At 60.7% G+C, this 57,082-nt stretch carries 47 protein-coding genes and 2 tRNA genes (1 of these 49 running past the window's edge); 5 read left to right on the forward strand and 44 right to left on the reverse strand.

Annotated features, from left to right (window positions below; all coding sequences use genetic code 11):
• A protein-coding gene (locus tag ACTNBY_RS03785; protein ID WP_441063417.1) for an iron-containing alcohol dehydrogenase family protein crosses the window boundary here: on the forward strand, positions 1-325 show its 3' portion. It extends 764 nt beyond the left edge of the window; only the last 325 of its 1,089 coding nucleotides appear in the window; its start codon lies beyond the left edge, outside the window; it ends in the stop codon at positions 323-325.
• A 154-nt stretch (positions 326-479) separates the two neighbouring features.
• Here ACTNBY_RS03785 and ACTNBY_RS03790 read toward each other — a convergent pair whose 3' ends face one another.
• Together ACTNBY_RS03790 and ftsH are read right to left on the reverse strand one after the other, a co-directional pair.
• The gene (locus ACTNBY_RS03790; RefSeq protein WP_441063418.1) at positions 480-932 is read right to left on the reverse strand and encodes a DUF523 domain-containing protein; all 453 of its coding nucleotides are present in this window, start codon (positions 930-932) and stop codon (positions 480-482) included.
• Positions 933-1,007: 75 nt separating this feature from the next.
• A complete protein-coding gene (ftsH, locus tag ACTNBY_RS03795; RefSeq protein WP_195838531.1) occupies positions 1,008-2,900 on the reverse strand; it encodes an ATP-dependent zinc metalloprotease FtsH in 1,893 nt (630 codons plus the stop codon).
• Positions 2,901-2,992: 92 nt separating this feature from the next.
• On the opposite strand from ftsH, the gene ACTNBY_RS03800 reads away from it, so the two are divergent.
• Positions 2,993-3,478, forward strand: coding sequence for a cob(I)yrinic acid a,c-diamide adenosyltransferase (locus tag ACTNBY_RS03800; protein WP_154515476.1), 486 nt, complete (start codon positions 2,993-2,995; stop codon positions 3,476-3,478).
• A gap of 85 nt (positions 3,479-3,563) precedes the next feature.
• Here the strand turns inward: ACTNBY_RS03800 and ACTNBY_RS03805 are convergent, their stop codons facing one another.
• From ACTNBY_RS03805 to thyA, 4 genes are all read right to left on the reverse strand, one after another.
• Complete coding sequence (locus tag ACTNBY_RS03805) at positions 3,564-4,913, reverse strand: MATE family efflux transporter (protein ID WP_441063420.1); 1,350 nt, start codon at positions 4,911-4,913, stop codon at positions 3,564-3,566.
• 125 nt (positions 4,914-5,038) lie between these two features.
• Positions 5,039-5,953: a TrmH family RNA methyltransferase gene (locus ACTNBY_RS03810; RefSeq protein WP_427719619.1), complete on the reverse strand. Its 915-nt coding sequence runs from the start codon at positions 5,951-5,953 to the stop codon at positions 5,039-5,041.
• Between the two features lie 109 nt (positions 5,954-6,062).
• Positions 6,063-6,581 carry a dihydrofolate reductase gene (locus tag ACTNBY_RS03815; RefSeq protein WP_441063421.1) on the reverse strand — a complete coding sequence of 173 codons (519 nt, stop codon included), beginning with the start codon at positions 6,579-6,581 and terminating at the stop codon, positions 6,063-6,065.
• Positions 6,582-6,590: 9 nt separating this feature from the next.
• Complete coding sequence (gene thyA / locus ACTNBY_RS03820; RefSeq protein WP_154515464.1) at positions 6,591-7,439, reverse strand: thymidylate synthase; 849 nt, start codon at positions 7,437-7,439, stop codon at positions 6,591-6,593.
• A gap of 216 nt (positions 7,440-7,655) precedes the next feature.
• Between thyA and ACTNBY_RS03825 the strand changes: the two genes are divergently transcribed.
• Entirely contained in the window at positions 7,656-8,420 is a 765-nt protein-coding gene (locus tag ACTNBY_RS03825; RefSeq protein WP_441056723.1) for a NifB/NifX family molybdenum-iron cluster-binding protein, read from the forward strand.
• Between the two features lie 116 nt (positions 8,421-8,536).
• On the opposite strand, the gene ffh is transcribed toward ACTNBY_RS03825, so the two are convergent.
• The 27 genes from ffh to ACTNBY_RS03960 all read right to left on the reverse strand — a co-directional run bounded on the left by ffh (position 8,537) and on the right by ACTNBY_RS03960 (position 40,226).
• A complete protein-coding gene (gene ffh, locus ACTNBY_RS03830) occupies positions 8,537-10,030 on the reverse strand; it encodes a signal recognition particle protein (RefSeq protein WP_441063422.1) in 1,494 nt (497 codons plus the stop codon).
• Between the two features lie 10 nt (positions 10,031-10,040).
• Positions 10,041-10,958, reverse strand: coding sequence for a signal recognition particle-docking protein FtsY (gene ftsY / locus ACTNBY_RS03835; RefSeq protein WP_441063423.1), 918 nt, complete (start codon positions 10,956-10,958; stop codon positions 10,041-10,043).
• Complete coding sequence (gene smc, locus ACTNBY_RS03840; RefSeq protein WP_441063425.1) at positions 10,958-14,494, reverse strand: chromosome segregation protein SMC; 3,537 nt, start codon at positions 14,492-14,494, stop codon at positions 10,958-10,960. The genes ftsY and smc overlap by 1 nt, the downstream gene beginning before the upstream one ends.
• Positions 14,495-14,504: 10 nt before the next feature.
• On the reverse strand, positions 14,505-15,230 hold the full coding sequence (rnc, locus tag ACTNBY_RS03845; RefSeq protein ID WP_154515455.1) for a ribonuclease III: 726 nt from the start codon (positions 15,228-15,230) through the stop codon (positions 14,505-14,507).
• Positions 15,231-15,233: 3 nt separating this feature from the next.
• On the reverse strand, positions 15,234-15,476 hold the full coding sequence (locus ACTNBY_RS03850; RefSeq protein ID WP_154515452.1) for an acyl carrier protein: 243 nt from the start codon (positions 15,474-15,476) through the stop codon (positions 15,234-15,236).
• Between the two features lie 117 nt (positions 15,477-15,593).
• Entirely contained in the window at positions 15,594-16,610 is a 1,017-nt protein-coding gene (plsX, locus tag ACTNBY_RS03855; protein WP_154515449.1) for a phosphate acyltransferase PlsX, read from the reverse strand.
• 88 nt (positions 16,611-16,698) lie between these two features.
• On the reverse strand, positions 16,699-16,878 hold the full coding sequence (gene rpmF, locus ACTNBY_RS03860; RefSeq protein WP_022094017.1) for a 50S ribosomal protein L32: 180 nt from the start codon (positions 16,876-16,878) through the stop codon (positions 16,699-16,701).
• Positions 16,879-16,942: 64 nt separating this feature from the next.
• Complete coding sequence (locus ACTNBY_RS03865; RefSeq protein WP_441063427.1) at positions 16,943-17,497, reverse strand: YceD family protein; 555 nt, start codon at positions 17,495-17,497, stop codon at positions 16,943-16,945.
• On the reverse strand, positions 17,497-17,994 hold the full coding sequence (locus tag ACTNBY_RS03870; protein WP_154515443.1) for an ATPase: 498 nt from the start codon (positions 17,992-17,994) through the stop codon (positions 17,497-17,499). Before ACTNBY_RS03870 ends, ACTNBY_RS03865 begins: the two co-directional genes overlap by 1 nt.
• Before the next feature lie 68 nt (positions 17,995-18,062).
• Entirely contained in the window at positions 18,063-18,560 is a 498-nt protein-coding gene (gene coaD, locus ACTNBY_RS03875; protein ID WP_154515440.1) for a pantetheine-phosphate adenylyltransferase, read from the reverse strand.
• Positions 18,553-19,197, reverse strand: a complete 645-nt coding sequence (rsmD, locus tag ACTNBY_RS03880; RefSeq protein ID WP_441063428.1) for a 16S rRNA (guanine(966)-N(2))-methyltransferase RsmD — start codon at positions 19,195-19,197, stop codon at positions 18,553-18,555. Before rsmD ends, coaD begins: the two co-directional genes overlap by 8 nt.
• A complete protein-coding gene (recG, locus tag ACTNBY_RS03885) occupies positions 19,194-21,371 on the reverse strand; it encodes an ATP-dependent DNA helicase RecG (protein WP_441063430.1) in 2,178 nt (725 codons plus the stop codon). Before recG ends, rsmD begins: the two co-directional genes overlap by 4 nt.
• A gap of 10 nt (positions 21,372-21,381) precedes the next feature.
• A complete protein-coding gene (locus tag ACTNBY_RS03890) occupies positions 21,382-23,043 on the reverse strand; it encodes a DAK2 domain-containing protein (protein ID WP_441063432.1) in 1,662 nt (553 codons plus the stop codon).
• A 27-nt stretch (positions 23,044-23,070) separates the two neighbouring features.
• A complete protein-coding gene (locus ACTNBY_RS03895) occupies positions 23,071-23,460 on the reverse strand; it encodes an Asp23/Gls24 family envelope stress response protein (protein ID WP_187361832.1) in 390 nt (129 codons plus the stop codon).
• A gap of 161 nt (positions 23,461-23,621) precedes the next feature.
• Positions 23,622-23,696: transfer RNA gene (locus ACTNBY_RS03900), tRNA-Asn, on the reverse strand.
• 33 nt (positions 23,697-23,729) lie between these two features.
• Positions 23,730-23,804 (reverse strand) — tRNA-Asn (locus ACTNBY_RS03905).
• Positions 23,805-24,146: 342 nt separating this feature from the next.
• The gene (gene rpoD, locus ACTNBY_RS03910; RefSeq protein WP_370450567.1) at positions 24,147-25,490 is read right to left on the reverse strand and encodes an RNA polymerase sigma factor RpoD; all 1,344 of its coding nucleotides are present in this window, start codon (positions 25,488-25,490) and stop codon (positions 24,147-24,149) included.
• Positions 25,491-25,600: 110 nt separating this feature from the next.
• Positions 25,601-27,709: a DNA primase gene (gene dnaG / locus ACTNBY_RS03915; RefSeq protein ID WP_441063433.1), complete on the reverse strand. Its 2,109-nt coding sequence runs from the start codon at positions 27,707-27,709 to the stop codon at positions 25,601-25,603.
• Positions 27,702-28,709 carry a riboflavin biosynthesis protein RibF gene (gene ribF, locus ACTNBY_RS03920; RefSeq protein ID WP_441063435.1) on the reverse strand — a complete coding sequence of 336 codons (1,008 nt, stop codon included), beginning with the start codon at positions 28,707-28,709 and terminating at the stop codon, positions 27,702-27,704. The genes dnaG and ribF overlap by 8 nt, the downstream gene beginning before the upstream one ends.
• On the reverse strand, positions 28,706-29,638 hold the full coding sequence (gene truB, locus ACTNBY_RS03925; RefSeq protein ID WP_441063437.1) for a tRNA pseudouridine(55) synthase TruB: 933 nt from the start codon (positions 29,636-29,638) through the stop codon (positions 28,706-28,708). Before truB ends, ribF begins: the two co-directional genes overlap by 4 nt.
• A 15-nt stretch (positions 29,639-29,653) precedes the next feature.
• The gene (locus ACTNBY_RS03930) at positions 29,654-30,697 is read right to left on the reverse strand and encodes a DHH family phosphoesterase (protein WP_441063439.1); all 1,044 of its coding nucleotides are present in this window, start codon (positions 30,695-30,697) and stop codon (positions 29,654-29,656) included.
• On the reverse strand, positions 30,690-31,100 hold the full coding sequence (gene rbfA / locus ACTNBY_RS03935; protein ID WP_006234038.1) for a 30S ribosome-binding factor RbfA: 411 nt from the start codon (positions 31,098-31,100) through the stop codon (positions 30,690-30,692). The genes ACTNBY_RS03930 and rbfA overlap by 8 nt, the downstream gene beginning before the upstream one ends.
• Positions 31,101-31,111: 11 nt before the next feature.
• On the reverse strand, positions 31,112-33,787 hold the full coding sequence (gene infB / locus ACTNBY_RS03940) for a translation initiation factor IF-2 (RefSeq protein ID WP_427719633.1): 2,676 nt from the start codon (positions 33,785-33,787) through the stop codon (positions 31,112-31,114).
• Positions 33,788-33,878: 91 nt separating this feature from the next.
• Positions 33,879-35,126, reverse strand: coding sequence for a transcription termination factor NusA (gene nusA / locus ACTNBY_RS03945; protein ID WP_154515419.1), 1,248 nt, complete (start codon positions 35,124-35,126; stop codon positions 33,879-33,881).
• A 1-nt stretch (position 35,127) separates the two neighbouring features.
• Entirely contained in the window at positions 35,128-35,622 is a 495-nt protein-coding gene (gene rimP, locus ACTNBY_RS03950) for a ribosome maturation factor RimP (RefSeq protein WP_441033500.1), read from the reverse strand.
• A gap of 256 nt (positions 35,623-35,878) precedes the next feature.
• Complete coding sequence (leuS, locus tag ACTNBY_RS03955; RefSeq protein WP_441063441.1) at positions 35,879-38,455, reverse strand: leucine--tRNA ligase; 2,577 nt, start codon at positions 38,453-38,455, stop codon at positions 35,879-35,881.
• A gap of 259 nt (positions 38,456-38,714) precedes the next feature.
• Positions 38,715-40,226, reverse strand: a complete 1,512-nt coding sequence (locus ACTNBY_RS03960) for an IMP dehydrogenase (RefSeq protein WP_154515410.1) — start codon at positions 40,224-40,226, stop codon at positions 38,715-38,717.
• A gap of 193 nt (positions 40,227-40,419) precedes the next feature.
• Between ACTNBY_RS03960 and ACTNBY_RS03965 the strand changes: the two genes are divergently transcribed.
• Positions 40,420-40,764 (forward strand): winged helix-turn-helix domain-containing protein, encoded by a 345-nt coding sequence (locus ACTNBY_RS03965; protein ID WP_427719637.1) that lies wholly within the window; start codon positions 40,420-40,422, stop codon positions 40,762-40,764.
• Positions 40,765-40,865: 101 nt separating this feature from the next.
• Here ACTNBY_RS03965 and ACTNBY_RS03970 read toward each other — a convergent pair whose 3' ends face one another.
• The 11 genes from ACTNBY_RS03970 to ACTNBY_RS04020 form a co-directional block, all read right to left on the reverse strand.
• Positions 40,866-41,858, reverse strand: coding sequence for a PLP-dependent transferase (locus ACTNBY_RS03970; RefSeq protein ID WP_441063442.1), 993 nt, complete (start codon positions 41,856-41,858; stop codon positions 40,866-40,868).
• Positions 41,859-41,924: 66 nt separating this feature from the next.
• Positions 41,925-42,590 (reverse strand): DUF4956 domain-containing protein, encoded by a 666-nt coding sequence (locus ACTNBY_RS03975; RefSeq protein WP_441063443.1) that lies wholly within the window; start codon positions 42,588-42,590, stop codon positions 41,925-41,927.
• Between the two features lie 3 nt (positions 42,591-42,593).
• Positions 42,594-43,385, reverse strand: coding sequence for a polyphosphate polymerase domain-containing protein (locus tag ACTNBY_RS03980; RefSeq protein WP_441048824.1), 792 nt, complete (start codon positions 43,383-43,385; stop codon positions 42,594-42,596).
• Positions 43,372-45,141: a CotH kinase family protein gene (locus ACTNBY_RS03985; protein ID WP_427794689.1), complete on the reverse strand. Its 1,770-nt coding sequence runs from the start codon at positions 45,139-45,141 to the stop codon at positions 43,372-43,374. The genes ACTNBY_RS03980 and ACTNBY_RS03985 overlap by 14 nt, the downstream gene beginning before the upstream one ends.
• The gene (gene pelG / locus ACTNBY_RS03990; protein ID WP_441063444.1) at positions 45,131-46,675 is read right to left on the reverse strand and encodes an exopolysaccharide Pel transporter PelG; all 1,545 of its coding nucleotides are present in this window, start codon (positions 46,673-46,675) and stop codon (positions 45,131-45,133) included. Before pelG ends, ACTNBY_RS03985 begins: the two co-directional genes overlap by 11 nt.
• Before the next feature lie 3 nt (positions 46,676-46,678).
• Entirely contained in the window at positions 46,679-48,106 is a 1,428-nt protein-coding gene (gene pelF, locus ACTNBY_RS03995) for a GT4 family glycosyltransferase PelF (protein ID WP_441063446.1), read from the reverse strand.
• Positions 48,103-49,983, reverse strand: a complete 1,881-nt coding sequence (locus ACTNBY_RS04000) for a DUF2194 domain-containing protein (RefSeq protein ID WP_441063447.1) — start codon at positions 49,981-49,983, stop codon at positions 48,103-48,105. Before ACTNBY_RS04000 ends, pelF begins: the two co-directional genes overlap by 4 nt.
• Positions 49,980-50,885, reverse strand: coding sequence for a hypothetical protein (locus ACTNBY_RS04005; RefSeq protein ID WP_441063449.1), 906 nt, complete (start codon positions 50,883-50,885; stop codon positions 49,980-49,982). The genes ACTNBY_RS04000 and ACTNBY_RS04005 overlap by 4 nt, the downstream gene beginning before the upstream one ends.
• Positions 50,882-53,020 carry a DUF4118 domain-containing protein gene (locus ACTNBY_RS04010; protein WP_441063450.1) on the reverse strand — a complete coding sequence of 713 codons (2,139 nt, stop codon included), beginning with the start codon at positions 53,018-53,020 and terminating at the stop codon, positions 50,882-50,884. Before ACTNBY_RS04010 ends, ACTNBY_RS04005 begins: the two co-directional genes overlap by 4 nt.
• Positions 53,021-53,555: 535 nt before the next feature.
• Positions 53,556-54,608, reverse strand: coding sequence for a helix-turn-helix domain-containing protein (locus ACTNBY_RS04015; RefSeq protein WP_441063453.1), 1,053 nt, complete (start codon positions 54,606-54,608; stop codon positions 53,556-53,558).
• A 42-nt stretch (positions 54,609-54,650) separates the two neighbouring features.
• Complete coding sequence (locus ACTNBY_RS04020; protein WP_441063456.1) at positions 54,651-54,947, reverse strand: type II toxin-antitoxin system RelE/ParE family toxin; 297 nt, start codon at positions 54,945-54,947, stop codon at positions 54,651-54,653.
• A gap of 404 nt (positions 54,948-55,351) precedes the next feature.
• Between ACTNBY_RS04020 and ACTNBY_RS04025 the strand changes: the two genes are divergently transcribed.
• A partial coding sequence (locus ACTNBY_RS04025; RefSeq protein WP_441063457.1) for a transglutaminase domain-containing protein occupies positions 55,352-57,082 on the forward strand: 1,731 nt, incomplete at its 3' end.

Here is a 57,082-nt window from a genome sequence, read left to right on the forward strand (position 1 = left end):
ACACGCGTTCTACAACGCCACTTGCAGCATTCCGCGTGAGGGCACCTACCTGCACGGCGAGGTCGTAAGCCTGGGCGTGCTCGTGTTGTTCGCCTACACGGGCGACAACGAGAACCTTGAGCGCTATGCCGCCTTTAACAAGCAGATGGGCCTGCCCGTAACGCTTGAGCAGGTCGGGCTTTCCGAAGCCGATATCCCTGCCCTGTGCGAGTACGCGCACGCCACCAACGAGTGGAAGCAGGGTAACCCCGAGCCCTTCACCGACGAGAAGTTCGCCGCCGCCATCAAGGCCGCCAACGCCTACGGCCACACGCTCCTCGCCTAACCTACCAAAAAGGGACAGGTTTAACCTACCAAAAAGGGACAGGTTTATTTTGGCAGGTTTTATCTGGGCAAACGCCATTGAATATCTGTTGAAATTGTTTAGCTTGCCAGTAAAGGGGGCGACCATCTACTCGATAGCCGCCCCCTTTCATTTGCTATTCCAACATGCTCGGGTCAAATTCACTTGCGGGAATCACACGGTACCCGTGGCGCAGGAGCAGGTCGACGAAGACACCGTTGCCCGCGGTGAGCGTGCCGCTAAAGGTGCCATCGTAGACGCGACCTGCACCGCACGAGGGGCTACGGTCCTGTAAGATGCACGCGGCGATCTCTTCCGGCCCGCCCGCCTGCTCGCACATGTCGAGTGCGCGCTCGGCACCCAGGCGAAACTCACGATCGACCGAGGCGCCCTCGCAGGTACGGACCTCGCCGTTCACAATCTCGGACGGCTTGCGCGGTGTGGGCAGGCCGCCAAAAACCTCAGGGCACACGAGGAGCACCTCGGTTCCCGTGCGCTCGCAAGCCTCAACAAGCTCGCGATGATAATTATCGAGCCCGTTATACTTGCAGCTCTCGCCCATCAAGCAGGCACTTACCACGATCTTCATATACAACCCTTCCCAAGCAAAACGCCCCATTTGAGGTGGACACTCAAATGGGGCGAAAGCACTGCGCAACTAGTATTACTGCTGCTTTGGCATCAGCGGATTCTCACGCGTGAGGAGATTCATAAACTCCTCGCCCGTGATCGTCTCCTTCTTGTACAGATAACGAGCCAGCTCGTGGAGCTTAAACTTGTTCTCCTTCAGGATCTGCAGGGCGCGGTCGTGCGCATCCTCGATCAGCTTGGCGACAATCGCGTCCACGCGCTCGGCCGTACCGGGGGCGCAGGTGAGCGACGTATCCTGGTTAAGGTACGCGTTCTGCACGGTACCGAGCGCCATCATGCCAAACTCATCGGACATACCAAAGCGCGTCACCATGTTACGGGCGAGCTTGGTGGCCTGCTCGATATCGTTGGCGGCGCCGGTCGTCATCTCGCCAAAGATGAGCTCCTCGGCTGCACGGCCACCGCAATAGACGGCGAGCTTGTCCAGGATCTCCTGGCGCGTGGTCAGGAAGCGCTCGTCCTCCTCGACCTGCATGGTGTAGCCCAGAGCACCGCTCGTGCGCGGCACGATGGTGATCTTTGTGACCGGCGCAGAGCCCTTCTGGCGAGCGGCAACGATGGCATGACCGATCTCGTGGTAAGAAACGACCTGCTTCTCGTGGTCGGACAGCACCGTGGACTTGCGCTGCTGACCGGCGATGACGACCTCAACCGACTCCTCAAAGTCGTCCTGCGTGGCGCGCTTGCGACCCTCGCGGACGGCACGCAGGGCGCCCTCGTTGATAATGTTGGCCAGGTCGGCGCCCGAGGCACCGGGCGTGGCGCGGGCAATCGCGGTCAGGTCGATCGGCGGCTGCGTCTTCACGCTCTTGGCGTGCAGCTCAAGAATGTTCTTACGGCCGGTCAGGTCGGGCAGCTCAACGGGGATGCGGCGATCAAAACGACCGGGGCGCAACAGGGCCGGGTCAAGGCTGTCGGGACGGTTGGTGGCAGCGAGGACGACGATACCCTTGTGGTTATCGAAGCCGTCCATCTCGGTCAGCAGCTGGTTGAGCGTCTGCTCGCGCTCGTCGTTGCCACTAAAGCCGCCGCCGTCGCGCTTCTTGCCGATGGTATCGATCTCATCGATAAAGACGATGCACGGGGCCTTTTCCTTGGCCTGCTTAAACAGATCGCGAACCTTGGCGGCGCCGCGGCCGACGAACATCTCAACAAACTCAGAGCCCGAAATACTAAAGAACGGCACACCAGCCTCGCCCGCCACAGCCTTGGCAAGCAGGGTTTTACCGGTACCCGGAGGGCCGACAAGGAGGGCACCGCGCGGCAGCTTGGCGCCAATCTCCTCGTAGCGCTGCGGCTTCTCCAGAAAGTCGACGACCTCCTTGAGGGACTCCTTGGCCTCTTCCTGGCCAGCGACATCCTTAAAGGTCACGCCCACGTCCTTGGAGGCAATCACACGCGCGCCGGACTTGCCCAGTCCACCGCCGCCAAAACCGCCGCCGCCAAAGTTCATCGACGGGCCGTCATCACCCATGGCCTTCTTCATGCGGCGGTTGAGCCACCAGCCGATCAGGAAGAAAATCGCCATGGGAAGAATGAGGGTAAGCAGGTAGTAAGTCATCAGACCCGAGTTCTTATCGGGAACGACCGACTCAAGCGAGGCGCCAGATTCAAGCACGCGATCGGTAAAGCCCGCATCATTCGGCACACCGGTCGTCTTGTAGGCGATGTTCTCGTCCTCGCCCTTCTTGGTGTAATAAATCGAGTAATCGTCCGTGTTGTACTCGACCTTATCGACGCTCTTCTTGTCGAGCGCTTTGACAAACGTCGAGTAATCGGTCTTCGTAATCTGCTGCGTGTGACCGATGTTGGGGAACAGAACGGTCGAGAGCACGAGGTAGACGACGAAGGCGATGAGCACGTAGAGGATCATATTCCGTCTACGTTTGTTGTCATCCATCTCCATCTGCTTGAACTCCATCTACTGGGGTTGATAATGCTAACTAGAATACCCAACCCGGCCGGCGATAAACCGACACCGGGCACGAAAGGACAGAGATGGCATCACTGGAAGTCGGCAAGGTTCAAATCTATACGGGCGACGGCAAGGGCAAGACGACGGCTGCGCTGGGGCTCGCGCTGCGCGCCACGGGCTATGGACTTAACGTGCTCATGCTTCAGTTTGCCAAGAAGCTGCACTGCGCCGAACATGACGCAGCTCCTCGATTGGGGCTTTGCATCGTACAAGCCGACCGCGACACGCCCGAAGCCTGTGCCGCACAGATCATGGAGCTGGCGCGCGAACAGATTAGCCAAGTCGACGTGCTGATCTTGGATGAGCTGGGAGAAGCCATGCGACGGGGCTTTGTGACGCGCGAAGATGTCGAAGCGTTAATCGCGATGAAACCAACCACCACGGAGCTCGTGCTCACTGGCCGCGGTTTGCTGCCCCTCGCCGACCTTGCCGACCTCGTAACCGAAATGCGCCCCGTCAAACACTACTTCGACGAAGGCCTCCTAGCCCGCCAAGGCATCGAATACTAATTGATCCAAAGGGGACGGAGGAAAACGAATCATCGACATCACCACGGAGAGCAATGATCCGTTTTCCTCTGTCTCATACGGATCATTAGGCAGTGGCGCGGCCTAGCCAGTTGCCGCTGTGGTGGTAGATGGCGAACATCGTGGCCGTGATGAGCCAGGTTACGGGGTAAACCAGCAGCAGGAGCTCAAGCGACGGATCGAAAGGCATGATCGCAAACACCCAGATCACCCTGAGCACGACGGTGCCGAAAATCGTGAGAATCATGGGCTGCAAGCTCACGCCGGCACCGCGAATGGAGCCCGACGCGTTTTCGATAATCGAGAAAATCGCATAGAACGGCGCAATAAAATGGATGATGGTCGTGGTGTAGGCCGAAATCGAAGCATCGTCGACAAACAGACGCGACAGAGGACCCGAGAACACCAGCAGCACGGCAGACAGGCCACCAATGAGCATAAACGACAGCACGAGCGACGTATGGTAGCCCTTGCGCATGCGCTCGTAGTTGCGCGCGCCAAAGTTCTGTGCCGAGAACGTGGTGATCGACACGCCAAGCGCCTCGGTAACCATCCAGACAATGCCATCCAAGCGGCCCGAAAGACCCCAGGCCGTGGTGACATCGGCACCAAACGAGTTGACCGACACCTGAATCAAGACGTTGGAAATCGAATACGCAGCAGACTGAAAGCCAAGCGGCAGACCACACGAGATCATGCTCTTGCAAATACCAGGATCAATGCCGAGTTTGGAGAGTGAAAGCCGCCACGCACCCGGTGCGTGCATCATGCGAATCACGATCATCGTGGCGTTGGAGCAAATGGTCAGCGCCACCGCGATGCCGCAGCCCAGAGCCTCCATATGCAGCACGGCAACGAAGATGACATCCAGCACCACATTAACGAGGCAGCCGGAAGCGATGATCACGGCAGGGCCACGCGTGTCGCCCACGGCACGCAACAGTGCCGTTCCCATATTGAGCAGCAGCGCCGCAACCATGGCGGCAAAATAGCAACGAGCATAGGCCACACCCTCGGCCAATAGTTCATGCGGCGTATTCATAAGCACCAGCATGGGCTCAACGAACACTATGCCCAGAATCGAGACGACGATACCGCCCACCAGAGCGAGCGTCATGGCCGTATGGACCGAACGACTCAGTCGCTCATCATCGTGCTGGCCAAAATACTGACCCGTAATAACAGCACAGCCGGCGCCAACACCGACGCAAAAACCGATGCAGAGCTCCGTGAGCACCATCGTGGCCTGGATGCCACCCAGCGCGAGCTTGCCGCCAAACTGACCGACGATATAGGTACCGATAAGTGTGTAGGCCTGCTGAAAAAACGAACTAAAAAAGATGGGAACGCACAGCGAAAGCAACTGCTGCCAAATAACACCCTGTGTTACATCGATAGCCGTAGATTTCTTAGCCACACGCCCTCCCCACCAGCGCACGTCAAACAACAAAACGTCAATTTAAGACCAAGGCCAGCACCAGCTTAGCACCGACCGGCGTCAACCGAAACACCCGGACTCAGAGCCCGGTGCAAAATATCTGCCTAGTGATACAGTCCCGGCTGGTAGTGATACTCGTTGCTCACGTGCGGACACAACTGCCAAAAAGCGACAGCACTCGCCGCGGCCACGTTGAGCGAATCGACCCCATGCGCCATCGGAATACGCACAGCCCGGTCACAGCCCGCGATGGTCTTGGCGCCCAGGCCGGCGCCCTCGGTGCCCATAAAGATCGCCAACCGGTCAATCTCCCGCAACGCGGGATCGTCCAACGACACCGAATCATCCGTCAATGCCATGGCGGCACACGAAAAGCCGGCATCGTGCAGCGCCGCCAGCCCATCATGCGGCCATACGCGCGCCTCGCTGCCAATGCGCGTCCACGGCACCTGGAACACCGTGCCCATGCTCACACGGGCCGAGCGGCGGTACAGCGGGTCACAGCAAGTGGGGCTTACCAAAATGCCATCGACATTCAACGCTGCCGCCGAGCGGAAAATCGCACCCACGTTAGTATGGTCGACAATACCCTCGAGCACGCACACGCGCACCGGGCGCTCACCCGCCACCTCGACGACGCCGCCCAAGAACTCATCAACCGGAATCTGACGCGGGCGACGGAACGCCGCGAGCGCACCGCGCGTCACGTTAAAGCCCGTCAACTGCTCCATGAGCTCCATGGAGGCCACGAACACAGGAACCGGACCTGCGCCCTCGCGTACAACCAGACGCTCGAACAGCGGCATCATCTGATCGAGCCAGCGCTCACCCAAAAGAAAGCTCACCGGCTCGTATCCGGCACGCACCGCGCGCTCGATGACCTTGGCGCTCTCGGCGATAAAGATGCCCTTTTGCGGCTCCAGCACGCAGCGCAGCTCGCGCTCGGTCAGTCGCACGTAGGCGTCGAGCCGCTCATCATTAAGGGAATCGATTCGCAGCACCTCAACGGCATCAGTCATAGCAGCCAGCCCGTACCCTTCTTTACAGCACATCTATACCAAACGAGGCGACGCTAAGCGCCGCCCCATGCATTCAATCAACCCGGTGATACCGTTCACGCCAGACGATTTAAGCATCAACACGACGATATGTCACGAACTCATAATCGAGGCCTTCGTCACCCTCGCCCGCGGCAATCGTGGCAACCCCGTCGCGCCGCGCAACTTCCCACGCAGGATCGACATCCAAATTGGGAAAATACGTGTCCACGGCATGGGTGCAATGGTTATGCGTGACCTCGGCCTCCACGCAGTACGGCAAAAACTGCCGATACACCTCGCCGCCACCGATCACCCACGCAACGGGCTCATCGGCAACCGCGGCGAGCGCCTCGTCGATACTATGCACCACGTCGACGCCCTCGGGGGCAAAGCCCTCGTCGCGCGTGAGCACAATGTTGCGACGGTTCTTGAGCGGACGCCCGCCGGGAAAACTCAGCAGGTTCTTGCGTCCCATAATGACCGGACAACCCTTGGTGCACGCCACGAAATGACGCATGTCGGCACGGTTGGACACGACCATGTCACCCTCGCACCCAATGCCCCAGTCATCGCACACGGCGACAATGGCAGAAAGCTTACACGTCATGCGCGTCACCTACACCGCAATGGGGATGTTCTTGACCTGCGGGCCGTGCTCATAGCCCTCAACGATCAGATCATCAGTCGTAAACGCGTAGAAATCATGCACATCGGGGTTGAGCGTTACCTTAGGAGCCGCAAACTGCGGACGCTCGATAAGCTCGCGGACGATATCGACATGACGGTCGTAAATATGGGCATCGGCGATCACATGCAGCAACTCGCCAGCGATCATATCGACCGACTGCGCGACCATCATCAGCAAAATGGCGTACTGGCACACATTCCAGTTGTTCGCGGCCAAAATGTCCTGGCTGCGCTGGTTGAGAATCATGTTGAGTGTGGGCTTATCGTCCTGCGGGCGCTGCGTGACGTTATAGGTCACGCTGTAGGCGCACGGATACAGGTGCATCTCGGACAGGTCGCTAAACACGTACGTATTGGTCATGATGCGGCGGCTGTACGGCGTGTGCTTAAGGTCGTACAGCACGCGGTCCATCTGGTCAAAGTCACCCTCGGCATAATGGCTCTTCTGCCCAATCTGGTACCCGTAGGCCTTGCCGATGGAACCGGTCTCGTCGGCCCACTCATCCCAAATATGACTGTTGAGGTCATGCACGTTATTGGACTTCTTTTGATAGATCCATAGAATCTCGTCCATGGCAGATTTGAGGGCCGTACGACGCAGGGTAAGTGCCGGAAACTCCTCACGCAGGTCGTAGCGTGCCGTAACGCCAAAGTTTTTAATGGTATAGGCAGGGGTGCCGTCCTCCCACACCGGACGAACCTTTTGGCCCTCGGTAGTGGTGCCATGGTCCAGAATATCGCGGCACATGGCTACAAACTGTTGATCAGCTTTGCTCATTGACCCTCCTGTCAGTCGTCTATAAGCGATTTTTATTGTAGCCCAGGCGCGCAGCATCGAATTGCACACTTGGGGCGGCACACGCAATGCACGGCAGTACGGCGCCGCATTCGCAAATGCTGCACCTTTAGCTTTTTTGACATATGCCAAAAATAGCTTGAGCGACTCCGCATACGCGTTATCCTATTGTTGACATATGTCAGATTTGGAGAGTGTATGGCAGGAAGACGCGAAAAATTGCGCCGTGTTGGGATCATTCCCGAATATCGCGGCTTTACCCCTGACGGCCTTGCCAGCGGAGACGCCATCGACATGACGGTCGATGAGCTCGAAGTCCTACGGCTTTGCGACCTGGAAGGCCTCAATCAGGAGGCCGTCGCCCAGCAAATGGGCATCGCCCGTGCCACCGTGGCGGCCATCTGCAGCCGCGCGCATCGCAAGGTGGCAAACGCGCTGGTCAACGGGCGAGCACTTAGTATCGAGGGCGGCAATATCGCATACTCCCCCACACCTACGACGACGGCCATATGGCCAGCAAAGGAGGTCGGCACCATGAGGGTGGCAACGACGTACGACAACGGCAACATCTTTATGCACTTTGGCCGCAGCGAGCAGTTCAAAATCTATGACATCCAGGATGGCAAGGTACTCGACGAGCAGGTCGTAGGCACCGGCGGCACTGGTCACGGCGCCCTAGCGGGTCTGCTCGCCAACGGTGGCGTCGATACGCTCATCTGCGGCGGTATCGGCGGCGGCGCCATCAACGCGCTCACCCAGGCAGGCATCACGGTCTATGCGGGCGCCCAGGGCAGCTGCGACGCCTGCGTCGAGGCCCTCATTGCCGGCACGCTCGCGCAGACCGGCGAGGCCACCTGCGACTGCCATGGGCACGAGCACGAGCACGCCCACGAGCATGGCGAGTCCTGCGGCTGCCACGGCCACCACGACCATGATGGGCACGAGGGCTGTGGCTGCCACTAGTGGCAAGCACCTCAACGCCAACACGCTTCCGCGCGTGAGAAAACCTGCGAACGAACGGCGAAGGCCGCCTGGAGTACCATCCAGGCGGCCTTCGCCATACTCGACTCAACCAGTCGTCACTTTTTATTACGCATCTGCGCTTCCATCTGGCGCAGCAGGTCCATATCGGACTTGGGACCACCTGTTCCCATGCCACCCAGGCCACCCAGGCCGCCCATGCCGCCCAGGCCCATGGCATCCAGACCGGGAATATTGGGCATGCGCATCTTTTTGCCTTTTTTACCCTTCTTGCCCTTCTTGCCGCCGGCTTGCGCCTGGTTGGCCATCGAGCGCATGCGGCCCATCATCTTGTTCATCTCGCCCCACTGCTTCATAAGGCTGTTGACCTCGGTGGGGGTCACGCCGGCACCCTTGGCGATGCGGGCGCGACGCTGGCCGTTGATGATGGAAGGACGCAGGCGCTCCTCCTTGGTCATCGACATGATGATGGCCTCGTTCTTGTCGAAGATGCCCTCATCCAGGTTGCCGCCCATCTGGTTGAGCGCGCGCTGGCCGCCGGGAAGCATGCCCAGAATGCCCTTCATACCGCCCATCTTCTTGACGGCCTTCATCTGGTCGAGCATGTCGTTCATGGTAAAGCCCTCGCGCAGCATGCGCTCGGCAGCCTCGAGCTGCTCGGCATCGGCTGCCTCCTGGGCTTTCTCGATAATGCCGACGACGTCGCCCATGCCCAAGATGCGCTTGGCCATGCGGTCGGGATAGAACGGCTCCAGCGAATCGGGCTTCTCGCCCATGCTCACGAACTTGATGGGCTTGCCGGTCACCTGGCGCACCGAAAGCGCACCGCCGCCACGGGCATCGCCGTCGAGCTTGGAGATGATCACGCCGTCAAAGTCGGTGCGCTCGGCGAAGGTCGAGACAACGTTGACGATATCCTGGCCGGTCATGGCATCGACGACCATCAGCACCTGATCGGGCTTGACGGCCTTCTTGATGTCCACGGCCTCCTGCATCATCTGCTCGTCGATCTGCAGACGACCGGCGGTATCGACGATGACCACATCGCGCAGGTGGTCGACGGCCTCCTGGATGGCGCCCTTGGCAATATCGACCGGGTGCTCGCCGTCACCGCGAAAGACCGGCACGCCGATCTCTCCGCCAAGCGTAGCCAGCTGGTCGGCAGCGGCGGGACGGTAGACGTCGCACGCGGCGAGCAGCGGCGAGCGGCCCTGCTTCTTGAGCAGGTATGCCAGCTTTACAGCCGCCGTGGTCTTACCGGAGCCCTGCAGGCCCACGAGCATAATGACGTTGGGAATGCGGTTGCTAAAGACGAGCTTGCTCTCGGTGGAGCCGAGCATCTCGGTGAGCTCGTCGAGCACGATCTTGACGACGTTTTGCGCCGGCGTCAGCGATTCCATGACCTCGGAGGTCATGCAGCGCTCCTTGGTCTTGGCGACAAACTCCTTGACGACCTTAAAGTTGACGTCGGCCTCGAGCAGCGCCATGCGAATGTCGCGCATGGCCGAGGTGATATCGGCCTCGGTCAGCTTACCCTTGCCGCGCAGGCGGTCAAATGTGTCGTTGAGGCGATCGCTCAGAGAATCAAACACTGGTCACTCCTTAGTTGGACTCGCCCACCAGGGCGCGGCAGAAATCTTTGGCATTAAACTCCTGCAGGTCATCGACCTGCTCGCCCACGCCCACGCGCAGGATCGGGAGCTTGAGCTTCTCGGCCACGGCCATGGCGATACCGCCCTTTGCCGTGCCGTCGAGCTTAGTCATGATAATACCGTCCAGACCCAGCGCCTCATTAAACTCGAGCGCCTGGTTCAGGCCGTTTTGGCCCGTCGCGGCATCGATCACGAGGACGACCGAGACGGGCATGGGGCCGGCGGCCATATTGGCGGCGCGCTTACGCGTCACGTTGACCACCTTGGCAAGCTCGCGCATGAGCTCGGGGCTCGTGTGCAGACGACCGGCGGTGTCGATGAGCACCAGGTCGCTGCCGTGCTTATCGGCCTCGTCGAGCACGTCGTAGCAAACGCTTGCCGGGTCTGAGCCGCGGTCGCGCTTTATGACGGGGACGCCGGCGCGCTGGCCCCACACATCGAGCTGTTCGATGGCGGCAGCGCGGAAGGTATCGGCCGAGCCGATCACGACGTTCTTGCCGCGGGCGGCCATGGCGCTCGCGATCTTGCCGACCGTAGTGGTCTTGCCGGCACCGTTGATGCCCACAAACAGCACGCAGCTCGGCGTGTCGGCGAACGGATCGCGCTCGACGGGTACAAAATGCTGCTCGAGCTGCTCGGCCAGGGCCCGACGGAGTTGCGGGGCGGTCTTGAGGTTCTTCTTGGCCGCGGCATCGCGCAGGTCGTCGGAGACCTGGATGGCGACCTCGGCACCCATGTCACCCATGACGAGGGTGTCCTCTAGGTCCTCCCAAAAATCCTCGTCGACCTCACCGCCAAAGTAAAAGACCTCGTTGAGGGCCTCGCGGCTACGCTCAAGTCCGCGCGAGAGAGCATCGAAGAATCCCATTATGCATTCACGACCTTTCCGGTTTCGCGATCGAGTTTTTGCGAGACGACGCGACTGACGCCGTCAGCTTGCATCGAGACGCCGTAGAGGACGTCAGCGTCCTCCATAGTACGGCGCTGATGCGAGATAACCAAGAGCTGCGTATCGGAACGCAGCACGTCGAGCGCGCCGATGAGCTTGGACAGGTTGGCGTCATCGAGCGCCGCCTCGACCTCGTCCAGCACATAGAACGGCACCGTACGCGTGCGATACACGGCAAAGAGCAGGGCGAGCGCCGTCAGGCTCTTCTCGCCGCCCGACATGAGCATCATCTTGGTGATGCGCTTGCCGCGCGGCTGCGCCACGACCTCGATGCCCGTCTCGGCCGGGTGCTCGGGGTCGGTCATCTCCAGATGTGCCTGGCCACCCGGGAACAGCATGGCGAAGATCTCGCGGAAGTTCGCATCGACCTTCTCGAAGGTCACCAGGAAGGCTTTACGCATCTTGCGGTCGATGGCCACGGTAATCTTGGTGAGCGCCTTGCGCGCGCTCTCCAGATCGGCCAGCTGCTCCTCGATGTAATCGGCGCGGCGCTTGAGCTGCTCGTATTCCTCCATGGCAACCTGGTTCACAGGGCCCAGGTTGTTGATCTGGCGCACGAGCTGGTTGAGCTCGCGCTCGGCGGCGTCGCGATCGGTGGGAGCAGGAAGCACGAGCGCTTCCTCGAGCACGGTGGTGCCATCGGCGGTAATGGCCTTGATGGCCGCCTCTACCTGCACCTCGAGCTTGCCGCGCGCGACCTTGAACTCGTTTTGTGTCGCCGTGGCGGCATCGACCCGCTCCTTGGCGCGGGAGACCTCGGCCTTGGCATCCTCGATGGTTTTCTTGAGCGAAGCCGAGTCTGCCTCCTCGAGTGAGGCCTGGTCACGCAGGCGCGCGGCCCAATCAGATGCACGCTCCAGCAGGGCCGAATAGCGCTCGTGCATGGGATCGACACGCAGGCGCAGCAGCTCGAGCGAGCGCGAAGCCTGACGTGTTCCGCGGATACGGCGGTCAATGCCCTCCAGGCGATGCTCCAGATCGGGCACGCGGCCCTTCAGCGAACGCAGGCGCTCACTCGTCTGGGCCAGGCGCACCTTGGCATCGGCGAGCTTACCGGCTGCCTCGGAATCGTCACGGCGCACGCGATCGAGCTCGTCGTTGGCTTCGGCAATCTGGAGACCCAGGTCGCTTGCCTGCGCACGGGCCTCGTCGCGCGAACGGGTGAGCTCGTCAACGCGCGGGCGCGCGGCGTTCACGGCCTCGGCCGCCTGCTCGCGGCGCCTGGAAATGCGCGCACGCTCGACCTCGGCGTTGTTGGCGCTTTGCTCCAGGCGGCCAATCTCGGAGAGCAGCGAGCGACGCTCGCCCTCAAGACGGGCGATCTCGCCGGCGGCATCACCCTCGGCGGCACGCGCCTCCTCGACGGCCGCATTGGCCTCGATAACCTGGTTCGACACATGCTCAAAAACGGCAGCCAAATCGGGCTCCAGGCCTTCGAGCTCGCGAATGCGGCGCTTCCGCTCCAGGGCACCCGAGGCCTCGCCGGCATCGAGCCCCACGCGCACCAGGCCACCAAAGCTCACGCGAGCGCCATCGGGCGTCACATAGGTCACACCGTCAACGACTGGCGCCGCCAGCGCACAAGCCAAGTCATCGACCACGTAATAGCCGCCGAGCAGTGCCTCGACAATCGGGCCATAACCGGCACGCACGGACAGGCGATCCACCAGACGCGAACCGGCAGCGCCCTCGGCAGCAGCAGAGCCGCTCACACCACGCGCCACCAGCAGTGCCTCGCCCGAGGCCTTCTTTTGGTCCAAAGCCGCACGACCGGCACGCTCAAGCGTGGCGGCGTCATCAAACAACAGGGCATCGATATCGCCGGCAAGCAGCTGCTCGACCAGGCCCTCAAGCTCACGCGGCGCCTCGAGCACGTCGCCCAGACGGCCCGTTACGTCATCGCCCAATGCCCCTACCAGACGGCTCACCAACGGCGAGCTATCGGCCATACGGGCATCGAGCTTCTTTTGGCTCGCAAGCTCAGAGCGCACCTCGGACAGCTTGTTGCGCGACTCGCTCTCACGGGCGCGCAAGTCCTTCAACGCCGCACGGGCGACCTCGGTGGCCTGGCGAGCATCGGCCTGGGCTTGGCGAGCCTGATCGAGCGCGCCGTCGAGCTCCTCGGCACGGTCGCGACGGCTCTCGAGCGAGGCCGTGACCTCCTCGAGCTGCTCGTCAATCTGCTCCAGGCGCGAGGCATACATGTTGTCCTCGACCTCGGCATTGCTCAGCGAGTCTTTCACCTTGGCAAGCTCGAGCGCAGCCTTGTCGGCCACGCGCTGCACATCGCGTTGCTCGCGCGTAAGCTGCGAAATCTGATTGTCGAGCGCAACACGGCGCTCGTGGAGCTCGGCGGCGGCAGGGCCGGCGGCGTCAACGTCGTCCTGGGCCTGCATGTGCGCACCGGTCACTTCCTCAAGCTGGGCACGTGCATCCTCGAGCTCCTCGACCACGCGACGACGCTGATGCTCGGAGCTCGAAATCTGGCCGCGCATATCGGACAGGCGCGACACCATATTGTGTCCCTTTTCCTCGAGCAGGCGCATATCGGAGTTAATACGGCCGACCACATCTTGCATATGACGGCGCTGTTCGCCCAAGTCGCCCACAAACAGGCCCTTTTCCTCGAGCATCACCTGGAGCTTCTCGAGCTCGCGCTCCTTTTCGCCCAAGCGGTACTGCGCAAGCTCCAGCTCGGCGGCACCCTCTTTGGAACGGCTCTCCAGATCGTTCCACTGCGACTGCAGCGAACGAAGCTCGTCAACGGCCAGCATCTGCGTAAGCTCGTTCGCGCGCGAGGACAGCTCTTTGTACTTGCGCGCGCGATCGACCTGACGCTCCAACGGTCGCAGCTGACGGGCAATCTCCTTATTGATGTCGCGGGCACGAGTAAGGTGCTCGTCCATCGACTTAATCTTTTTGAGCGCACGCTCTTTGCGGCGCTTGTGCTTGGAAATGCCGGCAGCCTCCTCGATAAGGGCGCGGCGCTCCTCGGGACGGCTCTGCAAAATGGCATCGAGCTTGCCCTGGCTGATAATGGAATGCGTATCCTTACCCAAGCCCGAATCGTGCAAAATGTCCTGGATATCCATCAGGCGGCACGGACTCGAATTGATGAGGTATTCGCTCTCGCCCGAACGATACATGCGGCGGGTGATGGCAACCTCATCAAAGTCGACAGGCAGCACATGGTCCGAGTTATCGAGCACCAGCGTGACCTCGGCAACGCCCACCGGCTTGCGCGCCGACGAGCCCGAGAAGATGACGTCCTCCATGGCCTGGCCGCGCAGTTGCTTGGCGCTCTGCTCACCCAGTACCCACAGAATCGAATCGGAGATATTCGATTTTCCCGAGCCGTTAGGACCGACGATGACGGTCAGGCCCGGCTCAAACGTCATATGGGCGCGGTCGGCAAACGACTTGAACCCTTTGAGCGTAAGGGACTTGAGATACACGGTTCCTCGCTTAAACGGGCTTCTTGTTGAGAATCACACCGTTGGTGGTGTAACCCATGCGGTCGAGCGCCTCGAGTGCAGCGGCTCCCTCGGCCTCTTTCTTAGAGGCGCCGGTGCCGCGGCCCTGACGGATACCGTCGACAAGCACCACGGCGGTAAAGGTGGGCGCATGTGCCGGGCCCTCGGAGCCTACCAGCTTGTATGCCGGGGGCTCGTGACCGTCTGCCTGCACGCACTCCTGCAAGAACGACTTGGGGTTCGCGGGGTGCTCGGCACGCTCGGAGGCCAAATGGGGCTTAAGCGTGCGGTGGATGAACTCCGCCGCCGCATCCCAGCCGGCATCGAGGTACAACGCACCCACGAGCGACTCATAGACGTTCTCGAGCGCCGAGTTAAGGCCGCGCGCGCCGGTACCGGTCTCGGAGGCGCCAAAGATGATGATGTCGTCGATGCCCAGCTCGTGCGAAACCTCGGACAGCGTGGCACCCGAAACAAGCGATACCTTCAGACGCGTGAGCTTGCCTTCATCGAACTCGGGATAAGACTCAAAGAGCGAACGGGCAACCACGGCGCCCAGAATGGAGTCACCCAAAAACTCAAGCCGCTCATAGCTGGCAGAGACCGGCTGCCCCTCTACTGCCGAGGGGTGGGTGAGCGCCGCGCGTAGCAGCACCTTGTTATTAAACTCATGGCCCAGGATTTCCTGAGCGCGCGTGAGTCGTTGAGATAAAGCCAAGACCTAGGCCTCCCTGGCGTTTTCGATAGCGTCGACGGCGTCGGCAACGGAGGTGAGCGACAACAGGGTCTCGTCATCGATCTCGAGGTCAAACTCGTCCTCGATGGCCGTCACCAGCTGCAGGCGCTCGAGCGAATTGGCATCGAGGTCGTCAAAAGTTGTCTCATCACTGATCTCGGCAACGTCAACGCCCAGCACGTCGGCAGCGACCTCGGCGATCTTGTCAAAGATTTCGGAGCGATCCATAGCGCATCCTCTCATAAGTCGTGGAATACAATGTGTCACGCGGGCGGAAGCCGCATTGCAGCACGGCTCCGATTCTACCCCACGATGCATAGCTTGAGCCACGTAACGGAGCTCTTGCTAAACGATACCTTCCATGGAATTGGCAATGCTTTCGATAAGCCCGGCTCGAACGGCCTGAGCCGCGGCGAGCGTACCGTTTTTAACGGCTTCGGCCGACGTGGCGCCATGGCCAATCAAAACGACGCCGCGAAGGCCCAGCAGGATCGCGCCGCCCTTGGCATCGCCCGAGAGCTTAGCTTTCATCTGGCGCATCTGCTTTTTGATGAGCAGCGCGGCAATCTTGGTACCGAGCGAAGACATAAAGGCGCCCTTGAGCTCTTGCAGCAAAAACTTGGCAGCGCCCTCGGTTGCCTTGAGCGCAATATTGCCCGACATGCCGTCGGCGACCACAACGTCAAAATTGCCCGACGTAAGATCGGTGCCCTCGCAGTTGCCCACAAAACCGGGGACCGCGGCTTTCATAGCCGGGAAGCACGCCTTGGTAAAGTTAGAACCCTTCTCGTCCTCGGTGCCGTTGCCAAGCAGGCCCACACGCGGATGTTCGATGCCCAGGACCACGCGGGCATAGGCTGCACCCATCTGGGCAAAGCGGACCATGTCGTCGACCTCGACATCGGGGTTGGCCCCCATGTCACACAGTACCGTAAGGCCACCGGCGCGGTTGGGCAGCGCATTGGTGAGGCATGGGCGCACCGGCTGCTTCTTACCCTCTACCAAATATCTAAACGGCGTCACGTAGGCGGTGGCGGCAGCCGTCATGGCGCCGGTCGACCCCGCGGAGAAAAACGCGTCCGCGTTGCCCTTCTTAATAGCACGGCAGGCAAGTACGATCGAAGACTTACGCTTGGTCATCACGGCGCGGATGGGATCGTCGTCCATGGCGATGACATCGGGGGCCTCCAGAGCCTCCACGCGCGCGTGCGCCGCGGCAAAGGGGTTGACGATATCGGCGGGGCCAACAGCAATGACCTCGATATCGGGATCGGCGGCAAGTGCGGCCTCAATACCGTCGAGGACAACTTGGGGCTTCTCGTCTCCGCCCACAACGTCTACACAAACGCGAACGTTACTCATTTCAAGTGCTCCTTATACAAAAATGGCCGACTCATTGAGCCGGCCATTGTGGTTCCAGTTGGAACGGCATCGTATCCAGAGTATACAGTTACTCGGTAACGATAACCTCGCGGTCCTTGTAGAAACCGCAGCTGGGGCACACGTGGTGCGGGAGCTTGACAGCGCCGCAACGGGGGCACGTGGACTGAGCCGCAGCCGAGATCTTCATGTTGGCGGAACGACGGGTATGGGTACGGATACGACCCTGCTTTTGTTTAGGTACGGGCATAGTGACCTTCCTTATGAACTATCCAGTGTGGCGATTACGCGCAAGTAGCGATACTACCACATTTTTACTCATCAAGATTGAGATTCTTCAATGCTGCAAATGGATTTTCCGTGGCAGCGGCCCATTCGGCCTCGGCCTGGGCGGCGCAATCGCATTGCTCGACGTTGAGATTGATGCCGCAGGTGGGGCACAGGCCGCGGCAATCGGGCTTGCAGAGCACCACAAACGGCGTGTCCATGACAACGGCGTCGTTAATGGGCTCCCCCAGATCGACAATGCGGTCCTCGCCCAAAAGCTCGTAACCGTCCTCGTAGGCCTCGGGATCCTCGGGCTCCTCAAAGAGGTAGAACTCCTCGATCTCGCCGGCGATATCAAACGAGGCGAGCTCAAGGCAGCGGTCGCATTCGCCGGTGGCGTGCGCTCGAACCATGCCGGAGAGCAGAACACCGGTGCCCGCATTGGTAAAAACCACGTCGTAAGCAATGCCGTCCTGCAGCTGGTACTCCTTCTCGCCCACCGTGTAGGTGGCGACATCGACCTTGCCGGTCAGCGGATACGAGTCTCCGGGAAACTCGAGCTGCTCGGAAAGATCGACGGTAACGCTCAGGAACTCAGCCATTACCACTGACCGTTCTGCTGGGCGGCACCCTCGTTGAGCTGCTGACGGCAACGGGTAACGGTGCCGGTCAGGCTCTTGAGGTTCTCCTCGAGATGCGTAAAGACCTGCTCGGCATAATCCTCGGCCGCATAGCGCGTCTCGCGCTCGTACTGCTGGGCACGATCACGGATATCGTCGGCCTGCTGCTGCGCCAAGCGGACGATCTCCTGCTCACCGGCAATGGTGAGTGCCTGCTGCTGAGCATCGGCAATGATGGAATCGGCCTGAGCGGCGGCGGAGGCCATAAGCTCGTCGCGCTCCTTGAGGATGCGACGGGACTTCTGCCACTCCTCGGGATAGCTCATACGGATCTCGTCAAGGATGTTAAAGAAGACGTCGGCATCGATAACCTTCATCTGGGCATTCTTGCCGAACGGCGTCTTAGCCTCTTCGATGAGCCCCTCGAGCTCCTCGACAAGGCTCACGATCCTGTCGCCAGGAAAATTCTCGCCCGGCATCCGGTCTCCTTTCATAGGTAACATGTCATCGTGTTAGTTTACCACATGCCATCAGGCAATATGAAACGTCACGAAAAGCGATGTTTAAGCGCTTCGACCACATTGGGCGGCACAAACGTCGACACATCGCTTCCGAGCGATGCGATCTGACGAACCACCGAGCTCGAGATATAGCCGTACTGCGGCGCACTCATGACAAAAATGGACTCAAGCTCGTTGTCCAGGCGATAGTTGAGGTCCGCCTGCTGCAGCTCGTACTCAAAGTCGGTCATGGCGCGCAGGCCCTTGACCACAGCACCCGCACCCTGCTCACGGGCAAAATCGACCAACAGGCCGGTAAAGGGCAGTACCTCGACACCGTCAATATCGCCCAGGGCCTCGCGGGCCAACGCCACGCGCTCATCGAGCATAAAGGTGGTGCCCACGCCGTTTTTGCCCTGCGACTCCGCCACGGCGACAATCACGCTGGGAAAAATGCGGCGGGCGCGGCGGATTACATCGATGTGACCAAACGTGATGGGGTCAAACGTACCCGGAACGATCACGCGGTTGATAGTGTCATTCATGGGTATCCTCCAAAGGCACGTCCTCGTCAATATCGCTGTCATTAGCATGGTCGCACTCGTCCGCGGCCACCCAGCGCAGCAAGTCAACCGAGGTAATGCCGTAGCGTTTCTCTCGCACGGTCTCAAAACCAGCCGGATGAGCGCCCGCATCGCTTGCGGCATGCTCAAACAGGGCAAAGGCCCCTGGTGCCAGCAAGCCCTGCTGGGCAAGATTGCGCAGCAGCTCCTCGACCGGCTCGGCGCCAAAGGCATAGGGTGGATCGAGCAGGACCAGATCAAAGGGGCCGCCCGGAACACGGCCGCGCGGGGCGCTCGCCAACACATCGCCGGTAACGACGCGCCAACGCGAGCGGTCGCGACACAGCGACTCGATATTCTTAGTGATCAGTCGGGCGGCATTGCGATCGATCTCGAACGTGATGAGCGAGCGAGCGCCGCGCGAGAGCATCTCGATTCCCAAGGCACCGGAGCCGCCAAAGGCATCCAGCACGCGGACCTCGTCCAGATCGAAATCGAATGCCGACATGACCATGGACGCACATGCCTCGCGCACGCGGTCGGTCGTGGGACGGGTGACATCGCGCCCACGCGGCTCTTCGATCTTGCGGCCGCGCCATTCACCGCCGATGATTCTCATCCTCCGCTGACCTCCTTGAAGATATGTCGATAACGCGTGGCGACCGCATCGCGCAAGGGACGCGTCGCCACGGAGTCAAGGTTGCAAGCATACCGCAAGAGCTCGACCGCGTCCAAATGGGCCCATTCGATAAGGTCCTCGTCGGCGTCCAGGTCCACAAAACGCAGGGTCACACCGCCATGTTGGCGATAACCCAAGATTTCGCCCTCGTGGCGCAAACGCAGGTCCATCTGCGCAAGTGCAAAACCGTCAGAGGTCTTTTCGAGCGCCCGCAGGCGGTCTTGCGCAGCAGACACACCGCCATTGCCCTTGGAATGCGTCATGACCAGGCACGTGCCCGACACGCTGCCGCGGCCCACGCGGCCTCTAAGCTGATGCAGGGCCGCCAAGCCAAAGCGCTCGCCGTTCTCGATAACCATGACGGTGGCGTTGGGCACGTCGACGCCCACCTCGACCACCGTAGTCGAGACGAGCACGTCGATCTCGCCGCGCTTAAAGGCGTCGATCACGCGGTCCTTCTCCCCCGCCGGCATGCGGCCGTGAAGACGCTCGACGGAAAGCCCCGGCAATGCCAGACGCAGGCGGTCGAGCTCGGTCGCGGTGTCGTGCAACGGCACGGGCACCGTCACGCGACCTTCATCGTCGCGAACAATGCCGGGAACGTCTTCCAAATCGTCCGCGGAGTCACTCGGCTCCACAAGCGGGCAGATAACGTAAGCCTGCTGTCCTTGAGCATGAGCCTCGCGAATGGCACCGTAGGCCAGGTCGCGGCTCGACTCGGTGAGCACGCGCGTCGAGACGCCGGCCCCGGGAACGGGGCGATGACGAATGATGGACGTGTCCAGGTCGCCATAGACCGAAAGCGCCAGTGTGCGCGGAATAGGCGTGGCCGTCATAACGAGCAAGTCCGCACCTGGGCCTTTGGCACGCAGGGCATTGCGCTGCCCCACGCCAAACCGATGCTGCTCGTCGATAACGACGAGTGAAAGATGTTTAAACGTTACGTTATCCGAAAGGACCGCATGGGTACCAAAGAGCACATCGAGCTCACCAGACTGCAGCTGTGCATGGATGCGCTCGCGCTCGGCGGCCGGGGTAGCACCCGTCAGGAGCGCCCAGGACATACCGGCCTGCGAGAGCAAAGGGCCGGTCTTATCGGCATATTGACGCGCCAGCACGCCCGTGGGTGCCATGACGCAGGACTGGGTACCCGAATCGGCCGCGACTGCCAGCGCGCAGGCGGCGACGGCGGTCTTGCCGGTACCGACATCGCCCAGCAGCAAGCGGTTCATCACGTGGTCGCCATCGCACATGTCATGCAGGATGTCTTGGAACGCGGCCTCCTGCTCGTCGCTCAGCGAAAACGGCAGGGCCCGCCTAAGCGCCGTCAAATGACCACCCGCGGTATGGGTGTAGGGAACCACCTCGACCATACCGCCGTCGTTGCGCAGACGAAGCGCCAGCTGAAGATAGAGGCATTCCTCATAGGCAAGCCGTGCGCGCGCGATATCGCGCTCGGCCATACTCGAGGGAAAGTGAATCGAACGCAGCGCACGGGCGCTGCTCATAAGGCGGCGCTTGGCGCGCAGTGGCGCGGGAATCGGGTCGAAAGGATTGCCGACAATCTCGAGCGCGCCGCTCACGATACGGCGCATCCAAGCCTGGCTCACACCGTCGCTCACATAGTGAACCGGAAGGATGGTGCCCGCGGCACGCCCGTCCTCGAGCTTTTCGAAATGCGGCGAGGCCATCTGCTTAAAGCCATAGGCAAATTCGACCTTACCCATCACGGCCAGGCGGTCGCCCTGCTTGAGCTGCTGGGCAATCCAGGGCTGGCGGAAAAAAGCGACTTGCAGCACGCCCGTCTCGTCCACAAGCGAGACCTCGGTAACCTGCATACGCGGGCGGGGCTGCTTTTGAACGATACGATCGACCGTGGCGACGATCGTGCACACCGTACCGATAGGCGCCATCTCGATGGACCAGGAGCGTGTAAAGTCCAGATATCGATGAGGGATATGGAGAAGGAGGTCCCCCACCGTCCTAATTCCCAGACGGCGAAGGGCCTCCTCACGTTTACCCGAAACATATTTGAGTCGCGCGATATCCTCGTCGAGCGCATTGCTCTGGGCAAAGCGCTCCGAGACGCGCGGCACGGAGCACAGCTCGGACATGGGCAGATGCCTACTCGATCGAGAAGATCACGGGATAGAGCGGCTGCTCGCCACGATGGGCGTCAATCTCCAGGTCGGGCTGAGCCTCCTCGATGGCGTCGACGATCTCCTGGAAGGCCTCATCGGACAGCTCATCGCCGGCCAGAATCGTCAGCGCGTCGCCCTCCTCTTCCTCCTGCATGCGGTTGATGCAGTCGAGCGTGACCTGCTTCACATCGGAGCCGACCACGTCGATGGAGCCGGCAATGATACCCATGACGTCACCGGAGTGAATCGGCGAGCCGTCAGAGGCGCTGGAATCGCGCACGGCACGGGTGACCTCGCCATCGCGAACCTCGCTGATGGCATCGACCATGGCGGCAACGGCGTCCTCGAGCTCGGAATCGGGCAGCACCGCGAACAGAGCGGAGAACGCCTGCGGAACGGTCTTGGTGGGAACCACGGCGACCTTTTTGTCGGTGCAGGCAGAAGCAGCAGCCTCGGCAGCCATACGTATATTGCCGTTATTGGGCAGGATGATGACCGAAGTCGCGTTGACCTGGTCCACCGCGCCCAGCAGGTCGGCGGTCGAGGGGTTCATGGTCTGGCCACCCGAAACGACCACGTCGACGCCGAGGGACTTGAGGATGTCGGCCTCACCGGAACCGGCGGCAACGGCGACAAAACCCAGGGCCTTGGCGGGCTCGGCGGCCTTTTGCTGGTCCTCGTGGATCTTAGCGGTACGGTCGTGGGCCTCCATCTCCATGTTGTGGATAAAGACCTCATAGATCTGGCCAAGCTGCAGCATGTGCTCGAGCACCAGGTTGGGGGTGTTGGAGTGCACGTGGATCTTGTAGTCGGGGTAGGCGCCCACGAGCAGCTCGCAGTCGCCCATGGAACCCAGGAACTTAAGGCACTCGTCCTCGTCAAACGGGGCGTCGGCCTTAAAGAGGAACTCGTTGCAGTAGCGGAACTCCGAGCCCTCCCAGTCGTCGTTGGCCTCGATCTCGACGCGACCGAGGGCCGCATCGCGGGCAGAGCCAGCGGAATCAAACGTGGTGGAGAAATCCTCGACAACGGTGCTGCGGCCCAGAGCAGCGGCAACAAAGTTTTCCAGGAAGATGGCAAAGCCAAAGGCGCCGGAGTCGACCACGCCGTTCTCCTTCAGAACGGGCAGCAGGTCGGGCGTGCGAGCCACAGACTGGTAGGCCTCGACGACGATGGCGTCGAGCGCGTCCTCGGCCGAGAACTTCTTCTTCTCGCACTCGTCGGCCTTGGTCGAGACGTCGCGCAGGACCGTAAGAATCGTGCCCTCGATGGGCTTGCGGACGGCCTGGAAGGCGACCTTGACGGCGCGACGGAAAGCATGCGCGATGTCGGCAGACGTGATGGGCTCATCGACAGAGACGAGCCCCTCGGCCACGCCGCGCAGGATCTGCGAGGTGATAACGCCGGAGTTGCCGCGGGCGCCCATGAGGGAGCCATGGGTGATGGCGCCGGCGATGGCCTCCATATCGGCATCGGCGGGAAGGGCGGAAAGCTCCTTGGTCACCGAGGCGAGCGTGAGCGACATGTTGGTGCCGGTGTCGCCGTCGGGCACGGGAAAGACGTTGAGCTTATTGATCTCCTCGGCCTTGTCGGAAACGGCAGCCGCAGCGATCGGAAAACAGGTGCGAATGGTCTTTACAATCATGAGTATTTGAATCTCCGTTTTCGGATGCTAGTTCAGACGGCTCTTGAGCGCGTCGATGTGAATGCCGATCTTAAGGCTGGCGGGATCGATCTGGGCGATCTCCTGCAGGGTGAAAGCAACGGAGCTCGAAAGATTGTGGCAGACGGACTTCATGTTGACGCCGTTCTCGAGCACGACGTGAAGGTCGACCGTAAGGCCGTTCTCGTCGGCGGAGACAAGCACGCCCTTGCGGAGGCGCTGACCGGCAAGCAGGCGCACGCTCTCGGCGCCTTGGAGCTGCTCGGCCATACCGACGACGCCATAGCACGTCATCGCGGCATAACCGGCAATATCGGCAATAACGTCGTTCGAGACGCTCAGGCTGCCGTTAATGGTCTCAGACACAAGAATCTCCTTATCTGGTGCTCGCGGCACCATGTCGTGGGAGCAATCATTGCAATATTCTACAACGACCGCGCCATGTTGAGGTGGTGGGTCGCGGGATTACATCCTCGACACGAAATGTTGATATGGCAACGTTTGCGTTAAGCAATCGCGGCATGAAAAAACCCGCCGCAAAAGCGACGGGTTTTACAATCTGGCTCCCCGGGTAGGACTCGAACCTACAACAGCGCGGTTAACAGCCGCGTGCTCTACCATTGAGCTACCGAGGAATTTAAAGCCCAGCAGATTGGGCTGAGAAATTCTGGCTCCCCGGGTAGGACTCGAACCTACAACAGCGCGGTTAACAGCCGCGTGCTCTACCATTGAGCTACCGAGGAATAGGTGCATGCTCTCAAGCAACAAAGTTTATTATACGGACGAATCAGCTCAGGGCAAGAACTTTTTTAAGAAATTTTCCGACCCAGTCATTGGGGACGTTCTTAAACGACTAGTCATTCAAGAACGTCCCCAACGACTAATCAACCAGACGCCCAGGGTAGTCTTTTTGGGACGGGGCTTTTTTAGCTACCCAATCTGGGGCCTTTAAAGCTTGAGCCGCTCATTGAGATAGGGCAGCTAAAAAAGCCCCGTCCCAAAAAGACTACCCGTGCCCCAACTGCCGGCCCCTGTTACATGAAAGCGCCCTCAAGCGGATGTGCTTGAGGGCGCTTCTTGCTTGACTAGCTTTCGATATAGTCTTTGAGCTTGCTGGAGCGGCTGGGGTGGCGGAGCTTGGCCAGGGTCTTGGACTCGATCTGGCGGATGCGCTCGCGCGTGACGCCAAACTCGCGGCCGACTTCCTCGAGCGTGCGGGGATGTCCGTCGACAAGTCCAAAGCGCAGCTCAATAACCTTGCGCTCACGATCGGCAAGCGAGTCGAGCACCTGGGTGAGCTGCTCCTGCAGCATGGAGAAGCTGGCGGCATCGGGCGGAACGATGGCCTGGGAGTCCTCGATAAAGTCGCCCAGCTGGGAATCCTCTTCCTCGCCGATAGGAGTCTCGAGCGACACGGGCTCCTGCGAGATCTTCTGGATCTCGCGGACGCGGTCGGCACTCATGTCCATCTCGGCACCGATCTCCTCGGGGGTCGGGTCGCGACCCAGATCCTGGAGGAGCTGGCGCTGCACGCGGACAAGCTTGTTGATGGTCTCGACCATGTGTACGGGAATACGGATGGTACGGGCCTGGTCGGCGATAGCGCGCGTGATGGCCTGACGGATCCACCACGTGGCGTACGTAGAGAACTTGAAGCCCTTCTGGTAGTCGAACTTCTCGACGGCGCGGATCAGACCGAGGTTGCCCTCCTGGATCAGATCCAGGAACAGCATGCCGCGACCGACGTAGCGCTTGGCGATGGAGACGACCAGACGGAGGTTGGCGCTGATGAGCGCCTGCTTGGCCTCGAGGCCCACGTTCTCGATACGAGTCAGACGACGCATCTCGGCGCGAGTGAGCTCGATCTCGCCCGCCTCGGCGGCCTCGAGCTTCTCGGTGGCCTCGAGACCGGCCTCGATCTTCATGGCCAGATCGACCTCTTCGGAGGCAGTCAGCAGGTCGACCTTGCCGATCTCCTTAAGGTACATACGAACCGGGTCACCGGTCAGCATCACCGTGGAGGCATCGATGCCACGCACGCGAGAACGCGAACGGGACGTGCGGACGGTGCGCTTCTTTTTGCTCTTGCAAGAACCCATCTCGGCATCGGCCTGACGGGCCATCTTAAGCTCATGATCGTCGAGCGAGCCGGAATCGTGCTCCTCGTCGTCATCGAAATCGTCGGTATCGTTATCGTCATCGTCGACGTCCATGGGGGCGTCGTCGTTTCCGCTCGCGGAGATAATCTGGATGCCGCTGTTGCGCAGCGCGGAATAGACCGCGTTGAGCTGCTCGTCAGAAACATCGATATCCTTCAGGACGACCTGGATCTCGTCCTCGGTTACCGAAGTCCTGTTTGAGCCGTTGCCCATGAGCTTAGCAACGTAGGATTCCAGCCCAGTACCCGTGCTCTCAGTCTTATTTGGCACAGATTCTCCCTTCGTAGTCCACAGGACACATTACTTTAGCACACACTTACACGTCTATACCCAAAATTCAGACTGGATATAGCAGATAACATGCCGATTGACCACAACATCTAGGCCTGATCGGGACCCGCGGCCTCCAAACCAATCAACCGGAACGGATCGGCCACGCCGCCAATCGATTTCTGGAGCTCGCGCTGGCGCAAAGAATCCTGCGCGGCCTGCATGGTCAATGCACGGCGCGCGTCATCGTCGAGCGACCGGTCCTGGCGCAGCTTGGCCTGAGCAGCCCGCATACGGCGCTTGATGGTGTAAAGCTCAAGCGTATCGAGCATAAAGACGATGTTCGTCTCGGTGGGGTGCTTGCTCGTCGCCGAGATGCGCCCGGCGCTGACAAGCGAAGCCGCCTCGGGACACACCGCGCGCGCGGCGTCCATGCACGCCGCGGGGTCGGTGCCCGGCGGCGTCGCGAGCACGGCCCACGCGATGGACTCGTGACGGGGGTCTACCCACTCAATCGAGCAGATGCGATCGGTGTACGTGCGGAATAGGTCGGGGTAGCTGGTGAGCATCGTCAACAGCTCGCGCTCCCCCGCCAGAGACTTCCGCTCCAGATCGGTCAGCACAATCGGCGTCGCCGGAACGGAAGCGGTCGAAGCAGACCCCGCGGGCGCCGCGTCCATGCCAGCAGGCACATCGATCGGCGGCATATCGTCGACGACCTCGACCGGCGCGGCCCCGTAGGCCTCGAGCGGCACATAGTCGTACGGTTCCTCCTCGACCGGTGCGGATACCGGCGGCGTCGTCCCCGACGCCCAGGCGCCGCGAGATGCCCCCTGCGGACCGGACACCCGACCGCCCGCGCTGCCTGCGCGCTCGGTCTGTGCCCGCTGGCGCTCGTAGTTCTGCTCGCGACGACGCTCGGCGTCCTCGCGTTTGGCGACATCGCGAAACACACGGCCCGAGCTCGAGCGTACCGTCTCCAAATCCAGGCCCAGAAGGTCGGCGATCTGGATAAAGTACGTATCGATCATGTAGCTATCGCGCAGCGGATAGATGAGCGTCAGCGCATCCTCGAGCGCCTTGGCGCGACCGCCCGGCGTGGTAATGTCGCTCGACTCCTGCAGTGAGCGGTACACAAAGTCCATGAGGGGCTCGGCGGCGTCGATACGCGCCTGCAGTGCCTCGCCACCATGCGCGGAGATGAACTCCATAGGGTCGTTGCCGTCGGGAAGCACCACGCAGCGCAGGTCCATCGAGTCCTGCTCGATAAACTGAATCGCGCGGCGCGCGGCCTTTTGACCGGCGGCGTCACCATCGAACATATACACGATGCGCTTGGCAAAACGGGTAAGCGTCTTTACGTGATGTTCCGTCAGCGCCGTGCCCAGCGTGGCGACGACGTTTTTGATCCCCGCCTCCCAGCAGGCGATGCAGTCGGTATATCCCTCCACCACGATGGCGGTATCCTGCGCGACGATAAACTCCTTGGCCCAGTTAAAGCCGTAGAGGTTTCTCTTTTTATGAAACACACTCGTCTCGGCGGTGTTGAGGTACTTGGGTTGGCCGTCGCCCATAATACGACCGCCAAAGGCGATGTTATGACCCTGTTCGTCAAAGATGGGAAACATCACGCGGTCGTAAAAACGATCGGCAAGCTGTCCGCGCCCGCGGCTCACGGCCACGTTGGCGTCGATCATCTCCTGCGGGGTAAAGCCCTTCTGCGACAGATGGGCCACCAACATATTGCGACCCGGCGCAAAGCCCAGGCAGTAGCGACGGCAGACGTCGCCACCCATACCGCGGCTGGCAAAGTACTCACGCGGACGGCTGTCCTTACCGCGCATGAGCATGGTGTGATAGAACTGGGCCGTCTCGGCGCACAGGTCATAGATGCGGGCGCGCTTGGTGCCGCGATCGCGCTGCGCGCCGGTATCGTGCAGCTCAATGCCGGCACGATCGGCCAGGTAGCGAATCGACTCGGGAAAGCTCAGGTTCTCGCGCTTCATGATGTAGGTGAAGACGTCGCCGCCCTCGCCACAGCCAAAGCAGTGCCACACCTGCGTAGCGGGGATAATGTGAAACGATGGGGTCTTTTCGCCATGGAAGGGGCAGCAACCCCAAAACTCATGGCCGCGGGGCTTGAGCTCAACCGTTTCCTGCACGATGGCAACCAGGTCGGACGCAGCGCGCACCTGGTCTTTCTCCTCATCGCTAATCACGGATGCTCACCCCCTGCTCACCCAAGTTATGACGGATATCGTCAATATTACCCTCGACGGTCGCGATAAGCTCGTCCAGCGAATCGAACACGCGCGAAGGACGCAGCCAACGCGTAAACGCCAACGAAACCGAACGTCCATACAGGTCGCCCGCATACCCGATCAAGTTGGCCTCGAGATGCGCCGAAGCGGCATCGTCGGCATACGTCGGCGGCAGGCCCACGTTGACGGCAGCGGGCCACACGGTATCGTCGACCAGCACAAGGCCCTCGTAGACGCCATCGGCAGGCAGCTGAATTCCGTTTGGCACCAGCAGGTTTGCCGTCGGAAATCCCATATCGGAGCCCTCGTGGCGACCGCGAATCACGCCGCCGCGCACCATATAGGAACGGCCAAGTAGATCGGCTGCCAGCTCAACGTGGCCCAAGCTCAGCTCACGTCGAATGCGGGTGGCGCAGATAGCCTCGCCGGCCTCGCACAGCAAATTGTGCCCATACACATCAACACCGCGCTCGACACCCCATGCCTGCATCTCGGCAACGCCCGAGGCACCGCCGCGGCCCAGCCTAAAATCGCTGCCAACGCGAATGGAGCGAATGTCGACAGCATGCGCCAACAGCTCAAGAAAGCACACGTGGTCGAGCGACGCTACCGCATGCGTAAAGGGAACGGCCACCACCGCATCAACCCCGGTTTGAGCCAGGGCATGCAGGCGGTCGGCCGTCGTCATCAATTTTTGGGCGGGCAACGGACTCACCACGACGTCCGGATCAGGATCGAAGGTGACCACGACCGCTTTGCTGCCGTGATCATGTGCATCGCGAATAACCGCTTCGATCAACTCTTGGTGCCCACGATGCACGCCATCAAACACGCCAATGGCGATCGACGCGGCACCCAAGAACTCGCACCCATCAAAAGCATCGGCAGAAACGATACGGGCCTCATCCAACTCACCAGCGAAAAAAATACGCGCGAGCTCGTGGGGCGCCAGCATCATCGAACACCGCCGATCGCCTGCGGAAAGACGTGCTCCATCACAAAGCGGCCGCCCTCGATACGAGCAAGCGCCTTCAATCCACCATCTAGCACGAGCGCGAACGGCGCCTTCGCCGTATCGAAATCCGCAAGCGCGCGTTCAACGGGAATGCGGCGACCACAAAGCAGGTCGTCTGCAAGATTACCCGGCAAATCGACACGCGTGGCACCAAGGGCGGCGATGGGATCCAGAGCGAAGCCGGCGGCGGACTCGGCAGAGAGCTCCTCGACCGCATGACAGGCGCCAATGGAAACCACGCCGGAGGCCGTACGGCGCAGCGCGGAAATATGCGCAGCACTATCGCAGGCGCGACCCAAATCGCGAGCGAGCGCGCGAATGTAGGTGCCCTTGCTTACCGAAAACGCCACGGTCCAGACGCACGTATCGCCCCCGCCGCTAACGGCGATCAGGTCGGCGGCATAGACATCAACGGGGCGCGGAGGCAAGTCGACCGCATTGCCCTCACGAGCGCTCTTATAGGCGCGAACGCCATTGACCGAGATGGCCGAAAACGCTGGCGGCACCTGCATCTGCGGGCCAAGCATAGCGGCCAGCTGCTCACGGGCATAGGCCGGATCGCGCAGCTCGGGTGCAATGGCAACCGTACGGATGGCCTCGCCTTCCGCATCGTCGGTATTGGTCTCGGCGCCAAACGAGATATCGGCGACGTAACTTTTGGTATCGAGGGTAAGCATGCCCAGCAGACGTGTAGCCTGGCCCACGCCCACCACCATGACACCCGTCGCCATGGGGTCGAGCGTGCCGGCATGACCGACGCGCCGCTCATGGAGGGCGCGCCGGCATTGCGAAACCACGTCGTGGGACGTGCAGCCCACCGGTTTATCGACGGCGAGCAGCATATTCAATTGAGAAGGCGTACGACGAGCCATGTACCATCCAAAAAGTTAAAGCTCGACGGTCACCGAAGCGGGATCCTCCCCCACCAGCTCGGCCAGCATGGGAAGTGCAGCGGTGAGCGTCTCGAAAATCGTTCCGTTATTGGTAAAGCCGGCGGCAGCGTGATGTCCGCCTCCGCCAAATTTGGCCGCAATCTCGGAGACATCCATGTCGCCCTTGGAGCGCAGGTTTCCGCGCACCTTGGTATCGCCCTCGATGCCCTTAAGGAACAGGCAGACCTCGACACCCATCACCGAGCGCACCACATCGACCAAGCCGTCGCACTCATCCGAGGTGACGCCACATTCCTTAAGGTCGCTTTCGTACGCGTAGCTATACGCCACGCGCCCGTGCGCGACCGTCTTGATGCGGCCCATGACGATGGACTTGAGGTGCAAGAACTCGACGCGCATGCTCTGATAGACCTCGAGCGCGACACGCGCCGGGTCGGCACCGTGCGCCACCAGGCGCGAGGCCGCATGGAACGCAGCGGCATCGGCATTCTGATACTGAAAACGACCGGTATCGGTAACCAGGCCACAGAGCAGACAGGTGGCGATGCGATCGCGAACGACAATGCCGCAATCATCCAAAAAGCGGTCGATGATCATGGCGCACGCCGCAGCATCGACACGCCTCAGGCTTACCTCGGCAAACTCCTCGCGCGCCGGATGGTGGTCAAAGCACACCACATGCTTGGAGCGGCGGAGCACGTCGGCCGAGTTGTTCAGACGCTCGACAACCGGTACATCCACCGAGATAAACAGGTCGGGATCGCCCGTAAAGCTCGAAGCCGGCACCAGACGATCGGTGCCTTCCATAAAGCGGTAAATACGCGGAACGGGATCGTCGTCTGCGAGCAGCAGCGCGATGTCCTTGTCGGGGAACGCCTTCATGAGCGAGAGACCCAGGCCCAACACGGAGCCCAGGGCATCGCCGTCGGGAGAGGTATGACCCGAGATCGCAATGGAGGACGCACCCTCGATAAGCTCGAGGATGCGTCGTTTAATATCTGCAGACTCGCACGAGACGAGGTCGGCGGAATTAGTCATCTAAAGCTGCCTCCTGGGCGGCATCCGCTATGGGATAGCCGTCCTCGTCCTTTTCGATCGCCAGCGTGGCCGGGACATTCTCCAGCGCACGCGTAATGCGCTCGGCCTCATCGGTCGAGCGATCGATGCGAAAATCGAGCTCGGGCGTGACGCGCCAGTCGAGCGAGCGAGCCAACAGGCTGCGAATGCGGCCCTTGGCGCTGGCGAGCGCCTCCATGACCTCATCGTAGCGGCTCGCATCGCATGACACGTACACGCGCGCGAACGAACGGTCCACCGCGACCTCGACCGCGGTCAGGGTGACCAGGTCGAGACGCGGATCGGAAACCTCAAAGAGAAGGATATAACCGAGCTTCTCGCGAAGCTGCTCGCCCAGACGGCGGGTTGCCTGCGTTTGCTTCATAGCGCTACCCCCTACTCGGTACGGGCAACCTGGTCGATACGGTAACCCTCGATCTGGTCGCCGGGCTTGATGTCCTGGAAGTTCTCCAGGCCAATGCCGCCCTCGGAACCGCTCTTGAGGCTCTTGGCCTCGTCCTTGTAGTGGCGCATCGAGGCGATCTTACCGTTAAAGACAACGATGCCGTCGCGCACCAGGCGCACGGAATCGGTCGCGGCGATCTCGCCCTCCTCGACGCGGACACCGGCGGCGATACCGACTTTGGGCACCTTAAAGGTGTCCAGGACGGTCGCGGTACCCGTGGAGACCTCGACCTCGGTGGGCTTGAGCATGCCGATACGGGCAGCGTCGAGCTCCTCGAGGCACTTGTAGATAACGTCGTAGCAACGAATCTCGACGCCCTCGCGCTCGGCAGCGGAGCGGGCCTTACCGTCGGGACGCACACCAAAGCCAATGATGATGGCGTTGGAGGCGTCGGCCAGGACAACGTCGGTCTCGTTGATGGCACCGACCGCGGAGTGGATCGTGTTGATGCGGACCTCGGACTGATCCATCTTGTCGAGCGAGTCCTGAAGGGCCTCGATGGAGCCCTGGACGTCGGCCTTGATGATCAGGTTGAGCTCCTTGACCTCGGCGTCGGCGATGGTCTCGAAGAGGTTCTCGAGCGTGACGTGCTTCACGCGGCTCTGCTCCTCGATGCGGGCCTTGAGCGAGCGCTCATCGGCCAGGGCGCGCGCCTCACGCTCGTCCTCGAACACGCGGAACTCGTCGCCGGCGTTGGGGACGGACTGCAGGCCCAGGATCTCGACGGCGTCGGAGGGACCGGCCTCGGTGACGGCGCGGCCCTTGGGGTCGAGCATGGCGCGAACGCGGCCATAGGTAAGGCCGGCGACCAGCGTATCGCCCACGTGCAGGGTACCGCGGGTCACGAGCACGGTAGCGACCGAGCCGCGGCCCTTGTCGAGCTTGGCCTCGAGGACGTTGCCCGAGGCGAAGGTATCGGGGTTGGCCTTGAGCTCGAGCACGTCGGCCTGGAGCAGCACGGTCTCCAGAAGGTCGTCGATACCGATCTTCTGCTTGGCCGAGATGTTGACGAACATATTCTGTCCGCCCCACTCCTCGGGGATGACGCCGTACTCGGTGAGTTCCTGGCGCACGCGGTCGGGGTTGGCGCCGGGCTTATCGATCTTGTTGACGGCGACGACGATGGGAACGCCGGCGGCCTTGGCGTGGTTGATCGACTCGACCGTCTGGGGCATGACGCCGTCGTCGGCGGCGACGATCAGGATGACGATGTCGGTCACCTTGGCGCCACGGGCACGCATGGCCGTAAAGGTAGCGTGGCCCGGGGTATCGATGAAGGTGATCTTGCGGTCGTTGATCATGACCTGCGATGCGCCGATGGCCTGGGTAATGCCGCCAGCCTCGCCGGCAGCAACGCCGGTGTGGCGGATGGCGTCGAGCAAGCTCGTCTTGCCGTGGTCGACGTGACCCATGACGGTGACGACCGGGGCGCGGGGCTTAAGGTCGGCGGGATCGTCGTAGAACGAGAAGGTGTTCTCCTCCTCGGGGGTGATGATCCTGATCTGACGGCCCAAGTCGTCGGCAACGAGCTCGACAAGGTCGTCGGACATGGACTGCGTCATGGTGAGCGGCGTGCCCAGCAGGAACAGGCGCTTGATGATGTCGTTGGCCGGAACGTCGAGCGCCTCGGCAAGCTCCTGGACGGTAACGCCCTGGGAGACCTTGATGGCGTCGAGCTCCTCGGGGTTCACGCCCTGGGCCAGCGCCTCCTCAATCTTGCGCTCCTCCTGAGCCCTAGCGGCCTCGCGCTCGCGCTTCTCCTTGCGCTTCTTGCGGCGACCGGTGGACTCGCGAGAGGCCTCCTCGACGGCGGCACGGGCCTCCTCGAGAACCTTCTCGCGGCTGTACTCCTCGGCCTCGCGCGCCATGCGGCTGTAGTGGTCCTCTTCGCTGTTGTGACCACCCTTGCGCTTCTTGCCCTTGCCCTGCTTATCGGGGTTGGGGAAATCCATGCCGGCAGCGACATTGTTGCTGGCATTGGTGCGATGGCTGTGCGGGCGGCTCTCGGAGGCGTTGCGGTCGTTGCGACGGCCGCCACGACGATCGTTGTTGCCGCCGCGACGGTTGCCGCGCTCGGCCTTGGCCTTGTCCTCGGCGTCCTTCTTCTCCTTGAGCACGGTCTCCTGTGCGGCGATCTGATCGAGCAGCGAACGGAAGCGCGAACCGGAGTCGGAAGCGGGAACGGCGCGGCGCTGGGCCTCGCGAGCAGCCTCCTCCTTTTCGCGGGCAAGGCGCTCCTGCTCGGCCTTCTTCTTGGCCTCGGCCTCGGCACGGGCTGCCTCCTCGGCAGCCTGGGCGGCGGCAAACTGGCGGCGCTCCTCCTCGCGTGCCTTCTCGGCGGCGATGCGCTCGCGCTCGGCCTCGGCGGCACGCGCTGCCTCCTCGGCGGCGGCAGCCTCCTCCTCGGCCTGCTTGGCGGCCTCGACTTCCTGGGCGCGGGCCTCGATCACCGAGGCAAGCTGCTTGCGGACCATGGCAACATAAGCGTCCTCCAGCGCGGAGGAAGCAGACTTAGCGGGAATCTTCATTTCGGCGAGGTGACCCATCAGTTCCTTGGAGGTCATGCCGAACTCTTTGGCCAGGGTGGAAACACGGACTTTAGCCATATGACTTCACCTACCCTTTCTGGCACCTTGGGTGCCTAGAGACTGAACGAGCGTGGGATGTGCGCCGGAACCTGTCCAGCGCAACCGCGCGCTAGATCAGGTCCTCCGCATCATCGAAGGCGTCGGTGTCGTGGACACCGCAGAAACGGGAACCGGGACGGGCCTGGTTGCGGCACTGGATGCCGTCCTCGGACACGTACTCGCAACGACGGGCGTCGTCATCCTCCTCGTCACCGATCAGGTCAGCGGCAGGCTCCTCGTGAACGGGAACGTTCTTGAGGATGTCGGCGGCAAGGGTCTCGGACTTAATGTCGATGTGCCAGCCGGTCAGGCGTGCGGCCAGGCGGGCGTTCTGGCCCTCCTTGCCAATGGCGAGCGAAAGCTGGTCGTCGGGCACAATGACGCCGGCATAGGCCTTCTCCTCGTCGATAAGGACGCGAGTGACCTTGGCGGGCGACAGGGCGTTGGCGACGTAGACGGCCGGATCGGCATCCCACAGGATGACGTCGACGCGCTCACCGCGCAGCTCACCCACGACGGCGCGCACACGGCTGCCCTTGGGGCCGACGCAGGCGCCCACGGGATCCAGGCGGTCGTCGAGCGAGTGGACGGCGACCTTGGAGCGCTGGCCGGGCTCGCGGGCGATCGACTTGATCTGGACGGTGCCCTCATAGATCTCGGGCACCTCCTGCTCAAACAGACGACGCATGAGCTCGGGGTGGGTACGCGAGATAACGATCGGCGGACGGCTGTGCTCGCCGCGGACCGGCGGAAGCGTGGAGTTGGGGTCGCGAACGTCAATGATCACGGCCTTGATGTGCTGGTTGTGCAGATAGCGCTCGCCCATGGGGCGCTCGTTGCGCTCGTTCTCGTAGCGGCGCTGATCAAAGTGCGGAAGCTCGGCCTCGACGCCTTCGCGGATCTTGACGATCGTAAAGTCGGGTGTGGACTGCAGTACGGTACCGCTGATGAGGTCGCCGATACGGCCGGAGAACTCCTCGTAGATCTGCTCGCGGGCGGAGTTGCGCACGATGGCGTTGATCTCGGCCTTGGCGTGCTGGGCGGCGATGCGGCTGGTGTTCTTGGGGGTGACGTCGATCTCCTCGAACTCGGTGAAGTTGCCCTCCTCGTCCATGGAATCGTCGATCGGCTCCAGGCGGTAGACATAGATCTTGCCGGTGGTGCGGTCGATGGTCACCTTGGCGCCCCACTCAAGATGCAGGATCTCGGCATAGCTCTTGGCGAGCGACTGCTCCAGGCGGTCGATCAGGTAGAGCTGGTCGATGTGCTTCTCCTGGCAAAGCTCCATCAGGGCGGACATCATGTCGGATGCTGCCATGTTAGTTTCCTTCCTTCGCGGGCTTGAAGTCATAGACGGGCTTCAACTTGCACTTTTTAACATCGGAAAAATCGAGGGTGACAGACTCGCCGTCCTCGAGCTCGAGGGTTACGTTGGTCTCGGTCGCGGCGGCAATCTTGCCGGAGTACTTGCGACGGCCCTCGGTGGCGGTGGAGGAAAGCTCGCAGTCCTCGCCCACAAAGCGGGCAAAGTCACGCGGACGGCGCAGCGGGCGCGCCATACCCGGGCTCGACACCTCAAGCGTATAGCTCGAAGAGATGGGGTCGAGCTCCTCGATCACGTCGCCGACCCACTTGGTGTTGGCCGTGACGTCGTTGAGCGACAGGCTCTGACCCTCGGCACCCTCGATACGCACACGCACGCAGGGGGCCTTGGTAGCACCCACGAGCTCAACGTCGACAATATCGACATCGTGCTGGGGAGCGACGGCCTCGAGCGCGTCGATGATCGCCTGCTCGGTCTTGGTCTTGACCATTGCGGCACCTCCATCCATACAAAAAAGAAGCGGGGCCGAAACCCCACTTCTTTCAATTACAACTTCATTTGCAAGCAAACTATACCAATACCTGCGAAAACGTGCAACCACAGCACAAATCCGCAGGTCAGCGTGAGCACAGGTTCTCCACAAGAAATGGATAATTAGGTGTAGTCGCAAGTATCCATATCCAAAAAGAGGGACGACCCAGCCGGATCGTCCCTCGTCTATTGTGCATCAACTATATGCGCAAGGTTTACTTAACCACCAGGTTGACCAGCTTGCCGGGCACGCAGATGGCCTTGACGACCGTCTTGCCCTCGAGCCACTTGGCAACAGCGGCCTCGGCGGCAGCCTGCATCTCCTCGTTGGAGGCATCGCGGGCCACATCGATGCGGCCGCGGACCTTACCGAGCACCTGGACCACGATCTGCACCGTGTCCTCGATGGACTCGGCCAGGTCAAACTCGGGCCAGGAGGCGGTGTAGGCGTTGCCCTCGCAGCCGAGTGCCTCGTGCCACAGCTCGTCGGCCCAGAACGGGCAGATGGGGGCAAGGACGCTCACGATGTCCTTGGCCACGCCGTAGCACAGTGCCTTGTCGCGCGATGCGCCCTCGGTGGCGTTGAGGTAGGCGCTCGCTGCGTTGACGAGCTCCATGACGGCCGAGATCGCGGTGTTAAACTGGCCGCGATCGAAGTCCTCGGTGCACTTGGCGATGGTGCGGTGACGCTCGCGATAGAGCTTCATCGCGGTCTCGTCGAGCACGGACTTGTCGAAGGCAACGTTGGCATCACCCGACTGGACAAGCTGCCACACGATACGCCAAGCGCGCTTGATAAAGCGGTTGGCACCCTCGACGGCCTTGGGATCCCAGTCAAAGTCCTTCTCGGGCGGGGCGATAAACAGGATCGCCAGACGCATGGTGTCGGCGCCGTAGGGCTCGATAACCGAGCTCGGAGGCACGACGTTGCCCTTGGACTTGGACATGGTGTCGCCGTTCTCGTCCTTGACCATGCCCTGGCACAGCAGGTTGGTAAAGGGCTCGTCCACGCTCAGCAGACCCAGGTCGCGCAGCGCCTTGGTAAAGAAGCGGCTGTAGAGCAGGTGCAAAATGGCGTGCTCGATGCCGCCGATGTAGTTATCGACGGGCATCCAACGGTCTGCCGCCTCGCGGGAGAAGGGCAGCTCGGTGTTGTGCGGGTCGGTATAGCGCAGGTAATACCAACTGGAGCAGGTGAAGGTGTCCATGGTATCGGTCTCGCGCTTGGCCGGGCGGCCGCAGACCGGGCAGGTAGTCTCGTAGAAGTCCTTGCACTCGGCGAGGGTCTCGCCGGCGCCCAGGTCCAGGTTCTCGGGCAGCGTCACCGGCAGCTGGTCCTCGGGCACGGGCACAATGCCGCAGTGCTCGCAATGGATGGCCGGGATGGGGTTGCCCCAATAGCGCTGACGGCTGATGAGCCAGTCGCGCAGGCGGAACTCGACCTTGCGACGACCGCAGCCCATGGCCTCGAGGTCGGCCACGATGGCAGCCTCGCCCTCGGAGTGCTTACCGCCGCGCATGCCGGTGTACTTGCCGGACTGGACGAGCGTGCCCTCGGCAGCGTGGGCGCAATCCCAGTCGACGGTCTCGGCATGGAAGGTATCGATGGTCTCGCCACTGGCCTCGACGGAAGCGCGGTCGTCATCGTCCAGGATGATCGGGACGATCGGGAGGTCGTACTTGCGGGCAAACTCAAAGTCGCGCTGGTCGCCGCAGGGAACGGCCATGACGGCGCCGGTGCCGTAATCGGCAACGACATAGTCGGCAACCCACACGGGAACCTTCTCGCCGTTGACGGGGTTAACCACGTAGCGGCCCGTAAAGGCACCGTGCTTCTCGAGGGTGCCCTGGGCACGCTCGACAGCAGAGATATGCTTGGAGTCCTCGACGATCTTGGTCACGGCCTCCTCGTACTCCGTGCCCTCGACGAGCTCGTGCAGACGAGCGTACTCGGGAGCCAGGACAAAGAAGGAGACGCCAAAGAGCGTGTCGGCACGCGTGGTGAAAACGGTGATCTTGCCCTCGTCGCCCTCGATGGGATCGCCGTTGGCATCACACAGGGTAAAGTCGACCTCGGCGCCCTCGGAGCGGCCGATCCAGTTGGCCTGCATCTGCTTAACGCGCTCGGGCCAGCCGGGGAGCTTCTCCAGATCGTCGAGCAGCTCCTGGGAGTACTCGGTAATCTTGTAGTACCACTGCTCAAGGTCGCGCTTCTCGGGCTCGGTGCCGCAGCGCCAGCACTTGCCCTCGGTAACCTGCTCGTTGGCCAGAACGGTCTTACAGTTGGGGCACCAGTTGACCGGGTTCTTCTTGCGGTAGACCAGGCCCTTTTCCCACATCTTCTCAAAGATCCACTGACCCCAGCGGTAGTAGTCGGGGCTGCAGGTCTTGACCATGCGATCCAGATCGTAGGAGAAGCCCATCCGCTTCATCGTGGCGAGCGCCTGGTCCATGTTCTTATACGTCCAGGCGGCAGCCTGCGTGTTGTGCTTGATGGCGGCGTTCTCGGCGGGCAGGCCAAAGGCGTCAAAGCCAATGGGATGCAGCACGTCAAAGCCGCGCATACGGGCCTGACGGGCCATGGCATCGCCGATGGTATAGTTGCGCGCGTGGCCCATGTGCAGGTCGCCCGAAGGATACGGGAACATCTCGAGCACGTACTTCTTGGGCTTGCTGGCGTCGGTGTCGACGGCAAAGAGGTTGGAGTCCTCCCAGGCCTTCATCCACTTGGACTCAATGGCCTGCGCGTCGTAGGCAGGGATCTCGTCCTTATGATCTGTGCAATCGCACATATCAGCTCCTTTAATCTTAGCTGGGGTCGGTCGGCTTGGCTTTATTCGCTACTGCGGACAGTCCTGCGCAAGACGAAGAGCACATTAAGTGCTCTTCTTTGTGTGCGGAACTTGTAGCGAACAAAGCCAAGCCGACCGACCCTAAGGTTAACTTGACTGATGATAGCAAATACGACAAGCGAGATGCCTGCGACTTGCAGGCATCTCGCTTTATCTTAATAACGTGGTTGGAACTCAACCTTTATGTGCGGCTCTTATCCTATCGATAAGACACAGACTGCTGCGAATCCTTGACGACTACGTCGTGGGCGCCGCCTTCGACAATCGAGGTCGAGCTCACCAGGGTCAGGCGTGCCTTTTTCTGGAGCTCGGGAATCGAGAGGGCACCGCAGTTGCACATCGTGGACTTGATCTTGTAGAGCGTGCCGCCCACGCCGTCCTTAAGGGAGCCGGCGTAGGGAACGTAGGAGTCGACGCCCTCGACAAAGCTGAGCTTCGCGGCGCCGCCCAGGTCGTAGCGCTGCCAGTTGCGGGCACGCGCAGAACCCTCGCCCCAGTACTCCTTCATGTACTGACCGTTGACGTTGACGCGCTCGGTCGGGCTCTCGTCAAAGCGGGCAAAGTAGCGGCCCAGCATCATAAAGTCGGCACCCATGGCAAGGGCGAGCGTCATGTGGTAGTCGTAGACGATACCGCCGTCGGAGCACACGGGCACGTAGACGCCGGTCTCCTCGTAGTACTCGTCGCGAGCGCGGCAGACGTCGATCAGCGCGGTGGCCTGGCCACGGCCGATACCCTTGGTCTCGCGGGTAATGCAGATGGAACCGCCGCCGATACCCACCTTGATAAAGTCGGCACCGCAGTCGGCCAAAAAGCGGAAGCCCTCGGCGTCAACGACGTTGCCGGCACCGACCTTGACGTCCTCGCCGTAGTTGGCGCGGATCCACTCGATGGTGCGCTTCTGCCACTCGCTGAAGCCCTCGGAAGAGTCGATGCACAGGACATCGGCGCCGGCCTCGATGAGCAGCGGCACGCGCTCGGCATAGTCGCGGGTGTTGATGCCGGCGCCGACCATGTAGCGCTTATCGCCGTCGAGCAGCTCGTTGGGGTTGGTCTTGTGGCTGTCGTAGTCCTTGCGGAAGACGATGCCCATAAGGTGATCGTTGTCGTCGACAATGGGCAGGGCGTTGAGCTTGTTGTCCCAGATGACGTCGTTGGCAACCTTGAGGCTGATGTTCTTGTCGCCCACGATGAGCTGCTCACGCGGGGTCATGAACTCGGAGACCTTCTTTTGGTGGTCATCGCGGCTGGGGCGATAGTCACGGCTGGTAACGATACCCAGGAGTTTGCCCTTGGGAGTGCCGTCGTCGGTGACCGGCATGGTGGAGTGACCGGTCTTCTCCTTGAGCTCGATGACCTGCTCCATGGTCATGTCGGGGGTCAGCGTAGAATCGGACTGGACAAAGCCGGCCTTGTGATCCTTGACGGCCTTGACCATGGCGGCCTCGGACTCGGGGGTCTGGGAGCCGTAAATGAAGGACAGGCCACCCTCGGTAGCGAGCGCGACACCCATGTCGACGCCCGAGACGGACTGCATGATGGCGGAAACCATGGGGATGTTCAGGGTGATTGCCGGCTTCTCGCCGCGCTTAAAGCGGGTTAGCGGCGTCTTAAGAGAGACGTTGTTGGGGATGCACTGCGAGGACGAATAACCAGGGACCAGCAGATACTCCGAAAACGTGTGGGACTCACCGGGAAAGAACGTAGCCATGTTTCTCCTTTTTCCATGCGACCGGTCGGCTGCAGGCCTCGTAGGACCCAGCCCAACCTTGGGCGCCCAATACTGGGCAAGTATCTTAACGCACTTTGACTGCTACAATGCATGATTTAAGAAGAGCACACGAGGGTTTAACGCAGGCTTTGCGTTTGCCCAGCAGACACTTTAGCGGAGAGACGTGGAGCGCATGGAGTACAAGACGACGGCAAAACTGGTCATTCAGTCGTGCGACAAAGATCTGCCGGGCGTGTTCGGCCACGGCTGCGTCTTGCTGCTGCAGGGTATCGCCCGCGAACACTCGATCAACCGCGCCGCCAAGAGCATGGGCATGGCCTATTCCAAGGCATGGCGCATTGTGAACGAGGCCGAGGGGCAGCTGGGGTGCAAGCTCATCGAGCGCGACGGCGCCCGCGGGAGCTCGCTCACCCCCGCCGGCGAGCGAGCCATAGCGGCCTACGAGGAGCTGCAGGCCGAGATCAACGAAGTCATAGCCGCAAGGGCCAACGACCTGATCGACACCATCAAAGAGTAGCTAATTTGGGACGGGGCTTTTTTAGCTACCCATCCAGAGCATTCTTAACTCATAGCCAAAAATTGACATTGGGTAGCTAAAAAAGCCCCGTCCCAAATTAGCTACTGTCGGAGGGCGTTATCGAGGGCGGCGGCTACCGTCAGGGGGTCGTCGGTGCCGGCGAAGAGGCGGATGGTGTCCCCCTGTTTGCCACGTGGGGCCGAAAGACGCGTCGTTGCGCCGCCGGCAGGCGATGTGCGAAACTCCCCCGGCAAAGCGTCGAACAGCTCTCCCGCGCTACGCTCGATAAGGTCAAACTCAACTGCCGGGCCAAAGCCATGCTCGAGGATTCCCGTTGCAACCGCATGGTCAGGATGCGAGCTCAGCCCGGGATAGCGCACGTTGCACACCATCTCGTTCGCGGCCAGATACTCGGCCAGCGCACGGGCGCGGTCGAAATGCGCCTGCATGCGAGCGTTAAGCGAGGAAAACCCGCGCTCCAGCACGTCGGCCTCCTCAGCAGAAAGATCGAGCGCCGACGCACCGCAGCCCGCAAACAACGCATGCGCGCACTCAGCCGCGGCATCCACACGATGGCGCTTGACCTGCGATCGCGCCACCGAAGCGGCAACGAGCTTACGCGGGGCCTTACCGGCACACACGCGGTCGAGTGCCTCGAGCGACAGCACGGCGCCCAAGCTCAGCGGATTGCAGCCAAAGACGTCAGCCACGGTGTTGTCAACAACCAGCAGTGCATGGGCCTCACGCGCGGCGCGGCCTAACGCGCGCAAATCGGGCACACGCAGACCGAACGCGCCAATGGAGTTGGCGAACCACCACAGGTGCGGCCCCTCGGCATCAAGCGAAGCATCAAAGCCCTCGGACGCAGCAGCAAACGCCTCGGCGGACGGCGAGCCCACCAACACGACATCGCAGCCCTCAAAGCCGCACGCAAACGCTTCGGCAAAGTCATCCGCAAAGGCCACCAGGCGATCGCCGGGGCGCACAATCCCCAGAAGCGAAAGCGCCGCCGGCACATGCGAGGCCGCAACCAGTCGCGCCTCGCGCGCGCCAGCCCTTGCAGCCCAGGCCTCTTCTAGCTGTTGTGCGTCCACGTGACACCGTCCCTTCAAAACAAAAGCCCACGATGCGGATGTTTCCCCAATCTACTCGCTAGGGTTCTAGCCGTGGTATTCGCCGTTGTATTGGATAAGCGTTAGGTCCTCCACGCCATCGAGGGCACGGATAGCGTCGGCATAGGGCATATCCACACCGTCAGAGAACACCTCGACGGCCATCTCGACCTTGTCGCCACGCATAGTCTTGGACTTAACGGTGAACTTGGTGCGCCCAAACGCGCGCACGATATCGTCGCCAGTGGTCTGGCCCGTGTAGTGAATGACCATCATGTACACGCGCGACTTGTCCTGACTGCTCGCAAAGCCGGCGATCATCAGCACGATCACTGCTGCCGTGAGCCCCACGAGTGCATACATGCCGGCTCCCGCCGTAATGCCCGTGGTAATGGACCAAAACAGATACAGCAGGTCAAGCGGGTCCTTGACCGCCGTACGGTAGCGGACGATGGACAGAGCACCGACCATACCGAGCGAGATGACCACGTTTGTCGAGATCGCGAGCGTGACCATGCAGGTGAGCACGCACATGCCCACGAGCGTCACGGCAAAGCTACGCGAATACACCACGCCGGTAAAAAAGCGCTTGTACACGTAATAGATCAGGATGCCCATGGCGAGCGCCACGAGCAGCGACAGGCCGATCTTGGCAGGGTCGACCTGACCAAACGCCTCCAAGACGGAGTTCTTAAAAAAGTCCCTGGTGCTCATGGTCTAAATATCCCCTCGGTTCTCAAAATCCGATTCCCAGTAGTTAAAACCGCGCAGGTAGGCGGTCTTTTCGTAACACAGGCAGTACTTGGAAACCGCCGTAAGCTCGGCCGCGCCCGGCGGCACCATATCGCGCACCAGCTGCGGACAAAACTCGGTAAACTTGACCTCCATCACTAGCTTGCCGGGCTCCAGCACGGGCAGCGCGGGCAAGGTTGCGTCAAAGATATCAAAGCTACCCACCGCGGCACGCACGTTCATGTCAAACGTAATGCGCACGGTGCCCTCATCCATCACCCACGGCTCGCGCTCGTAGTCCACGATGGTCCGCGGGCGCATCATGTTGCAGATACACTCGATGTAGAACTCGCGGCAGAGTTGGTGCGGGCTCCTCAGCAAAAAGCCGTAGTCGCCAGCCAGAATCTGCTCAAACTCGCCGCGCGTGAGCGGCGCGTCCTCCTTGTAGATCCAGCTGCCGTACTTCTTTTTGCGCTCGAGCTTAATCACCCTGTCGCTGCCGTTATAGATGCGCACGCGATACTTTTTGCGCATGAGAATACCGGCGTCTTTTTCCTCGTAGGCCGAGTTGCAGTAGTCGTCAAAGTACAGGCTGCGAATGGTGTAGCCACCCGAGCGCGCATGCTTGTCCAGTTTAAAAACCGGCGCCATGCGACAGGCAAGCGCGGAGTGCTCGCCCTCGTTAATGAGATATTTGAGCTCGTGGCGATAACGCTCCTGCGTGGCACGCGCAGGCGGGGCCGCCAGGCGCTCAAGCAACGCGCTAGCCCTCCTCATACGTGTCCTCCACGACCTTACCGCCGTCTTGCACGTAAAAGCACTTCATGCCGTACTGCTTGCCATCGTCGGTCACATAGTAGTCAAACGCATCTTGCGTATAGCCGTCGGAGTTGGTGGCACGCACGCGTACAAAGTACTGGCCGGTATCGGGCGCATCGCACGTTACCTCGGGCAGCAGCACGTCCTCGGCCTTAAAAAGCACGTCATTGATGGCGTAGTCGCGCGCAAGCTCGACGGTATAGCGAATATCGCGCGCCTCAAAGTCGTACGCGGCATCCCAGTTCACACGCAACTTGCCGTTATCGATCTGCGGCACGCCAATGTAGAACGGCATGGGCTTCTTATAGCTCTCGCGGAAGCTCTGGTAGTTCTCCTCGATTTCGGACGGAATCGCCGCGGCGATCTGCTCGTATTCGTCCTTGGTCACGGGCAGATGCTCCAGGTCGGGCGCAGCAAAGACGAGCGGCTCCGTGACCTCGCGATAATGCTCGATCATCTTGCTCAGGCGCTCCTCAGTCAAATACGAGCGCAAGTCCTTGACGGCACGGTCGAGTTCGCTGCGGAACGACTTGCTGCGCAACGCGCGGTTAAACAGCACGTTGCCCCAGTAGTTGCTCACGCCGCGCTCCCAGCTCGCATAATCCGAGAACCCCGTCAGGCTCAACTCGAGCTTGCGCAGCATGCCGTCGTTATCCCAATCCAGGATGTACCAAACCTTGGAGTTAAGCGGGCTGTACAGATAGCAGTTACGGTTCTGCGTGTCGCAGTTGCCCGTCAGAATCTGAAACGCCAGCCAATAGACCAGGTTCTCGGTATCAAAGTAGGTGTCGAGCACGTCATCGATCTTTTGCGATTCGTCGTTGAGCGCATCGAGCATCTCGATGAGCTTGGTGTGGTCCGAGTCGCCCTTAATCTCGAGCATGCCCTCAAAAGCCGCCTGGTTATAGTCGGGGTCATCGGTGAGCTTAATGGTGTCCTCAAAGCGATGGAAATCGAAGCTGTTCACCTTATACAGATGCCCGCTCTTATCCAGACCGTGGGCCTTGAGCGCCGTCTTGTTGAGCTGCTCGACCTGCGTAAACAGACCGTAGTCTTCAAAGGTGTCGTTGGATTTTTCGGTCTGGTCGCACACCCATAAGTGCACAAACTGCGTGCGCAGGCCCATCATCTGGGGAATGCCACGGATCAAATCGTAGGCCATCTTGTTACGAAAGCGCATGCCCTCGCCCATATGCTTGTTGAGCGCAATCGCGCGCTGCTGACGCCACGTGCCCTTGCCCTTTTTGAGCTCCACCTTGTAGTTCTTTTGCGTATAGGTACTCGACGTCTGACCGCGCACTTGCACGGTGGCGTTGGGGGCCTCCTCGCCATAGCCCACCTCGCCAGCAACGGGGCCCTTATCATCGCCTGGCTGCAGCAGGCCCATAACCTGATAGCGTGTCACGCCCATGTCGGCATAGTCGTAAACCGAGTACGTATTAATCTCGGCCCAGCTATGATCGGTGTTCTCGGAGCTGTTGCCTCGCGAGACCGTTAGGTACATGGTCACAATGCCCGAGTCGTCGTAGACCTCGTACAGTTCGTCCTTATCGCGCAGGTGCTTGGCCTCTCCCGAGGTCTCGGCCTTGTTAATCTTGCCCTGCTTCTTGGCCTTTTTTGTCGAGGATTCGTCCTGCGCAGAGCAGCCCGAAAGCAGCAGTGTGCCGGCAGCCGCCTCAATCAAGCGGCGACGCGATATCATCCTATCGGTCATCAGGACCTCCCCAATGGTTGCGATACACACGGACCACCGTGCGTTCAAACGCGCCATGTGGCTCGCCCTTATGGCGGGCTTCCTCATAGCGCCGCTCGGCACGGTCGAGCAAGCGGCCCAGCTGTGTAAAGCGACCCGTCTTGTCGGTCGCCACCATGGGCTGCTGGCTCAGAATACGATACGGCAAGTTGGCAGTATAGGTGTCGAGTCGCAGCAGCGCCACGATAAAAAACACCGCCGCACCCAACAAAAAGCCAAAGCCGTAAAACTGCTGCGGCAAAAGCAGCGACACGGCAGTCGCCAGCCCCGCCACACCGGCAAACAGGCCCGAGGCCAGCACGGCCCCCTTGTAGTCGGTAAAGTACAGCAAGACGAGCATCACCGTATTGCCCACGGCATACAGGCCATAGCCCACGCATAGCGTGCGAAAATACCCGTGCATAAGGCTGTTAAAGCCCAGCGGCAGGGCCGAGAGCACCGTGGTCTCGAGCGAAATGACCGCCGCCGTCACAAACAGCTGCTTGAGCGCGCAAAAGCGCAGTTCGCTGTTGAGCGTGGAGAGCATCTCCTCCTCGGCCACCACAATATCGCCCACTACGCCGCCGTCGTTGAACAGGCTGTAGTAGTCGCGGTAGCGCGGATAGAAGTTGACCTCGACCGAGACCACAAAGTTGACGGTTGTGACCAGAATCGTCAAAAACGCGATGAGCGCCGGTACATCGTGGTAGGGCGCGCCATAAAACAAGCCCTTGACCTGCACGCCAATGGGACCGGCCCAAATAATCACCAGGTGCGCAAAGAGCCCCAGGTTGGTAAACAGGCCCGTGAGCGCCAGCGGCATAAACTGATCGAGCCAGCGCAAAAAGAGCCAGGGGCTGCGGTCACTCTGCGGAAAATACCGGTACAGCAGCACCACGTCCCAGGCGAGCATGACGCCGTAGCCCAGGGCGATTGACGCCAGTAGGCCCTCGACCGGCGGCAGCCCCAAAGCCAGCGCGGCCAGGGCGCACAGGCACGCCACGCCAATGGCAGCCACAAAGCTGCACAGAATGCCACGGTAGTCCTTAATAGCGGTGAGGTAGTTCATGCCGTTCCAGTTGACGATCATAATGTTGAACAGCCACAGGCACAGCAGCCCCTGCAGCAGTGTGGCGCCCGAGAACAGCAAAAAGACGCCGTAGAGCGCCGTGCCCGTAACCAGCATGATGGCGTTGGAACCCCAAAACGAGGGCAAGACCTCTTCTTCGCGCTCAGCGAAGAGCATGTCCGCCAAAAAGCGCGTGACGGGCATGGAGAAAAAGCTCGTGAGCGTAAGCGACGCTAGCAGCGTATAGGTCACCATGCACACCAGCAAATCCTGGTTGGCGCGGCCCACACCCCACAAACCGCACAGCACCAAGATACCCACCTGGAGCAGCACGCCCAGCAGCATGGGGCCCGTGCACACAATGCCGGCGTAGCCGTAGGCGCGCATCGTGGCAAACAGACCCTTGCGTCTAAACAGGCGCTTGAGCTCAAAACCGATTCCGGCCACCGGCTACTCCCCCTCTCTGGGCAAATCATACGCACGCGCTGTCTCGTCGTACAGCGCGCGATAGTTGGCGAGCATCTGATCGTGCAAAAAGTACGTGGCAACGCGACGCTGGCCGCGCTCCCCCATCTCAATGCAACGGGCACGGCTTGCGCACATGCGCTCCATGGCATCGGCCAGGCCCTTGCGATACATAGGCGGCGTCACAAATCCCGCCACGCCAAAGTCGTCGCCCGGGGCGCCTTCGAGCAGCTCACGGCAGCAGCCCACCTCGGTCGTCACGCAGGGACGACGCGCGGCAAGCGACTCCAGCACGCTGAGCGGCTGGCCCTCGGAGATGCTCGTCAAAATGGTAAAGTCCAGCTTTTCCATGTACTCGACCACGTTGACGCGGCCGGTAAAGATCAGGTCGCGCACGCCCAGGGTATCGACCAGCGCATGGCACTCGGCGCCGTACTCCTCGTCGTCCACGCCGCCCATGATATGCAGGCGCACCTTAGGGACGCGCTCGTGCAGCTCAAAGAAGGCATAGATCATGGTCTTGACGTCCTTGATGGGCGCCAGGCGCACCACCGCGCCAATGTCAACCCAGCCGTCATCGGGCTTTAAGGGAATGTCCTTAAAGCGGTCGAGCTGAATGCCATTGGGGATGACCAGGCATTTGTCCGCATCGCAGCCCATGTCGATCTGCGTCTTACGGGCGTTATGAAACAAACTGGTCACGCGGAAGGCGCGACGGTAGATCTCCTCCGAAAGCAGGTAGAAAAAGCGAATCCAGCGGTCTTTAAACGACGGCACCACCCAGTCGGCGCGAATGATCTCCTCCTCGCGCTCGCGCGTGTAGATGCCGTGCTCGGTGAGCAGCACCGGCGCATGGTGAACGCTTGAACCCAAGCAGGCGAGCAGGCCGCCGTAGCCGGTCGAGATGGCGTGGTACACATCGGCCACCGGCACCTCGCTGCCCAGCAGGTAGAGCACGGGCAGCAGCATGGAGCGCATGGTATGGAATGCGTCGGCAAAAGGCGTGTAGGGGTACTCGGCCAGGCACACGTCGCGAAAGATATCCATAAACGTGCGGCTCTGCAAAAACGAGAGCGGATGCACGCGACGACGCTGGAAGATATCGAACAGCACGTCCCAATCCGGATTGGAAAGCGACACCAGGCGGCGCAGCGCCTCGCGCTCGCGGTCGTTAAAGTCGGCCTCTTCCTGCTCGCCCGAAAGACGCAGGGCGTCGTCCAGAAACACCTCGTGCACCTCGACAACGTTTTTGGGCAGCTCGTAGACAAACTTGCCGCGGTCGGCCGCATGCGCGCCAATCACCCACAGCACAAACTCGTGCTCGGGCATGGCCTGTATATAGCCATGCATCCAGGTGGACACGCCACCGTGCACATAGGGGTAGCAACCTTCGAGTACCAAGCAGATTCTCATTTGTCGCTACCCTCCTTGCGCGCAATGGTCACCGTCTTGTCCGTAGCTTTGATCAGGTATAGGTCGCCCGTCAGATGCGTAATCTCGCCACCCGTGACTGCACCCGGCTCGCCGTTGTTGGCACGGAACATGAGCCACACCTCGTCGTGAAAATTGCCCAGGTTGAGCGTCCAGGCATCCGCATCTGTATCCACGCTCACCGTCACGGACGAAAAACGCTGAATGGCGCCCGAGCATTCCGAGCCGGTCTGGCGACGCAGGTCGGGCGCCGACTTGGTAAGCCAGTCCAGGTAGTCGGTCAGGCCGCCCTTATAGATCTCCCAGCCTTGCCTGGCGCCACGATCGGGATCGAGCAAGTCGTCCGGGTGCATAAAGTGCGTACTCACATAGTGCATGTTGAGCTCGGACACGGCAGCCAGGCGCATATAGGAATCGTCGACCATGCCGCCCGAGACAATACGCGGCTGCTCCACAATGCCATCGCTCGCCACGCTAAACTCCTGCACGTACGGAAGATCCGTACCATCCTCAAAATACGTACTGGCGATGGTCTTAATGCGCGGCACATCCTCGCCAATAATCTTGCGAGCGCGAGCCGAAAGGATGTTTGACGGCGGCACGTAGACCGAACCGTGCGCGTTGGGCAGCACCTCGTCCTGAAAGGCGATAAGCTCGTTGAGCGATGCAACAAGCGTCTCCTTGTTCTTCCACGTCTTGTAGTCGTACAGCGTGCCATAGTCGGTGTCCCAGAGCGCCAGCGGCTGATGGTTGTAGCCGTGAAAGCCCAGCTCTCCGCCCATCTGCAGCAGCATGCCGCCAAAGTAGCGAAACTGCGTGGTATCGGCCTGGCGCGCGGGCTCGGTCTGATTGACCGCGTCCTCGTAGTTTTCGATCATCACACCGGTAAAGCGAATGCCGTATTTTTGCGCGAGCTTTTGCAGATCGGGCCACCAGACCTTGGCATAAAAGTCGGCGATGGAAAGCCCGTAGTCGCGCTTGATGTAGGTGCCGTCGCCCGAGGGCACGGGGCTGGGAAAGTCGTCCAGATAGAAGACGGCGCTGTTGATGACCGGGTAGGCCGTGGCATCGCCGAGCAAGCTGATCGCCGCGGCGTAAAACCCGCGCATGACCTTGCTGTAAATGCCAAAGTTGCACACCACGGTATGTCCGCTGCCGCAATCGCTCGACCAAACAAGGGGCGTACCCGTATCGCCGGTTTTGGCCCACACGTGCGCCGTCTCGCGCAGCGAAACCAGCAGTGACGATTTAAAGGGGTCCGATAACTCGTAGCGCTGGCCACCACCGATCATAAAGTCCTTGCTCGGGACGATACTTTCTGCCGTGGTGTACTCATATCCAACGGTATCGATGCCAAACTTGGGTGCAACGGCTTGCATATAGCCGGAGTTCTCCGGCGTCATACCCAGCATGAGCGAGCCGCCGGCATTCACCCAGCTCATCAGGTCGGTGAGGTGCGTGCCCAGCGCATCGAGCGACGGCATGAGCAAAATCACGCGATCGAAGGACGTCAGCGAGGGAATGGCATCCACGCCGTCCAGGGCAAGGTCCACGTCGCGGTGCGCGATCTTCATGTCGAGCAGGATCTGGTCGAACTGCTCTTTTACGTCCTCGACGCCCGTCTGATCGGAATCGGTAATGACCAGGCACGTGGGCTTTTGACCAAATATTGCCGAGGAGGCCGGCACCGCATCGTTGGCGGCAAGCATCCCCAGCTTATGCTGGCCCGCACTGTACTGCACGCCGGCACGCTCCACCAGCAGCACGGCGGCCATGGCAATAAAGACCGCCCACACCACGAGCAGTCCCATCCAGCGAAAATGGCCCGCACGGTCGCGGATACGCTGCACCACGCTCATCGGGCCTCCTCCCCGTCGCGCCAAAAAGCCAGCTCCTCGCGGTTGGCGGCACTCAAGTACACATGCTGTTTGTCGATCGCATCGATCACGCGGTGGACCTCGTCACCGTCGCGGCGCATCACGGCCAGGCGCAGGCAAAGCATCCAAACCTCCTGCTCCTCGGGCGCGTCGAGCACGAGCTGGTCGGTCACGGCCTGCGCCTCGTCGATCTGTCCGACATCGGCCAGCGCCGTCGCATACCGAATACGCAGCTCAAAGGTGTCCTCGCGCTCGCAGCGGCGCGCAAGCAGACGTGCGTACTGTTGACGCTGAATCTGAGCCACGCGCCCCTCAGCCAAACCCGAGTCTAAATACTCACCAAGAAAATCGCAGTATTCGTTGAGGTTTTGCGCGCTCGGGTCGGTCTTAAAGGCGCGCTCCAGCTGCTGCAGTTTAAGGTCGGACTCCTTGGAGATCTGCGCCACCGCCGTCGCCGCATAGTGCGCCACTTCAACGTCGTCGTTAAGCTTAGCCGCCTGCAGCTGCGCCAGGTACGCATCGGGCTCCTCGGTAAGCATGGAGAGCATGAGGCGGCGCCGGTCTGCCGGGTCGTTGACGATGAGCGCCTCCTCGAGCGGGATCACGCCCGCATCGGCTTCACGGTCGTGCACCAAGATGCTGCGATGCAGCTCGTCGTTAATGCGCAGCGACTCTAGCGTGGCGTCCTTAAGGTCCGCGCCAAACACGGCGCTACGCGTGACAAGCAGCACCACCAGCAGCGGTCCCCACAACGGCACGAGTACCATCACGGCCAGCATATGCCCGCGCACCGGCAGCAGGCCCAACTTCATAAGCGTCCACAACACCAGACAAACCAGCGCATGAATCAGCAGCAAGACGGCAGCAACGACAAGCGAGATCAAGCGACATCCCCCTCACCGTCACCGGTGTCAGCGATGTGCTGCAGAAGCGCCACGATGTCCTCGCCGTCGACGGGCTCCACCGCAATCCGCTTCGCGCTCAGGCGCTCGCGGATAATGGGGAGGTCGCACGCCTTTGCCTGGCGCATAAGCAGGTAAAGCACGTCACCGTCGACCAGGCCCGCCGCATCGCTCTCGCGGATTGCCGACCCAATTGCGCCCACCAGCTCGCCGACAGGCTCCATGCCCGGCACCACGCGCAGGAGCAAAAAGCTGCCCATCTTGCCATCCGACAGCGCCTGCTCGGCCGCGAGCTCTTGACCAAAGGCCGCCTGTTTGAGCACGCACGTGCCATCGACGCAGCGTTTATCCTGCGCCACCGCCTCATAGTCAAAGGCACGGCCCAGCGCGCTTTCGACCAGTCCGCACAAGATGCGGAACAGGTTTTGGTAATAGAGCGTCATTTGGTTCTCGGCCGCACGACGCACAAAGATCAACACGGCGGGCGCCCCGTCGCGCTCGATCGTATATCCAAACATGGGAAGCCCCGGCGTCAGCTCGCGATTGACCCACAGGTTCGAACGACCCCCGCCGCCCAAAAGGGGTGCAAGTTGCTCAAGCGTGAGCGAGCGCGTGGCGTCTTCGGCAATCACGGGACTCGCCGCCACCAGACGTGCAAACGCCCCGCCCGAAACGTGGTAGATCGTCACCGAATTGTTTTCGAGAATCTCACCCATGAGCTCACAGCACTTGCGGTAGATGTCGCGCGGGTTGAGCACGTCGAGCTCTTGCGTCACGGCAAAGATCTTGCCAAAGCTATCGTGACGCCCCACAATCTGGCGCTTGTAGGTGCGTTTGTCCTCGATAGCATCGTGATAGAGCTGCGTGAGGAACGTATTGCGATTGCGCACGAGCTCGTTTTGGTCGCGCTCCACCTTAATGGCCTCGCTATTGCGCAGCTGCACGTAGCCGCATACGGCACCCACCACAAAGTACGCGATAAACGGCAGCCAGTTGGACGGCTCGTAAAAGAGGCCCTGGAAGGTATAGCCATACTGGGTAAAGTAGCTCACAGCCAACCCAACCGATGCCAGCAGTGCCGCAGCCAGACCAAAGTCCAGGCCATACAGCGTGCCGATGAGCACGACGTAGAGCAGGCGATAATCGAGCACGTTGAGCTGGGCAGATTGCGAGAACAAATACTCCAGCACCTCGAACAGGACCCAGGCAACGCCCGTCTCCAGGCATTTAATAGGCAGCGTGTGCATCTGGATGCGGTCGATAGCGGCGCGCAAGGGGTTGATCTTCCCTGCGCGGCCAGCATCCCAGCGAGCATGAATGGTCGAAAGATCACGAAACGGGTCGTAGCGCTGAAACCAGCCATAGCGAACGCGAACGATGTCGCTGACGGGCAGGGCATAGCCGGCAGAATCGCCATAGGCAACTGAGAGCCCTGGGAACAGCGCCTTGAGGGCCTCGCCCACCTCACCTGACGTGTGATGGAAGGTATCGGCAACATCGAGCGTCTCAAAGGAGGCGTCCCAGCTGTCAAAGATGCGATGCACCAGCACCGCGAGTTCCTCGGCACACAGCAGCGGAAACGGCGCGTCCTCCGCGCCCTGCAAAGCGACCGATCCGGTTGAGCACGCGTCGAGCAGCGGCACCAAAAACGGATCATCCAGCGCGGCAGACGCGGTATACAGGAACGGCACGCGCAGGATCTTGGTTTGAACGCCCTCGCGAGCAGCGTAGTAGCGGCACAGGTCGTTGGCTGCGCGCGCGATAATGCCCTTGCCCGTTCGCCCCGTGGTATCGGCGGCACCCGCGGCACCCGCGGGCCCCGCCACATACAGCAGCTGGACCCGGCGACCCGCGCACGCACGAAAGACCGAGCGCAGCAGCTCGATATCGCCCACGATATCGGTATGCGGGGTAAGGTTATTGGATAGGTAGACCACGCGGTCGAACTCGTAGGCCTGCTCCAAGTGCTGGAGGAGCTCATTCCACGAGGCATGGGGCGATGACTCGTCGCGGCGCGCTTCCGCGGCAGCGACGACCTTAACGTGGTCCCCGGGGAACGCCTTGGCACAAAAGTCATCGTCAACATATGCGGTGTTGCCAACAACCAGCACCTCCATGGCGCACCCCTCCCCTTAATTCCATATTTGCCATAGTCAAACACGCGTATTGTACGCCGTCAACGCGAGCCGGGACGCCTTTAAGGCAGTTTTAAGAACATCTTCAGAGGATGTGGGGGCGACGAGGGTGCTGAATGAGCGCCCAATCCGGAAGTATGCGGCAAATTCTTGACATGCCGGCTACGCCGGATAGAGACAACGCATCTATCTGCGGTTTCGTTTCATGAAAAGGGCGGTGCGCTCGAGAGTTCCGATTTTCCCCGCACTTCCGAAATAACGGCTCCGCATCGAGTGATCTAGCAACAAAGGCGGCATCCGCGACAACATCCAGTTGTCGCGGAAACGTCAAAGGGCCGTTGTCGAAAACCGAACAACGGCCCTTCTTTGTCTCCGCCTCACGTAGAGTCCGCGGCGACTGCATCACTTAAAACAACTTACCGTAACTTCCAGCGACCACGACTGCGTGCCATCGGCTCTTCACCCGCATTCACGGTAAACCTCGATAGAAAACCCGGGATTCTCGGAGATGCGCCCTCTATTCTGCAAACTGATACCTAACCTTGAGGCTATTCAACTGGCTATAAGGCAGATACCCATCTTTTTGCAAACGACCCACTACAATTCCCGGGGCAATTCCTATCTCATCGGCAAAAGACGCAACGGAACTACACGTCTTGCTTCCAGCAACGAGCTGAACATATACCTCTGGCGGAATCAAAGTATCGCGCGCGAAAGCATCCGCCGTGCGTTCCTCCTCTTCGGTAGTCCCAGCAGTTCGTCCAATGTGCCCTTTAATAACATGCGCCAATTCATGGAAAAGACTAAACCAGAATTTGTCGGCATCGGCCCCTCGCAGCGTAAGCGCGAGCACAATCTTTGATCCGTCATAGAACGTCGCACCATTGAGAAACGTGCGCTCAAGATGGGGCAAAAAGACCGTTGCAATCCCACATTCAGCCAACATAGACACAAGGGCTGGCTGAAAATCTGCAGGATCCATAGACGTAAGCTCTCTGAGCTTGGGAATATACTCCTCAAGCTTACCAACATTGATCTTACCGGTCGTTATCCCTCGCGCATCGATCTTGGCCTTCTGGGCCCAAGCCAAAAGTGCATATTCGGATTCAGCGGTTTCCTTCTGGCGACGATAAGCGATTCCCGGAGCAAGTCGGTCTTCATTCAGCAGCGTAAGCCTAACAACCTCAAAGAATTTTCTAAGCTCGACCACTTTAACAGCCACGGAGCGCGTCGGCTCGACCCATCCCAGTTTGGCCATTTGTGCATAAGGAAACTTCCTGGCCATCTGCTTATCCTCTTCGATAGAATTTTCGTCCTCGACCCGCAGCAACTTCTCACGATAACGCGCCTCAAGATTCATCCAAAATGCCGAGGGAACGCCCAGCACCATCTCGAGCCTATGTGCAGTATTTGGAGTAAGCTCAACTTGTCCATTTATAAGCTGGCTAATGAACTTCTCAGAGTAATCCATGCGCCTAGCAAACTCGCGCTGGCTCATACCGCGATACTCAAGCTGCTCCTTTATAGTAGCCCCTGGTGGCGTTGCGATATAAGTCTTGCTCCTTGCCATGACCTCTCACCTCTTAAGTATTCTCCTATTTCAAATCTCATGTTAGTGGTAGTCAACGATTTCTTGAATTTCCGCTATCTGAATCTCATCCCTAATGACTTCAAATACCAATCGCAGAGGATGTACCAAGTCCATTGCAAATTGCCCTTTACGGTCACCAACAAGTGGATGACATCGCCCGATCCCAAACTGGACGAGCATCTCAACGGAATCAGCGGCATGAATCTCATCTACACGTTGTTGGATAAGCCCCACAGTACGGTTATCGTATTTTTTGGCAGCAACAGAAGCGTTTGTGCAGATCTTTTCGATTTGACGGTTCTTATAGTTGACCTGCATAATCACCTCCTACCAAAGTTTTACCCCTACGGTAAAACTAATATAGCAGCTAAATAGGACAAGAACAATATCAGCAGGAAAAGCAGACATGCGCTTAAAGATTGACCACAGCATGCGTTCTGGCAATAATGACGGCATCCACAGCAGCATTCAGCGGTCACTACAAATAAAGTCGGAGAGTATCCTTCGCAAGAAACATCCCCTCCCCAACATTCCCCAGAAATTTCTCTGATGTTGACTGGTGTTCCCGTAAAATAAACCGCAACAAAATATGTGCGGAGTGCTGGCCTGGAGCTGCCTTCGGACCCTATTGGCTGCTCACCGAGAGGCTCCGCTATGAAACGACCCCTTTACTACCTGCTCTGCGCGATCGCGTGCGCATCCATGGTCAGCGCGACGATGCTATGGCAGCCATCGCAGAAGCCGTACAGCCTCAGGCAACAGCCGAGCAGCAGGCGCAGCCCGACGCCACGAACAGCGACACAGGCAAGGCCGAAGACGGCACCAACACAAAAGCGACAGCAAATACCGTAGAGGACAGCACCGCAACATCCTTCGGCAATAGCGCAGCCAACACGGAAAGCGCCGACGCCACCAATGCCGGCACCACTGCCGCAACCGGCACCCCCACCCCATCCCTCCGCGCCCAAACCAACCCTACACCCGCCGCAATCTCCACCACGTCACAAACCGGCTACGCCCACTCCGCCACGGCAACCCAAAACGGCGTAACCTTTACCGTCTCGTGGAACGACGCTCCCGCGGGCACCGCGACGACCCTCCACGTAACCCAAACCAACGGCTCGTCCCAGGCCAAAGCGCGCATGGACGTGCCCACCTATTGGGACGGCGGCAGCCAGGAAAGCGTCTGCGACCCGTCGCGCCAGGCATGGGCCAGCTACTACAGCCTGGGCACCGCGGACCACGACTTTACCTTTGACTTCACGGCATCGGGCACGTACCGCATCTACTTCTACTTTATGGACAACGACAGAAACGATCCCCAAAACGACAAGGGGATCTACTACCTGCGCACCACGGCGGAGGTGACCGTAAACGACGCCGCCCGCCCAAGCGTCACGCAGATCATCAACGACGCTGTGACCCAGTGCAGGCAAGAGACAAGCGGCTCGGAATACGACATGGCGCTGTGGCTCCACGGCTGGACGCTCGACCAGCTGGAGTACGACCACAGCCTCAACTGGTGCTCGGCCGAAAGCGGACTCACGCGCCACCAGGGCACCTGCGAGAGCTACCAGCGCATCTACTCCAAGCTCCTTGACGCCGCGGGCATCGCCAACGGCCGCATCACCGGCAACGGCCACACCTGGAACGCCGCAAAGATCGACGGCAAATGGTGCCAGATGGACCTAACCTGGGACGACACAAGCGACAACTGGTACGGAGACCTGGATCAGCGCCATCTGTACTTTGGCCTGACCGAAGAGCTCATGGCAATCGCCCACTCCGACCACACGGCTAACTACCAGAAGGACGGCTACGCCTACCGCTCAACTGACCTGTCCAACAATTTTTTTGTGCGAAACGGCAAGGCCGATGAATGGGCCGAAAAGTATGTCGACCGCATCCAGCAGCACCTGGATGCCAGGGAAGAAAGCTTTTCCATCGATGCTGATAACCAGTCTTTCCCGCCAAGCAACTCGGGGATTCAGAATTCCCTCGTGGCATACGCAATGAATCAGAGGAGATGGGGTGCAAACGGCGAAACAGTTACACTCAAGGCAACGTCAAACGTCACGACAATCTCTAATCACAAATGGTCGACGAGGTTTAACTTGAAGATAAAATACCACGAACAACCCAGCACGCCCTCAACCTTCATGCCCGTCCTCGACGGTCTCGACTACTCTGACGTTTTCGACGCATCCTATTACCTGTACAGGTACCCCGACGTCGCAGCCGTATACGGCACTGAACCCGAACGCGCATTCGAGCACTTCGTGTGCCACGGCATGTCCGAGGGTAGGCGCGGCGCCGAGTCGTTTAGCGTGCTGGCCTACCGTTCCTCTCACCCCGATCTCGAGCAAACCCTCGGCAACGCGCTCCCCGCGTGGTACTCCTACTACGTGCGAGGTGAGTGCTCCCCGTACATCCACGACAGCCTCGACTACTCG

The sequence above is a fragment of the Collinsella sp. HCP28S3_E12 genome (assembly GCF_052065595.1).
Taxonomy (GTDB): Bacteria; Actinomycetota; Coriobacteriia; order Coriobacteriales; family Coriobacteriaceae; genus Collinsella.

Excerpts from the sequence above, each read along its gene's own strand:
- ACTNBY_RS03790 (WP_441063418.1), bottom strand. The coding sequence starts at position 932 with ATGAAGATCGTGGTAAGTGCCTGCTTGATGGGCGAGAGCTGCAAGTAT.
- rpmF (WP_022094017.1), bottom strand. The coding sequence starts at position 16,878 with ATGCCCGTACCTAAACAAAAGCAGGGTCGTATCCGTACCCATACCCGT.
- ACTNBY_RS03865 (WP_441063427.1), bottom strand. The coding sequence starts at position 17,497 with ATGGCTGAGTTCCTGAGCGTTACCGTCGATCTTTCCGAGCAGCTCGAG.
- ACTNBY_RS03960 (WP_154515410.1), bottom strand. The coding sequence starts at position 40,226 with ATGGCTACGTTCTTTCCCGGTGAGTCCCACACGTTTTCGGAGTATCTG.
- ACTNBY_RS04000 (WP_441063447.1), bottom strand. The coding sequence starts at position 49,983 with ATGAGCGTGGTGCAGCGTATCCGCGACCGTGCGGGCCATTTTCGCTGG.
- ACTNBY_RS03965 (WP_427719637.1), top strand. The coding sequence starts at position 40,420 with ATGGAGTACAAGACGACGGCAAAACTGGTCATTCAGTCGTGCGACAAA.
- truB (WP_441063437.1), bottom strand. The coding sequence starts at position 29,638 with ATGGCTCGTCGTACGCCTTCTCAATTGAATATGCTGCTCGCCGTCGAT.
- ACTNBY_RS03825 (WP_441056723.1), top strand. The coding sequence starts at position 7,656 with ATGGCAGGAAGACGCGAAAAATTGCGCCGTGTTGGGATCATTCCCGAA.
- thyA (WP_154515464.1), bottom strand. The coding sequence starts at position 7,439 with ATGAGCAAAGCTGATCAACAGTTTGTAGCCATGTGCCGCGATATTCTG.
- recG (WP_441063430.1), bottom strand. The coding sequence starts at position 21,371 with ATGTCCGAGCTGTGCTCCGTGCCGCGCGTCTCGGAGCGCTTTGCCCAG.
- infB (WP_427719633.1), bottom strand. The coding sequence starts at position 33,787 with ATGGCTAAAGTCCGTGTTTCCACCCTGGCCAAAGAGTTCGGCATGACC.
- leuS (WP_441063441.1), bottom strand. The coding sequence starts at position 38,455 with ATGTGCGATTGCACAGATCATAAGGACGAGATCCCTGCCTACGACGCG.
- ACTNBY_RS03980 (WP_441048824.1), bottom strand. The coding sequence starts at position 43,385 with ATGAGGAGGGCTAGCGCGTTGCTTGAGCGCCTGGCGGCCCCGCCTGCG.
- rimP (WP_441033500.1), bottom strand. The coding sequence starts at position 35,622 with ATGGTCAAGACCAAGACCGAGCAGGCGATCATCGACGCGCTCGAGGCC.
- ACTNBY_RS04020 (WP_441063456.1), bottom strand. The coding sequence starts at position 54,947 with ATGCAGGTCAACTATAAGAACCGTCAAATCGAAAAGATCTGCACAAAC.
- ACTNBY_RS03870 (WP_154515443.1), bottom strand. The coding sequence starts at position 17,994 with ATGCCGGGCGAGAATTTTCCTGGCGACAGGATCGTGAGCCTTGTCGAG.
- nusA (WP_154515419.1), bottom strand. The coding sequence starts at position 35,126 with ATGGCAGCATCCGACATGATGTCCGCCCTGATGGAGCTTTGCCAGGAG.
- ACTNBY_RS04010 (WP_441063450.1), bottom strand. The coding sequence starts at position 53,020 with ATGGAGGTGCTGGTTGTTGGCAACACCGCATATGTTGACGATGACTTT.
- ACTNBY_RS03815 (WP_441063421.1), bottom strand. The coding sequence starts at position 6,581 with ATGACGTGTAAGCTTTCTGCCATTGTCGCCGTGTGCGATGACTGGGGC.
- ACTNBY_RS03800 (WP_154515476.1), top strand. The coding sequence starts at position 2,993 with ATGGCATCACTGGAAGTCGGCAAGGTTCAAATCTATACGGGCGACGGC.
- ftsY (WP_441063423.1), bottom strand. The coding sequence starts at position 10,958 with ATGGGATTCTTCGATGCTCTCTCGCGCGGACTTGAGCGTAGCCGCGAG.
- ribF (WP_441063435.1), bottom strand. The coding sequence starts at position 28,709 with ATGATGCTGGCGCCCCACGAGCTCGCGCGTATTTTTTTCGCTGGTGAG.
- rbfA (WP_006234038.1), bottom strand. The coding sequence starts at position 31,100 with ATGAAGCAAACGCAGGCAACCCGCCGTCTGGGCGAGCAGCTTCGCGAG.
- ACTNBY_RS03975 (WP_441063443.1), bottom strand. The coding sequence starts at position 42,590 with ATGAGCACCAGGGACTTTTTTAAGAACTCCGTCTTGGAGGCGTTTGGT.
- ACTNBY_RS03930 (WP_441063439.1), bottom strand. The coding sequence starts at position 30,697 with ATGACTAATTCCGCCGACCTCGTCTCGTGCGAGTCTGCAGATATTAAA.
- ACTNBY_RS03850 (WP_154515452.1), bottom strand. The coding sequence starts at position 15,476 with ATGGATCGCTCCGAAATCTTTGACAAGATCGCCGAGGTCGCTGCCGAC.
- plsX (WP_154515449.1), bottom strand. The coding sequence starts at position 16,610 with ATGAGTAACGTTCGCGTTTGTGTAGACGTTGTGGGCGGAGACGAGAAG.
- ACTNBY_RS03810 (WP_427719619.1), bottom strand. The coding sequence starts at position 5,953 with ATGACTGATGCCGTTGAGGTGCTGCGAATCGATTCCCTTAATGATGAG.
- ACTNBY_RS03890 (WP_441063432.1), bottom strand. The coding sequence starts at position 23,043 with ATGATTGTAAAGACCATTCGCACCTGTTTTCCGATCGCTGCGGCTGCC.
- ftsH (WP_195838531.1), bottom strand. The coding sequence starts at position 2,900 with ATGGAGATGGATGACAACAAACGTAGACGGAATATGATCCTCTACGTG.
- coaD (WP_154515440.1), bottom strand. The coding sequence starts at position 18,560 with ATGAATGACACTATCAACCGCGTGATCGTTCCGGGTACGTTTGACCCC.
- ACTNBY_RS03895 (WP_187361832.1), bottom strand. The coding sequence starts at position 23,460 with ATGGTGCCGCGAGCACCAGATAAGGAGATTCTTGTGTCTGAGACCATT.
- ACTNBY_RS03985 (WP_427794689.1), bottom strand. The coding sequence starts at position 45,141 with ATGACCGATAGGATGATATCGCGTCGCCGCTTGATTGAGGCGGCTGCC.
- rsmD (WP_441063428.1), bottom strand. The coding sequence starts at position 19,197 with ATGAGAATCATCGGCGGTGAATGGCGCGGCCGCAAGATCGAAGAGCCG.
- pelF (WP_441063446.1), bottom strand. The coding sequence starts at position 48,106 with ATGAGAATCTGCTTGGTACTCGAAGGTTGCTACCCCTATGTGCACGGT.
- ACTNBY_RS04015 (WP_441063453.1), bottom strand. The coding sequence starts at position 54,608 with ATGGCAAGGAGCAAGACTTATATCGCAACGCCACCAGGGGCTACTATA.